A 53,171-nucleotide genomic window follows, 5' to 3' on the forward strand; every position below is an offset into this window, starting at 1 on the left:
ATCGCGTTTTCGAAACTGGACAAAGCGCCATGCATTTCTGCCAGCGATGCGGCATGAGTCGAAGCAATCAAGATTCCGGCCAGCAGGATTTCCGCTTTGGCTTCAGGGAAGTCACTCATTGCGGTAACCATGCAATGAGTTGTGCATGGGACATTGCAGTCTTTTTGGTACCTGGGGCAGCGGGGCGTTCCATCGACGGAAAGACAGCCAAGCGAAGTAAGCCCGATTTCCGTTGCGCCGTGATTGTTGTCAAAGCCATATGACATATAAGTAACCATAATATCCATCGAATTCCGTTAGGTTGGATCCACGATGGAAATTATAGGTAACTGTTAAACGCGTGGTCAATAAAAAGGCGCCATAAATGTTACCGTTTCCTTACACTTTAGTGCGTGCAAAAATTGGTATGCGTCTTTTTTGTAGACCAAAACTTGAATATTGCTCGTTAGGGCTAATGTAAACAAAAAATATAGGAAAAAAAACCGTCGCCAAAAAAATGGCGACGGTTTTTGGTGGGTTTCACAAAAAAATGCAGTCTGGCTTCACAAAAATCTCTTCAGGCTCTTGTGTAGAAGGGGAGTCAGCGTTGGTGAAAAGCGAAAGCGTTGTCCCGATTGGGGGCTCTGGACTGCGGGCTCCAGATAGAGTTGACGGCTTGGGACCTAGTAGGGCACACCTCGGATTAGAGACCTTGGTTGTTTGTTTCTGTGGAGACAGTCCTTTCCCATATGGAAGACTTGTTATCGGTTGCTCACCCTTTCTTTTAGGTGGGTATGGAATATCACGGAGATCGTAGTCTTTTTGTTTGGTATCCGATGTCTTTACTTCTCTATCTGGTTTAGTCGGCGACGTTAATTGCTTTGTTTTTTGGGTAGTAACTTCGATACTTTTTTCTGGAGGGTAATACGTGAAATATCCCGTATTCACCAGAGAGTAAAAAGGCATGCTAATTCCAATGCTGATTGGAATTAAGATCCACAGGTAAGTACGACCTCCGCACACCGCTAAAGTTAAACCAATGGCAGCTAAAGCCAGGCAAACCGATTGACTTGCCGAGAGTTTGATTTTGCGCATACCCGCTCCAATAAATAGTCCTCGTGCTTGGGGATGGTTTACAGGTGGACCTAATGGTTCACCTGTCGGAACCTGGGCACCCACGCAAAAAAAAGCCCCCCAAAAAATTGGGGGGCGGTGGGTCTTTAGAAAATGAACTCCCGGCCTGTATCGCGTACGACCGGTACGTCATGGGCAGATGGCTTTGGTAACGCAGGTACCGTGACCATTTGGTTCGACATTGAAGAGTTAACGGATCGGATGTGCGGCGACGCGTTGCTGCTCAGTGGCGTTCCTTGCAGATCACGAATGGTTACGCTGTCCGAGGTAGCCCTCCTGTACTGATTGAGTTGATCCTCTGTCATTGTTATCCCGTGATCGGCAAAGAGTTTTCGCCAGTCAATATTTCCCTTTCTTGAGCTCAATGATACGGAAACGCCATTTCCTTCATGACGCTTCAACCCTTTCGGCATTAGAGAAACAAGCAACGCCCTTGCTGCTTCTTCGCGCTCCTGGGCGAGCAGCATGTTGTGGTTTGCAGATAGCCAAGCTGCGGCTGCCGCGGTCCACTCATCTGTTCCCCACTTACCGGTTTGCAGTCGATTCCAAAAATCCTGAACCGCTACCAAAATTTGATTTATCCGATTTTGATCGCGAGGGACCTTCAACAGCACACCCTTTACCCCATCAAAGGAGTAGTAGTGCGCATACGTGGCTTCAGTGACAAACATCTGCTGCTGGAGCTGGTCGACGTACTCCGGAGGAACAACTCCTTTGAGTGCAAGGGAGTGTGCTGTATCTCCAGGGCATTTAATTTCGACCGGTATAGCGTCGAAGCCGTTGTAGCCATCTAACGAAGCTCTGATGAAAGGAAACGCCGCGCTTACCGCGATGAGAGGCGTCACCGTGGATCCGGTGTGCCTTTCGTATGCTACTCGTGCCACGGGTTCGAGGCGGTGCCCGCGTTCTCTAATCCGATCCACGAATGGATTGGGAGGCGGGGGAGGGCCGATTCCTCGGCGGATGCGAAACAACTCGTAAGCAGTTCTGAACTTCGAGGTACCCGTGATTATTGGGGCTTCACTGGCACCAATTCCGCCCTCGCGCCAGGCGAGCCACTCCGGCGAGTTTTGCTTTGTAGCTGGTCCCGTAACGATCTGCATCGCCATGTTTTTGCTCTCCACAAATGAAAGCGGGCCTCAGGCGGTTTGCCTGTGGGTTGCCCTGATAGGTAGAGATGTTTAACGCCTTCACGGATTTTCAATTTCTCACCTGGTGTTCGGCATCTCCGGGTGACAAGACAATCCCTGAGGGCTTAAACCTATGAACAGTTCAGTGAACGATTCGATGAATGACTTGAGGCATGGTCTGGCGAGGATTGGCATTTTTGCGGTGCCGGCAACGACACGTTTGTGCGCTCGAGGGTACAGGCTTCACCGTATGGACCCGGTCCATGCGGTGGCATTGATTGAAAACTTTGATCGCGGTCTCTTTTCCTCAGTCAAGTCTAGGAAGATCAGGCTTGCGGAGAGTCATTCGGGCAATGCGGACGTCTGGACCATTCCCGATGCACAGCTCTTGGTGCGCGGAGAGAACGCAGTTTGTGTACCTGGGCTTGAAAGCCAGCTACCGAAGCGGACGAGGGTACTGAGTCACGGAGATGGGTATTTGAGCGTCGAAGGCTTTTGGAGCGACGCAGGTGAAGACCGGATTTTGCTAACGCGTTGCGCTGTTGCAGCGAATGTCACATCGCGAGCATGGCTCGCTGCTTAAAAAACCACACCCGGCCGTCATTCGTGACAGCCGGGTTTTTTTTGCCTTCAGTAATTGTTCTTCAGTCGCATGGCGGTGGTAAGACCTAACTGTGCATTTTCCTTGCGGAGATCATCCAGGGATAGTGCAGGATCAGAGGTTGCTGCTGCCGAACTCGCACAGCTATGACCGCCCAGGCAAATGCTGTGTATGACGAGGTTGGTCTTATTCAGGTTTTCGACTGACTGACCGTTGGTGTTATTGGCAGCGTTTGTGGCCGCCGTCATGTTCATGGCCACGCCGTTTCCGAGCACACCAGGTGACGTGCAAGAGTTCAGGGCTGCACAGGTAACTACCGTTAAGGCCACAGATGCGCCGGTGGCCAGAACAGCGCCGGCACCGGTATGGGCTTCCTTGTACTCAGAAGCTGGCCCAGCGTAGATCTCACGAATCGAATAGGTGAGGTCTGAATCGCCGTGCACGACGTTGTATTTCGCGTTCTTCAGCGACTCGTTCACGAAGTCGGCCATTTCGGTATGCGTGTCGGTCGATACAGCTTTGACCGTACCTTTCCAACCTTCCTGTAACCGAGCATTGATCAACGACGATTGAATGCGGACTGGCCCATTATCGACGAGCACAGGCTTTTCAGCGCAGCCGACGAGGGTGGCAAAAATGAGTGAGACGGGGATGGCAGCGGACAGCATCTTGAACATGTTGGGGCCTCCTTGGAATAACATGTAACTATAATACTGATGTATCTGAGTTAGTGGCAATGTGGCATCGAAAAAAAAGTTAAAGCGTAGGCGATTTGAGTTCTCGTGGCCGGGATTGAGGCCTGACATGAGCTTTCCGTGTTCAGTTTGTCTATTGGTTCGAACAGGTTTTATCAGCATCGAAAGCCACGATACTGCCATCTTGGAGGCCGGCGTGAACGCATGGCGTTTCAATTGGGCCTCCGTACCAATTTAGATCGATGATCACGGGGACGACTCCGGCTGTAGACGCTTTGAGCCGCTGGGCTTCACAGGTCCAGGTGGTTAATGGGTTTTCATCGCCTTGCAAGGTGTAAATCTCGACCGCAACATCAAGATCGCTGTTTGGTTTGTGCGTGCCGCGAACCCGGCTGCCGAAGAGATACGCCTTGCGAATAAGTGGCTGTGTGCTGGCCCATTTCGCGACGGCTTCTTTCATATCTTCGATACTCACGATCCGGTTTCCTCTATCAGTTCAGTTGTTGCCCAGCTCGCCCGGTTGCCACTCGACACCTTCACACTCATCGTGCGGCCCGGCGCTGGTGAAATCGGCACCTGGGTCAAGATCGTAATGCTCTGGTGGCAGCGCATAGTTCGCTGCTTCCAGACGCTGGCATGCCTGCTCCCAGCTCTCTCCGGGCCTCGCGCCAGCCTCCACCTGGGCAGCGCTCAACGACGGTAGCGGAACAAAAAACGGGCGTAGGATGGGCATCGCGCATGATTTCTTTCAGTGGATCCGGCTGTTGGACGGGGCAGTACCGGCGCCGATCTGACTGAGCGCCTGTTCAAATGCCGCGTGTGCCTCGGACTTCAGCGCCTCACAGGTGGGATGGTCGATCAAGTCAGCCCAGTACAGCGCCCCCACCCACCCCTTGAAATAGCCGTAGTCATGGGATGAATCGGCCTGGGTTGTCTCGGCCACCAGGGTGCTCAGTTGCTCGCGGACGCAAGCTAGGGTGCGAGGGTTATTGCGGTCTGTCTTCGCCATGGAGGTACTCCAAATCGGTGGTCTCCTTATAACCTAGGTGCGAAAAGGGGAGTGATGGAAAAAATGCAAAAAAAAGCTGGGTCTTTTGATATACAAAAGAGCCCAGCCTCGGTAATCACAGAAGCCGCGGCTCTGTAGATGGAAAATCCACCATTACCAAGACTGGGCTCACCTCTTTGAGCGCCTTTTGGATCTGTCGATAGCAGTACGACGTTCACGGCTCGGCTAGCCTAGCGAAATCCCCACCAGTTGCACCTGGCTGCTATGTATAGGACGTGGTGTCCGGGGAAAGTCATTTGCGCTGTTCACTTAGGGGTGAACGACCTGAGGGAGTATCGCTACAACCTATTCATCCAAGCATGTGTTGTCTGCTATCGGGAGAAGCCCGATGCACGACTATTGTCTGATCTCGAAACTGGCGGTGCATCACCGAGTTGAGAACACAGAAGCAAGACACAAGGGATGCATTAGGGAGCGATACTATCAGGCGGTATGTGGGTGATGCGCTTACCCGTTACCGTGTTGACTACAAAGGAGGCTTCGCAACCTCGGACCTGACTGGCTTCTCCAGTGGGAGTATCCGTAAACTTTGTATCTGGTGATGCATATCAGCGCTTTGTAATCGGTGAAGGCATTCACTCACTCGCCTTCCTTGATAGGCCAGGCAAAAAAAAACCGACCTCAGAAAGAGGTCGGTGGTGACACGGTTTAGACAGTATCGGGAATGAATAAAGCTTTCGATACGCCTTCCCAGCTTTCGGCAGGAATTTGCAAAATCATCATTCCTTGGCAGCCATCGTGTTGAATGGTTATGCCATCCATCTCGGCCATCCCCACGACGTTCATGCCATGACTTTCGGTGAGGTGTAGATGTCGCATGCCGTGTGGCAGTTGTTCAACCATGGGCAACTGATCATTTTCGTGGGGGCGTTGGAGATAAAAGGCGTTGTGAATCTCACGAGCATTCAACTTGGCAGCATTTCCGAAGTCAGTGACGATGTTGTAGCACGACACACCATTAAGGTCGAAAGCCCCTGTTACACGAGCGTTTCCCATCACACGCCCGTCTTTGGTGAAAAGAGGTTGGCCAGCAAGAATCAGTTTCATTCGTTAGTTCCAGTCTTGGTATTGAGGGGGGCGGCTATGCGTCCCAGTTAGTGGGTCATAGGCCTTACGCTGAGTGATGATGCACAAGGGGGCATACTTGGAGTGGCCACCTTTCACGGTCCGTACCCTGCGATCGGGTCGACCAGGGCCGTAAACTTCGACGTGGGGCGGGGCTGCCGATTAACTGGCGTCAACCAGCCTTTGAGATGAAACGACGAGTGACGGTGGTCGATGCCAGCAAGTCAAAAAGACACTGGTTTTTCACGGTGAAAACAGGGATGGCCATGAAGGCGACCAGCACTGCGCCCAGGGCATAAGGGTTCGCAATACTCAACAGCAGAAACATGGACAGGATCTTGAGGGTGGTGCGGAACAGGCTTTGCCAGAACGAGATGTTGCCAACCAGGGAGACCGTCCGGACCCGGAGTAGAAATTTCCCCAGGGTCGTACCGTTCCAGACCTTGATCAGAGTCGCTTCGTACAGCAACCAAACGAGCGGCAAAGTGATTATAAAATAGGGCGCCAAACTCAAGGCAATTCCCTCGTACCACCGATCAAGCGGCATACCTTCTGGAACTGAAAGTGCGGGGGAGGTGTGGGCGGCAATTAAAGCGGTAACCGCCAACAAGACGAGCGTAAACGCAGTGACCAGGAGCCCGTCGATCGCGGTGGCCAGAAGCCGTCGAATGACAAACACGGTGTTCAGCAGAGTATTCATTATCTGAGCCTTGAATGGCCGCGGCAGAGGCTGCCGCGGAGAGGGTTAGGGGAACATCGCGCCCATGGAATTAAGAAGTGCTACCTGCTCGGCATCTGGCAACTGGCCGCCGTCAACGACGACGCCCATTTGTGCCACGGGTAGTGGATGCTGATCAGCCGGTTGCAATGCCGGAAGGGGGGAAGCTGGAACTACCGTTGCTTGGGCGGCAGGTATTCCTGGTAAGGGCAGATCGGTCTCGGTTTGTTGGTGAGGCTCAGGAGGTTGCGGTTGAGCCGGCGGCTGTAAGGCAGGTTGAAGATCCTGCGCCACAGTCGAATAAGACAAAGCAGGTTCATCTGAATGGCCTGTAACTGGCTGGCGACCACCAGCTTTTGCCGTTACAGATCGCTGCTTGGGTACGCGTTTGCGAGGTCTCGCACTGAGAGGCTCTCGGGCCCCTTTGGAGCCAACTGAAATCAATCCGCCGGGGCCAGACAAAACTTTGTTCAACGCATCGTCGAGAGTGCCGGCTTCACTGTGCTGAATAAACCACTGATAAAAAACACCTCTGATTAATGGTGTGTCATTACCGTATGGAAGTTCTGACATGAACTCGAGTAAGCCCGGGCACACTGCATCCGGGAGAATTAAGTTAATTCGCCGTTCTGTTTCGTCTGGATCGTATACCCGTACGAGCTTAGCCATTCGCGGCTACCTGTTGTTTGGCGCCAACGGATGCCCGTATAAGTTGGCCCAGTGCATATCGTGCAAAACCTTCCGCCACCGACCAGCGGGAGTTTTCCATCAGAAAACTGTGTTTCCAGGTTTGAGAGGTAATTGCATGGATTGCCTCAGCACTGCCGCCGGCGATTAAAATACCGTTCAAGGATCGGGCGTCGTCAGCAAACAGCGAATTACCCTTAGAAATAATTTCTTGAACAACATGGCTCTGTGCTTCCAGGACTTCACTTGCAATAGGAATCTCTTCACCGAATTGGAAGAGCGTCTTCGTACGAAACGCTTCCTCACATTCCACCAGGCTCGCAGTCAAATCTCTTTTTGCGAGCACGCGTCGCAATTGTTCAGCTGCCGCACTCATTCCGGAGCAGGAGTCAGCACCACGTTCAATATATTGGCCTTCTTTCATCAGAAGAAAGTCAGTTGAGAAGTGACCGCCCTCAATGACGCCATAGGATTTGGTGCGACCACCGGAGCCAATCAACTTGTCTTTGATTGGCATGCCGGACTTATCGAGCACGTAATCGCAATAAGCACCCATCGGTTGTGGAAGGGCTTTGATCTCAACACCTTTCGGAAGTGCCTGTCTGGTTTTCTCAACCAAGCGCTCTTGGCGGGTGCCGTAAAGTTTCGAGGGAGTGCCAATTACGACATAAGCACTGTCCAGATTAGGAACGCCGGCTTTGTGCAGTCGGCTGAATGCGGACTTCACAAGTGCCAGGTATTCCGGGGTGTCGGTCCAGTCATCATTCAAACCGATCGAGGAGGTGAGATTGCCTTGAAGTCGGGCGGTGTCGCCAGTGAAATAGGCTTTACCGTCGACTATTTCGGTTTCCGCTTTCGCTCGCTCGGCTGTCGTTGGGTCCGTCAATTCGACCGCGGGAACCGCCAGGGTAGGGTACATGATAGGAAAACGGGTTCCTTCGGCGTAAGCAACCACTTTAATGGCGCTACGACCCGCATCTAGACCGACAACTGTGCGACTTTGCATTCTTAAAAACCTCGTTAAATCAATTGCTTAAAGGTGGATTGCAATGCGCACTGCGCATTGCTCACTACCCAGGGGGAAATCAGAAGTGTGTACTTCATACTGCGCATTGGTTGAAGTTTAAGATACATAACACGTATTGACAATACAGACAGAATCCAAAGAAAATCCGCCCCGAGCGCACCCCCCTGGTGCGGCTATACACAACCCCCCGAGCAACGCTTAAACAATGGCTATACACAACCCCCCCAGCATCGACGATTTCGAGGACCTTCGGAGGCTTGCCAAGGAGTCGGTGGATACCGCCGTCGACTACCTGATTCGGATCGACAACCTGCTTATGCGCATGGGCGAACTGCTCTACGTCATGCAGCCCTTCCAGTCCGGCAGAATCGCGATTGATTTCAACCTGCACCGGGGCCAGGCGAAACCCTTCATCCGGGTGTACAGAAAGCTCAGGGCAGGCAAGGGAAAATGGACCTCTACCAACGTCAGCCATCAAGGCCTGACAAAGAGAGTCAAGCGATCCCGTGAGTTCGAGCCCAACCACAAACTCATGCTGGTCTTGTGCGAGCGGATCACGAAACTCTTTGAATTGCGTGGGCAAATGCATGATCGCCTTCGCTATTTGATGCATGGCGTATCTCTTGCGGTCAGCAAGCGTGGCACTGAACTTGATGAACTTGAGGCCTTGGTCAACGGAATGCTTGATCGGGTTGAAATGCAATTCGAAGGGAAGATGGAAGTGGAGTAATCACCCAGGGCGGTTAACCGAAAGCCTCAACGCGTAATGGTGTTGGGGCTTTTTTGTTGCCAAGTGGGACCAGAAGCCTAACGGTGGTGGGCCAAGTCAGAACCGGGCTTTGGTAAAGACGAACCAGAAGCCTGACGGTGATATGCGAAGTTAGACCTGAGGCTTTGGCTAAGTCCAATCAGAATCCTGACGGTAATATGCCGAACTGACCTGAGGCTTTACCTGAGGCGAAATCAAACCTGATTGCCGAGAATTACTTTCTGCTGATCGATGGCAGGCCGAGTTTGATTATGTGACCGGCATTTCCCTTCTATGGCTGCACGCCACCCGCGCCCATCCCTTCAATTAATTTAATTTCTTTTTCTCCTTTGGCGTCGTCGTTCTTCCGGCACTTGTGCGCCCGGCACTTGTGTCGAAATCTCTTTTGCGCGTGCTGGTACTTCCTCTGGTTGTTCCACTTCTCCGCGGCACCGCTTGTTGTTCCGCCGCCACTTGTTGCAGATACACTTCTGTCACACTCTCTTTTCTCTCTGCGGGTTCTCACTTCGGTAGTTCTACCGCTGCTCGATGCGTCGCCTCTGCTGCTTCTGCTTTATCCATTCTCTTTTTCCACTTGCCGATTCATCTCTGGTAGTTCTCCCTCATTCCGATTGGACTGATAGCCTGCTTGGAACTGCGGGAGTAAGTTCTTTCTCCGGCACTGGCACGTACTTCCGGTGCATCTGCCACTTGTGCCTTCTTCGGTTTGGATTGGTCGTTCTTTCTCTCTGGTTCCACCGCATCTTTTGCTGGCGCTGAGATACGCGCTTTTCTGTCAGCGTAAGCATAACCATTTGTGTCGTTCACGCTCCTACGTCCGTTCCCGGGCAGGTCCGGTAGAGCTCCGTCGGCGGTGAGCCCGCTGGTCGGCTGAGTGATCCCTACGCGGATGCCAAGCGATTCACCGGCTTCTCGGTGGTGACCACCAGGTGGGATCTGACGGGGTGGAAGAGCAGGCGGGCTGAGACGGATGCGACGGGGTGAAAGAGCGGTGGGGCAGGGCAGGGGCGCTGAGCAGGAGCGCGGTGTCGGATGCGGCACGTCAGGAACGCTGCTAGCGGTGACGGGCGATGTCGCACCTGGTGCTGGCCGCGGTCGGGCATGGTGCTGGTCGACCGGCGGCTTTGCGTTGCGCACCTTCGTTCCGGCGGCGTGCGGTGGTGGGCGGAGTCGGCTTGCGGCTTGGCCCCGGGTCAGTCCTGAGTCGGCTTCTTTCTGGTCGGTGCCTTCGGTGTTGCGGTCTGGCGGTGGCGGGCTGATTGAGCGCGGGCTTGCAGCGGGCGCTGTGGGGATGTGGCTGCCTGTAGCGGTTGCGTGTCGTCGGTGGGCGGCTTGCTTGTCGGCGGTGCCAGCGGCGGAATGCCGGTCTCGCTGCTTTAGCCCTTTCCCTCATTTGGGCTCCTTTGCCGGTGATCAGCGGTTCATCCCGAATCCGGGTTGCAGGTGGCTGGCGCAATGACCGGCGCCGGTGACCGGCTTTTATGGTCCAGCCATGGCATAAATGGTTACGCCGGGATCTGGGCTTTTTGTCAGCGCTCGGGCATAAATGGTTGGACAATCACCCGACGGCTTTTGTCGGGCATTGGGCATAAATGGTTGTGCAAATAATTTATAACACGTACCTATAAAATGGCTTGCGGCGATATAAACCTATGTGTATCGTTGAGACATAAATGGTTGTGCACTAGGAGCCGCAAATGGCCAAGTTCGGATTGATCAAATGGATTGGGAAGGCGCTGGGTTGCATTGCTCTGCCACTGGTGTGTGCCCTGTTTGCTACCTACGCCAAGCACCATATGCCGGGCTGGGCGTTTGCCCTGTCGCTGCTGCTGGTCGTGGCTGGCTCCGTACCGGCGGTGTTGTTCTTCAACCTGTTCCGCGACAGCAGCTCTAAAGCTCCAGGCAAACGCTTTGAATTCAGCAAGCAAGAAGACGAATGGGATGACCTGTTCAGCCCATGGCATCGCGACGACGACGATCGCAACTAAAACCCAAACCACAAGGAGGCCGGCAATGGCCGCAATAGCATTCACCCCAAACACTGAGCAGGCTGTTGCTCTGGCGAGCACCGCGCACCGTTTGCTCGTTCGTGCCAAAGCCGGTACCGGCAAGACCGCCCTGTTGATCGAGCACGCGGTGCGCAAGCCGCAGCTGAAACTTCTGTACGTCACCTTCGGCAAGGCCAACCAGGAGGACGCAGCTGCCCGCTTTCCGTCCAACGTCGTCACCAAAACCAGCCATGGTCTGGCGTGGGAGGTCGGCGGTCAGTTCAAGAAGACCGGCAAGCACGGCGAGTTGTTTCCGTCCCAGTTGGCCAAGGCCTACAACATCCCGATGGCCTTTGCCCGGCATCTGCGTGAGACCCTGCACAATTTCATGGTGTCCGCCGACAACGAGATCTTGCCGTCGCACGTACCTTCGATGATCTCCACCGCCGATAAGCCCAAAGCCGTGCAGTGGGCTGAGCTGGTGTGGTCGGATCTGCAACGCCTGCGTCAGTGGTCCCGGGGCTGCGGCGAAAGCCAGGCTCAACGTGCCGAGTTCCTCGACACCACACCGCTGCGCATGCCGCACGATGGCTACCTCAAGCTGTGGGCGATGACCGAGCCTGACCTGAGCCACCGTTACAACGAGATCCTGCTGGACGAGTACCAGGACACCAACCCAGTCTTTGCTGCGGTGATCCTGCGCCAGACCATCCCGGTGCGTTTGGCCGGTGATGACTTCCAGAGCATCTTCGGCTTCCGCGGGGCATACAACGCCTTCGACCCAGCGCACTTCGATCAGGTGGTCACGATTTCCGAAAGCCATCGCTTCGGCCCAGCGATCGCCCAACTGGCGACCATGCTGCTGCGTGAGTTCGCCGGCGAGCAGGAACCTGTGCGTTCGTCGCGGTTGGATCTCACTACTCGCTTCGAGGTTGACCGTACCCAGCCATACGCAATCATCGGTCGTACCAACGCCCGACTGTTTGCCAGCGCCGTAGCCCTGCTGGGCACCAAGCGCCTGCACTTCGTGGGTGGGGTCGACGAGTACCCATTCGACAAACTGGTTGAGGTTCACCACCTGCGTGCCAACACCGGTGCTCAGCTGCGCGATCCTCTGATCAGTGCCTTTGCTTCGTTCGCCCAGCTGGAGGCGTACGCCCAGGATACCGACGACAAGGAGATCCACTCCCTGATCAGCGTCGCCAAACAGTACGGCGATCAGATCCCGTCGCTGGTCAGCCAGATCAAGGCCGCCTGCGTCAGCAAGATCGAAGACGCCGACGTTGCGCTGCTGACTGCCCACCGCTCCAAGGGCTTGGAATTCCCGCAGCTGGTTCTGCTCAGCGACTTCCACAACCTGATCACCGACGGCGGCCTGCCGCTGGTGCTGGACACCCCTGAGCTGCGTCAGGAACTGCACCTGCTGTACGTGGCATTGACCCGGGCGAAGTCGGCCATTGAGCTGAATGAGCAAATCCTGGCGATCGTGCGCTACTGCGAAACCGCCGGCCGAGTCGGTACTGCGGCTTTGGCGGCTTCGAACAGCACCGTACAAGGCGGGGGGGCTGCTCTGGTTGTTGCGGGTGAACCAGAGGGTGGCTTCGTCGCGGTTGAGTACGGCGTGGGCGCGTTCGCCAACGTGGCCGAGCTGGTGGGCGCGGATGCGGCGCTCTTGTTCGACGGTGATGAACTGGAATCGCGCATCGAACTGGCCATTCTGCGCCAGGGTCTGCTGACGGCGGCCGGTCTGGCGGGCGCCTTGGGCGGTTCGGTGGCTGAGGTCGCCGATGCGGTGGCCACGATGGTGCGTTGCGGCCGGCTGTCGGCGGTGTTGTTCCTCGACTGCGAGGCGGTCACTCAACGCCTGGTCACCAACATCCAGTTGGAGGCGGCCTGATATGCGTCGATCACTGATCGGTGATGGAGGCTGCCATGGCGGATGACTTCATACGCATCGTGTACAGGCGCGAAGTCGGCGGGAAATCGAAGCGGACCTCGGTCTCGATTGACCCAATGATGTTCGAAATCTTCAGTCAGGTGCGAGGGGGTATCTCCGAAGCCCGCGCCGTGCTGAAGGTGTGGGCAATGGAGGCGGACGCCGATCGCACCGAGGCCAACTGGCGGATCGGTAACTCGCGGCTGGTTCAGCAGCGGATGTCGGTGGAGATCCTCGAGGCGGTCAAGTTGGGGATCGCCGCCCGAAAATTGAATCAGCCAAAGGGCGGGAAGGGGAAAAGTCGCGGCGCCGGGGCCACCGTTTCGGTGGATGGCGGCGAGGGGTCGCAGCAATTGCCGGCGGTGACCGGTCACCTGGAGGTGGAACATGATTGATCATTCAGGCCCGGGCGTTGCTGCGGTCCGCCCACCACTAACGATGGCACAATTTGTCATGCTCCGGTCCCTGGGCCGGGAGGGCAGTTGGGCCGAGGGCAATGCGCCCCTCTGGAAAGTCTCTCGCCATTGGTCTCACAGCCGCGAGCATTCGGTTGAGGCGCTGGGCGCGTGTTGGGATCTTGAGCGTGCGGGGTTGGTGGAGAGTGAGCCGCGCACCTGTTGCGAGGCACACCGGGGCGCGAAGGTGTTCACCCTGTCGGAGCGGGGCAAGGCGATGCTGGTCCGTATCAATGGCCACCGGCGAGCGCCGTTACTCGCCCAGTGGATGCACACCAACGAGATTTTGGCACTGGCCCGGGCGTGTACGGCGGTAACCGCCGTTGAACCAGTCACGGTGGTGCAGCTGATCCTGGTGCAGGCGCAGCGTGAGAATGCGTTGGGGTTGGGAGGCTACGAAGAACGGTTTGTGAAGTTGGTCAAATCGGCACGCAAAGTTGCAGTTGGGCGTTCTGTGCGCGATTTGTCGGAGTTGGATGGGGCGTTGCGAAGCAGCACGAGCGTGCCGCTGGAGTTCGCTGACTCTATCCGTTCCGTGCTCAGTCAGCAACCGCAGCCTGTTGCGGTGGCGGATCAACTGCATGAAGCAACCGAACAGGAACAGGCGTTGTCCTGAGCCGGGCGCTGTAGTCGCTGCAAAAAGTAATTCTGACTTGACCAAACACACAGGCGAACCATTCGCCAGATACTGCCAATAACACGTATTGGTACGTGTATAGATTTAGAAAAAGGAGCTAAGATGGCACTTGCAGACGTTTTGGATGGCAACACCGTAATCGTGGTGTTCGCCTGCGCAGTAGCGGCCTTCGTGTATTTCCAGCTGGGCAACCGCAGGAAGTACTCGACCAAGCATTACCAGTGCATCCCGCTGCTGACTGAGCGGGAGCAGGATTTTTTCTGGCGGCTCAGGGAAGCGGTGCGCGATGACCTGGTCATTGCTCCCCAAGTGGTGTTCGGGGCGTTCATCAAGGTGAAGGCCACAGCACTGACTGACAAGAACCACGCCCGGCATGTGGTCGCCCACAACCGGTGCGATTTTTTGCTCTGCGACAAGAAGCTCAAGCCTGTGGCGTTGGTGGAGGTCGACGACTCGACTCACAACAACTTCAAGGCCCGCTCCAAGGATCGTCGTCGCGACGACCTGATGAAGGCGGTGGGGGTAGCGGTGATCCGCTACAAGAACATGCCGGCGGCGGCCCAGATCCGCAAGGACCTGAAGCTGTAGATCTGCGCCAGGGTAGGGCCGGGACATTCGTGTCACCGGCCTGCCTGTGTATGGCACGCCTTGACGCAATGGCGATACCTGTACCGAGGAGGTAGGAGAGATGGCAAGCAACGAGGCTTTGACAAACCGCTCGATCGGCATTCTGGTCAACCTGTCCGCCGGGCTCGATGAAACCGGTCGCGAGTGTGATGACGACCGGGTGCAGCTGACTGCCAACTTGCGATTGGCTGCCGCCGCTGGCGCCGCCGCATTGTCCCAGCGCTCAAAGCGCTCCACGCCGTTCGCCAACGACACCGGTAGCCCGAATGTGAAGTTAGTCAAGTCGGCGGCGGGTTGGCTCGATCAGCTCAAACAGGCCAAAGGGTTCCATGGCGATGTGACGGCGGCGGAGTTCCTGGGCGTGAGCCCAACCCAGTTTTCACGCTGGCGCACCGGCAAGGACCTGCTCGACAACTACCACGCCTGGCAGGTCGCCACTGCGTTGAATGTGAATCCCATGGCGATCATCGGCAGCGTGAACTTTCACCATGCGCGGGATTCCGATCGAACCCGGTGGCTGGCCATGCTCTCGACCGTCATCGACGCCGAGCTGCCACCGGTACCAGAGGCAGGAAATGTCCCTCAGGCGCCAGCGGCGGTACCGGCCGAATCTCCGGCGGCAGCCGAGTCAACCGCACAAGGCAGCAAGTGGACGGATGACGAGGATCAGCGGCTCGTAGCGGCGTATCAGGATGGATCTGACGTTGCTGCGTTGGCCAAAGCACACCGGCGCACGCCTAAAGCGATCTTGCTGCGCTTGAGCCAAACCCACCGCCTTCTGAACGGTGAGCATCTGGCGAGTTTGTGTGAGCTGTACGGCGTGAGCCTGAGTACTCCAGGCCGGGGCAAGAAGTCTGGTCGGAAGGGCGCCCGAACTGCTGAGCCGGCGCCGCTGGCTTCCCAGTCCGTATTTCTGTAATCCGGCTTTGGCTTTTGTGGCCAAGGATTCATTTTCACGGGTGGAGTACAAATGTTCTCTTTTCCATTTTTGCGGCATTTGACCGGCATTTTTCTACCTGCATCGGCAGAAACGGGCCAAGCGGCACTTGAGCAAGGATCAGCAGCACCGATCAGGGAAGAGCGGTATCGCCCGCCTGTGTACGTCGAATTGGCCATCTGGTTTGAAGACACTTCAGACGATCCGCGTCGGTTGTGGCCAGACAAAGCTGTCCCGTCAAAGGGAATGGACGAGGAATGGTTCGATGCTGTGCTGGGTGATGCGGTGGTTATCGAACGGCGTTATGTGACCGAAGGCTTGCTGTCTGGAGCTAAGGTCAGAGTCCATGCAGGCGACTACTGCCAATTTACATCGGTCCTGATGAAGGTCAGTGGACGCGTAGGGACCATTCCCTGGATTCGCAATCTTGCGGAACCTGATTACGCAAATTACTGGCAAAGCCGAAAACCTCTGTTTACGGAGTAATGATTCGCCACTGGTGAGGGAGCAAAAAACAGCGCCGACTTGACCAATTGTGCCATCCGAACCATCGAGCACTAACGATGGCACATCTGGGAAACGGCAACTCCCCTGAATTCAGGGGTCGCAGTGGTGTTAAAAGTCCTTCACTAACGATGGCACATTTCAACACCGCCGGGCGGTCCCGGCGCCGGTGAGCCCGGGCCACCCGAAACGACGTACCGAACAACCCCATGAACGATCTGTGTCGTTCGTCAAGTCAACCGCATAGCAGGATTACCCCAATGAACGACGCGAACCACTTCCGTCCGGACCAGGCCGGCGAGTTTCCATTCACCACCGAGGTCGAAATGCTGCTGGGTGGGATCGGCCGGGCGATGTATCCCGACGGGACCTTGCAGTTTGCTGACCAGGACTGCACCCCGGTCGCCGTGTATTCGCCGCGACTCGACGAGCAGTCGCTCGAAGTTTTTTGTCAGCAGCACATCGAGCGGTACCGAGCTCACAACCAGCAGCACAAAGCGGCGATCCAGGAGTACGAAACCCCAGCCATAGAACCTTTCTGGGCGTGAGTCAGATCATTGGCAAATCTTTTGCGATTTGACGCCAATAGGACTTGTCGAGGTGCGTTAAACGCACCTATAATTTCCCCGTAATCACTTACTGGGAAAGCCTTCATGATTGAGTCGAACGATCGCAGCAAAGATTTAGAAGATGTTGGTGTGCTGTTTCACTCGCTCATTCGCTATGTCGAAGCCAATGAGGAAGAACGGGACCAGTCTCTGGTCGCAGCGGGGTACGCCAACCTCTTGGCATTGGCCGAAGCCGCTGCAACAGAAGTTGCGTTGCAGCATCAAGACGAAGGTGATGATTGGGATGGCTGCGTGTGGTTCGAGCTCCTCGAGAAAATCGGCGAGGGCAGCCTCGCTGAGTCGCTCATGGCGACTGAAGATCCAGATGTGCCAGCGGTAGTGCAGGAGTGGTTGAGTCGCGTTGAGTGACTTACCCCGCGGCCAGTTCGCTGGCCCTGCTGAAAGCCTATTTTCTCAAGTCGGCTTTCAACAGTCCGATACACCCCAAGCGAAGCAAATTTCGTGGGGGCGGGCACGGTAAAAATCGAAAACGGGAAAAAAGGTATGTCCAAATTAGCGACGGCAGCAATGACCAACCTGGAGCTAAGCCGCGAGTTATACACAGAAGATCAGCGTCGCCAGTTTTATGCCGACTATCAAGCTGCACGATACGCTGCGGCCGCTTCAAATGACGCATGTATCAAGCACGCAAATCTTCGCGGGTGGAAGTTGTGGAAGGGGCCAACGGCTGATTGGAAAGAAAAAAATGAACAGCTGCTGAAGTCGTATCGACAAGCCCGCATAACTGTCAAAACGATGGAGCAAGAACATCCGCTTCTCGTGCAGGTATACATGCATAAAGGAAATCCGATCCTATCTGCATAGCAGTCCACCAGGTCACCCCAGCCTCGCCATTATGCGGGGCCGGTCAGTAGAGGGATGGGGCTTTTCCCGCCCGAAAAGTTAGGAGCAGCGATGGATATTTCATTATCCCCATGGGCAGGAACGGTTTTGGTTGTGGTCATGATGTTTGGTGCGTTCATGTACCTTTTCAATGGCAAAAAGGCCGAACCTTCTGAGCCCGACGCTCAAGTCACCCTGGAGCAAACAAACGCGGCCGCCACTGATGGCGGTGATCAATCCGCTGTTCAGGAGTATTTGGTCGGACTCAAGCTCTTGGCGTTAATGCTACTGAGAAGTTTCAGTGGTCCTGTCGCCATGACGGTATCGATGGGTTGGTTTGTTTTCGCGATCGTCGGGATCTTCGATTTGCTTGGTGGTGACGTGTTTACAGTTCAATGGAAGCGCGTAGCCTCGTGGATTTCGATCATTTTTTGGGTCGGCTTTATTGTGGTTTCGCACGTTAAAAGGGTGCGCCAGAAGGGCCGCAATTTCCTGGACCACAAGCGATAGATACGGAACATGACCATGCAAACCGGTGCCCCGCCATAGTGGGAGGGTGGGCCGGCGTAAGGGCGCCATTCTCGCGTCCGAGTGATAATCAACAAGGAGTCCGACATGGCAGGAACACCATCAGCGTATGTCCTTGCGACAGTGGGTATGACGATCGTCAGCGTTCTATTTTTTGGTGTGGCGGGAACACTGTGCGCAGGGTTTCTTTTCGACATCGGATATTCGATCGATCCGATCGGAGTCGGTCGCAACGCAGCCGCGATCGCCGGTGTTTTCACTTTTGTGTTCGTCGCCGCGGTGTCGTACCGCGATTATCACTATGAGCCCTCGGCCCACAATTCGAATCGTTAACGGAAAAGCAGTTGCACCATCAGCCCGCCATTGTCGCGGGCTTTGCAGTAGTAGGAGAGGAGCGGTTTTCGCGTCGACCAGGAAGCGCAGCCTGGGTGAGCAAGGTCACAATACTTTTCAACGACTTACGATTCTCACGGGAAGCACTGCAAATGAGTGATGAAATCTTTACAAAGTTCGAGGCTAGAGTGACCGTCGAAGGTCCGTTCTCATCTGACGGCACGATTTACGACCCAAAGTCATTGCTGGAAGTGGCGCTACAGCATGCACTGGTCAGCATGCCTGCGGAAGCAGTGTCGAAGCTGGTGGCGGACGTTACTACCAGCATGTTGCACTCGCTTTCGTGCAAGCGTCGGAGAACTGGTGAGGTGGTACGCCTTGAGGACCAAGATCCGGACGGGTACAACGGCCTCTACCTGATAGCGGCAGGGCGGGGAGACCCGACGGATTGCGTTCTGTGTGGAAACCGTTTGTGCAACGAGTGGCCGACCCTTCTTGAGCTTTCTCCCGCAGGAGCGCAGACCGGCGACTATGCCTACCATGTATCCGAGTGCCAGATGCTCGACCCTAGTGGCCAAGACCAGCGTGCGCTTGAAACTCTAGGTCGTTCGGTACTCTCCAGTATCCGCGAAGCGCTGAATTCGGATGACTCAGGAGATCTACAAAAGCCGGGTGGTGATGTGCAGCATCTGTTCATTCAGGATGAAATTCCGCCACAAGCCCGGTGATCGAGGAAGCACAGGTACTTCGGGCGTTCAGCGTCACCTGACTTGCAAACAATTCGCGCACATGCAAGGAGTGGCGGGACAAGCTGATAGGGGCGGACTACTCAACCGCCTTAGGCCTTCAGGCATTGTCCTGTCGTTGTTGATGACTGAAGGGAAATGCGACTACCGCCGCCTTTGGGCTTGCTGGCTGCTGATATCCAGGGCAACAAGTCACCCTGCCCACCACCAGATCCACGAACAATGGAGTAAGCATGGCCCAACAACTGTTTAGCATCACATACTCGTTAACCCAGAGAGATATTGACCAGGCTGTGAGGCTTTCAAAGCTGTACTACACGGATTTGATTCAGAAATTGGTCAAGCCGTATGGGCCCACTAGCAGCCTGTGCAGCTCGCAGGTGGAAATTGAGGTGCGGGCCTATCTGGAGGAGGCATTAACAGGGTTTCATGGCCTATGCGTTGAGGCTCTGGTTGCCAAAGAGGTTTCAACGAACGACGTCGTAGGGTTCGCAATCGCATTAAGCGCTCCTGGCTCTACTGACTGCGGGTTGAACTATGCCGCAGTGCGAAAAGATTTCCGCCGGCAAGGCGTTCTGAGAGTAATGCTGGAAAGCATCAAGTCGAAGTACTCATTTATCGGCTTGAGCTGCCATCCCGATAAGGTTCCCTACTACGAAGCCCTTGGGTTCCGTGCAGACGGTACTGTATTTGTGCAGGTCTCCATGAGTTGGGGGGAGGACAAACCACACCCAATGATGAACACTTTTGACATGGGCCGAAGCGACGAATTGCAGATGTGCACACAGTCGTTCTTGAAGCTTCATGGAGCAAAGGCCGAGGCAATCATGCAGAACCTTGGGGACGTGCAAATCAAAAGAATGGAGGATGTGAAGGCGTACTACCAACGTCGGAATGATGGATTGTCACACGAACATGCAATGGCGTACCTGCTGACCCTGGATGTGCTGGAAGAGGAGCGGGCAGAGGAGCACGATGCGCGCATGTTCCGCGGCGAACTGGAGAAGACGGAATCCAACGAGACACTTCGTGGGATCACCTTCCAATTCATCACGCCAAAGAACCTTCTGGCCATCGACTTCGCCTGGTCACTGAGCTACGGCTTCGATCACGCCTTTCCGGCGCTGACTGAGTGGTACGAGATCCGTGTCCTTGGCAAACGCTATCTGATCGAGGATGTCGCTCCTGTGGAGAAAGACATCATTCCAGAGCAGAGATGGTTCAAGCTTGATGACTGGCAAAGCCCTGCGTTGGAACTGGGTCTGCAAGACCCCTACCTCGAAGCCACCAACAAGGACCGCTACCCTGAACGCCCGGCGATGCGCACGATCCGTGACCGCTTCGAAGGCAAGGAACGAAACATCGTTTACTACGAAGAATCTGACGAGATGGATATCGACCCGGCGGATGCAATTTGTTTCGTGGACGAGTTCGATGAAGCGTTTTATGAGATGGCCAAAGGTCTTGCGCCAACCGACAGTGCCAAGTTCTACCTGAACAGAGGCATGGTTAAGTTGGCCAGGGGCAAGGCTGCTGACTACGACGAGATGGCACGCCGGGCGCAATTCTGGCAGCGGATGGAACGCGATCTTGGTGGTATCGATCTGCGTTCGTACATTCGTCATTTATCGATCAGCAACGCTGAGCACGATGCAATCCTTCAGTCGCTGAAAACTGAGGCCCTAAAGGCAGGAGATCCAGGTCGCACTATGGATCTGTTTTGAATGATGTGAACCACCTCTCGGGGTGGTTTTTTTTTGCCCGATATGGCGCGTTGCCGGTGAGTACAACCAGCTGGCTACGCTGGTGATTTTGATGTGAAACTCCGCTATCTCAAGCTATGCCTGCAAGGCAAGCGTGTTCTTCTTTCCTGTTTTTTCCGGGCGGTGCTCTAGAGAGAGCCTTCCCCAGTCAGCAAGGCAAACAATGTCAGTGTTGCCTTTTCAGAGCTTTCATTTTCGTTTTTCAATTCGTAATCGATCCTCGCTTTCTTTGAAAGCCATCTCCGCAAACTTTGGTAACGGCCCCGCCCTAGTCCTGGAATTTTGATTTCACCGCTTTCAACGGCCTGAGACACCTGATCGCGCCCCGTAAAATTCGCACTGAGAAGAAGCTTCGCTAAAGGTTTGTCTAAGCCGTCATACCAAACAGGTTGAACTGGTTCCATTCCAAGCCATTTCCGCAACGCTTGGTAACGGCGCTGCGTTAGTCCTGGAATTTTGATTTCCCCGCTTTCAACGGCCTGATACACCTGATCTCGCCCCGTATAATTGGCACTAAGAAGAAGATTCGCCAAAGCCTTGTCTAAGCCGGCATACCAAACAGGTTGAACTGGTTCCATTCCAAGCCATTCTCGCAACGCTTGGTAACGCCTCGGTCCTAGTCCTGGAATTTTGATTTCCCCGCTTTCAACGGCCTGATACACCTGATCTCGCCCCGTAAAATTGGCACTGAGAAGAAGAGTCGGCAAAGACTTGTCTAAACCGTCATACCAAACAGGTTGAACTGGCTCCATTCCAAGCCATTTTCGCAACGCTTGGTAACGCCTCGGTCCTAGTCCTGGAATTTTAATTTCCCCGCTTTCAACGGCCTGATACACCTGATCTCGCCCCGTAAAATTGGCACTGAGAAGAAGAGTCGGCAAAGGCTTGTCTAAGCCGTCATACCAAACAGGTTGATCAGGTAGCCACCCCCCTTTTCTAGAGAGTTGCTGTGCACGCGTGGTGCTCACACCTAAGAACGAAGCGATTTGGCAGTATGTACATCCGTTCTGACGCATAGCGTATGCACCCCGAGCGCGATCGTCTGGGGTATCAAAACGGATCGGGCGCCTCGTTGTAGCGCTACTTGATATTTCGCTTACAGGCATGGCCAGACCTCCTACTGATTCGACATCATCGTTGGGTGCAATGCCCGCAATGGATTCCGCAGGTAGCGATTTGATATTTTGAGATCCCATCCAATGATTGGTGAGCAAATGCAGGGACTTGACCACCTGTTTTCATTCTAGCTGACCATACGTTCGCATCGCGGCCAGCCGCCCACCGGTTAATCCAGAAAGCGAGCAGCCGGGACTCCATTTTCGAAAGTTCGTGCACTCCCGGATGGCGGCAGAGTCTTAGGCTACGAGCAGCCTTTTAGCTGATGAATTGCGAAAGCCTTTCTGATATCGAATACAGGGCGTGTTCTTGTTTCTTGTTCGACATCTCCGAGCACCAGTTCAATTTCCTCGGAGAAAACACGATGACCCCATCTACGAACATCGAGCAGTTCCAAACTAGACTTCACCGCTCCGCATATGGCTTTCGCGATTACGACGTGATCGGACATCCAACTCTGCGTCGCGCCTGCGTCCCCCTCAACATCCGCCGCGGCGAGAACTTCAACATCTACCATGGAGAGAGCAGCAAGTCGGGCACAAAATGGTTAGGCACTTTGGAAAAGTCGCTGGCGGCCTGGTACGCGAACGAGCTCAAAGTGCCGCCTGTGCGTGAAGTAAGGCTTCGTGTCCTTCTGAACGCCAATGGTCGAACGTCCATGTCATGCAATGCCCGGCTCTTCAGGCATCACCTGGTTGTCAGTGGCGATAGCGGTCCGTGCTGCAAAGTCGAATTCTACTGATCAGCATCTCGTTTCGCAGCTTTAACGCAACACTACCCCCCGGCCGAGGCTGGGGGTTTTTCATTGTTTGGGGGGTATAAAAGAGTCTTAGCCCTGGGCTTCCAGTTGCTTCGTTATGGTCGGCGGTCGTTGCACGCTGGCGCCGCGGTTGGACAGTGCAGAGTGGTTGTGATGGTGGGGCGAAAAGTCAGCCCGATTAAGCTGTCACCCTGAATAAGCTGACAAAGCTCCCTGCCAGCACAACCACTCCGCATGTATGTATCTTGCCACACCTACATGAGTTTCGAGATGCGTCGGATTTGAAGTATTTGTCCCCATTGACCGGTGAAGGGATCTGCACTCTCTACAAACGTGTGCGAAAATAAAATGGCAATTTTCAAAGGTTGGAGTTTTACGGTTTGGTTATTCACTACTCAACTGGTGGCAGCGATGTCGCCTGTGGACGCAACAATCACAATCTCAGTTGCACTACCGATTCTGGTCGGGTTACTTGCAAGTTGTGTCAGCGATCCCTGGTTAAGTTGGTACCGGCACCAGTGCCTGCATCCGTCGATGACATATCCGTGATGTCGCATGTGGTCCCGAGCAAACAGAACAAGGCGAGTGGTTTCTGTTTCAAGGCCAGTTGGCACGTGCACCTGGAGGCTCTACCCAATCGGTGCCGTCTTCCACGTGGGTCGGCAACACAAAATTTCGTTTGAAAGAATGGTGGGCGTCCGTGCTCACCTTGAGGCCTCACTCGCTGGCAACATCGAGCGACAGCCACCACTCAGTTATGGGAGCCCTGACAATGAGCAGCGGATTCACCGAGGACGAAATGCGTCGGGCCCTAGGCCTGACCGAGACACATGTCAGTCCTTCCACTCCTCAGGCACCCGCGCCGGCGACAAAAGTGAAGTCGGAACCCCGGGTTGTCGGTAGCAAGCATAAACCCCGGTCCCCCAAGCTCCGGGTGACGTTACTTGTCAGCAAGGAATTTGAGGGTGAAACCGTCGAGTTCACTCATGATGCCGATACGTTGAGCCAGTTCGATGCCGAGCAGGAGGCCAAAACGTTGGCCAAAAAGGACAAGTACCGTTTTTTCGATGTGGTATCGATCAAGCCGATCGGGTAGTGCTGCTGTGAAATGCGCTCCAACTGCCAGCCTGCACGGGCAGATTGCATTTCCACCTGGTGCGGTAGGATATCCTCAGTCGAAAGGAGAGTTCGCAATGAAGATGATCATCGAGTCAGAAGTCAAAAGAGCTGAAGTGCTGGTTGAGCACTACATGGGCCTGCCGCCAGAGACGATAGATCTGTTCAGCTTCAACGCTGATGCATTGCGCAGGGCTCCCGCCGACTTTGGACGCGCTATCACCGCATTGCGCCAAATAGCAGTTAAAAATAATCCTTCGCAAGCCGATGTGGCCTACGCGGTGAGCGCGGTTGACCTAATTGCTGAACTCGCGCAAGGGCAGAAACTGCCTGCTCCCATCCAGAAACTGTGGACGGTGGAGGAGGGCATTCGCAATGCTGGCGGACTCTGGACGCTGAAGCACCTGGTGACGATCGTACTGGCGTTCGCTGGCGTCCTTGTAGGCAGCACCAAAACCTTGACCTTCGGCTACGAGATGTTTGCTTATATCGCCTTGGCCTTGATTATTGCCTCGGGGGCATTGCACCTGACGCACAGCAAGAACGCGGAGATGAAGGTGCCTGCTTTCACGCTCGGCGGGCTGGGAGTCTTTTGTGTGCTCAACACAGCGTACGCTCCGAGTATCGGCTTCCTGGCTCTTCTGGTTTGCGCAATTGCTTTTATGGCCGGATCATTCCTTAGTCAGCTCGCCGGCACCAAAAGCAGCACCACCGGTGCCGAGTTGTATCCCGAGGACTACGAGCCAGCTGAAGCCTTACGGCCGGAGGAATACAACCCCTTCAAGGTGACAATTGGCAACGATATGAGCGAACCAATAGACAGATTGTCCTGACCACAAAAACCGCCCCTTGAAGCCGGTTTTTTTTCACTGGCTTTCCCCAAGCCAGTAACACCCCTGGATGTTTCACCGACGAAGAAGGCTCCCTGAGTACGACGAGCCGGCAAATTTCTGCGTCGCTGTTGGCCATCTCCTGCCACGAAGTTAAATCCCAACGGAGATGTTCACGATGACCACTATGCAAACTCAAGGCGATACCCCTGACCGGATTAAAACCAGCATCAAGCAATCCGCATTGCTGCTACTTGATGGGTTGCCTTACCGGTACGGCGAGTTCCTTAACGATCTTCAAGCGCAAATGTCACCGATGGAACGAGGCCAAATGTTTTTGGAGGTGCGCCTTGCGGTCCAGGAACTGATCGAGGAGGGCACGTTGGTAGTGCTCGACTTTAAAACGCCGCAGCGGACGGGGAAACTCATTGTCCCGGCTGGCTTCAACTTGTCACAGGAGGCGGGCACGCCAATTGAGGGCATCAGTGCACTTGAGGCCTTAGACGCTGAAAATTGGTTGGATGAAGATCCTTCGGATTCTGAAGGGTTGGCAGAAGCGAAAGAGCAGGCTCGAGCGTGTCTTGCAAAGCGCAACTTGGCGGTTAAGCAAGGGGTTCCTGCATGAAATTCGACATCAATAAAGCCTCTGCTCAGCTTCTTGCTGCGTCCGCAGTGATTGACGACATTGACGATGCCGTCAGAGCCGTCCAGGACACTTGCTTCATAGAAACTGGGGACGTTGCGGGTTTGTTTTTCAGTGGCGTTGAGTGGTCCGAATTGAACGAGCTTCAGCGATTGCGCAAGCTGCTCGACTATGTGGATTACGAGCAACTGTGCAGCGAACGCGCCTGAAGGTGTTAGAACACATTCAGGGCATGCGCAACGAAATGACATTTGTTTCAGTGTTAACGTAGTATCCGCCCCGGCCTAGGCCGGGGTTTTTTTATGTGCGCCAGACATGATGCATTGCGCGTAAGAACTGTGATCTTTAATTCACACAATGCGTTGTCGATTAATCATGAAGTCTTCCAACGTGTGAAGACGACCGCCGAAATATGATTTTGAATCTGTATTTTGGTCATTCTCTACTGGAACAGGTAGGCATGAAGTTGGTAGTGGCTCACCTACAGCCATTAATTCAAAATCTGAGGGTGCGGTAACAAAATATGCTCCTCTTGTTACCGCATCCTTGTTGCCATCTTCAAACCAGAGAGTAGCGTCGCTGCCTTTCATGGCGAAATATCCAAACGCTGAATATTCGCGGATTTTGTTCATGTAGCCCAGGCGGTCGACGACAAACCAAATATCAGGTTGGCTTCTGAAAGCTTTGAGGGCATCGGAATGCCTCTGAGCGTCATATTCCTCGGGGGAAAGATTGAACAGCCTTTTCATGAGTTCTGGAAAGGTTTTCCTCAACCTAGCAGCGGCCGATTTTTGATCGAAGAATTCTTTAAAGACAGCCTCTACTTTTGCGGCTTCACAGTCCTCTTCGAACCATTCCTGGGTTGTGCCCGCGATTTTCTCCATTTGCACTTGGCGTTCCGGTGACAACCAATATCCACCATGGCTTGGTGTCTCATACCAGATGATACCTGGTGCTACAATATCCTTTTCAGAGTAAATTCCCCAAGGAGTTACCATCTCTTTGAGTGAAGATGCTTTTTTAGGGCTGTAACCAAGTCCGGATGCTTCCGCGGCGTTGAAGACACGCCCGTGAAGATAATCGAACCCTAATTCTGCTGCTAATCTAGTACAGATAACAATTTGAGCATCTTCTTGTTCACTTTCGGGTAATAGATCCAAGTACATAGGTATATGAGCTTTCTGAACAACTTTCGAAAGCTCATGCCAATTGTTATAGCCGAGAGCTTTAGCGTACAACTCGTAACCTTGTTGTAAACTAATATCTAGATCGAGGAAATCAACGAGATTTTCAAATAGCGACTTCGCCAAACTTTTGGTAGTCGGCAGGTTTGCTGGGATAACTTTCATGGTGACTCCTCCGTAATTCAAGGAGCTGCCCGCATGCCCCTTGAACCCGTAAGGAGTTACAAATAGGGTCGAATCTAGACTCACAGCGCCATTGCGGCTTCCCCAGTGCGAGCGGGGCGCTTTCTGTAAGCGCGTAGCCATTTTATCAGATATCGATGGTTTTGAACCCTGCCACCGTCACCCCCTGCTATGAACGTACTCATGCCGCTTCACCGTGACTGGAGCCTGTCGGGGTTGCGCGTCCAATTTCAGGTGTGCCCACTGCCGGTCGGGGTCCGGCCTGGAATTTGATATTGGGGCCTGAAATGGCTTTACAGGTGCGTTTAACGCACCTATGATTTCGCCAAAGCCACCTTTTTGGAAGCACACATGAGCGTCTACTTCATCCCCCTGTTCACACTCCCGGATATCATCGATGCGCCAGGTGAGTACCTCACCCGTGGCGGCGACCGCGTCATGATCGATCGTGCATCAACCCGGCATGACTATGGCTGTGTCGGCTCCTACGTGGCATGCGGGACGGCTGATAAGTGGCATAAAAGCGGGCGGATCCTCGCAACATCTGAAACCCGGAACGACATTGTCCAAAAGGCACCGAGCGAGGGGGCGCAGGTGTCTGCACAGGCAGGACCGAACGTTGTCAGCGAGTCAGTAATGGCCAATGAGACCATTGGAGTTCAGGCTTCGCTACCGACGTGGGCGCAGAAGATCAAGGCCATCAAGAGGGCTGCCGAGACAGTGGGCCAGCGAGCCGTTCGCGAGGTCAATCGCAACCTGGCAGAAGGCGTCGAGCACATGGAGTACAAGGACTTCGAGGAATTCGACTGCTCCTGCGAGCAGGAATATATTTTCGGTGAGGCCGTCCACCTCATCGAGGAGCTGGACCTGCCTTTCGATGAAGCTCTAAAGGTGGTGATGACGGAGGACAGTCAAACTGTCTGAACTCAATACGCCCTGGTGCGCCGGGGCCTGTCGAAAGCAGATTTTCTAAAGTCTGCTTTCTACAGTCATTTCGACAATGGAAAAACACAATGGCCCCCGATACCATCACCCTGGCTCGCGCATTGGTTGAGCGTGCTTACCAACAGATGATCCATTCGGCGTCTGCATTCAAAGCTGCCAAGCCTGTTCGTGATGAGTTGCGTGCTGCGCTTGCCTTGCCACGTACCACTACGTCACTTGTGCCGGCGGAATTGGTACATGATCTGGAGGGCATTGCGGTCGGCCGCACTGCACACGCGTTCAACGGCTCGTGTCCTGATCAGGTTGAAGGCGAAATGGTCCGTGACGATGAATGCCCGGCTTGCCAGATCCTTTTGCGGCTCGATGCTCACAAGAGAGCAGTGTAGATCCACATTTCTTGACCCTACAGCACCGAGCTCCGCGATTGCGGGGCTGCGACCGTAGATGACCAACCCAGACTTAGGACTGATTCACGATGGCATCACTCAAACCGCTCAGTGATTTTGAGCATGGATTCGTTGTCGCCGCCGCCGCGGCGTCCCGGCTGGGCGATCCAAACCTGGCTGCAAAGATGCTTGGCCAAGCTGGTTTTCAGGGACTGGATTGCTCGGAACTGAATGAGGCCGATAAGCAGCAGCTGCATTTGGTGAATCAGCAACCCGGCATGACGTTGATAGGCCTCAGTAAGCCCAACTGATTTCACATAGGTTCGTAAGTGATCCTATCGCGGCCCCCGGCAGTGGCGATTGCTCCCCCAAACTGATCACGGAGCTACAGACACATGGAAACACCAGTGACGATTGAACAAATGATTCTTGAGGGCTCCTGTACCGCTGCCTGGGCGTCGAACGCGGGTTAGAAGTGGGATGCTCGTGTGGTCGGCGGAGACGCGCTTGCGAAGCGCAAGAGGTGGCTTACATTGCAGGCCAGTACCACGATGCTTTAACCCGTTGCGTAATGCCGCCAATGGCGCCAGGAGTACCCATGCAGTACAACCAATGGATTGCAGTCGTTGCCGATCGCCTTATCGAACTTGGAGTACCCGCCGATGAGGTCAATGAGGAAGTCATCGATTTTCCCTGGTTCATGGACCGGCATGAAGACGAAGCCTTGGCGAGGGTAACTGCCGACGAGTACTTCCATCTCCTCATGAACGTCGGGCTGGATGATTCGCCGGACGAAACCGAGTCGAAAGCATACCCCCCTCAAGATCCGTTCTGACGCGTGTTTGCGCTCGAGTTTTGAGCGTGACAACGGCAACTATCACTGTCTAGAATAGGTGCATTAATCGCACCTCAGAGCAGTTCAATGACCAATGTTGTGAGCTATCCAAAAGGTGACCTGCGGCGCATGCTTTCTGTGCTAGCTGCGATCGACGCCATTCCTGATGCGACGTTGGTGAAACTCGTTGAAAGAACCGGCATCGATAAGAAGACGGTCTCCAATCTAATTATCCAGGCTGGCGAGCAGGCGGGGGTCCAGATATCAAAGACCGGCCCGGTTTATACGCTAGAAGACTGGGGTCCAATTATTAAACGTGCAGGAGCAAAAATGGTTCTTGCGGGGGCGTTAGTCGCGCCAGCGGGGTGATCTGGTAGCGGTATTTCGCTGGATAAGCAGATGTGCCTGGCGCCGCCGTTCAAGAGCCCGCCGATATCCCTGCCCGTGCGGGGTTGAGTCAGTAGAGGGGCGCTACTTTCTGCGCCCGCATGGTGGGGAACTAGATAAGTGAGTAATCAGGAAATGGGTAAATCGGCCGTTCGGCATTTTTTCTGGCCGGTCGCGGCGTTCTGCGTTTTCGTCTCTCTCTGGGTTGGTTGGCATAACCCGGCTCTTGGCGTAGGCGCCTTTAGTACTTTTTTCTCGATCCTGTTGTTTTCTGGCCAGCTGACAACCGATCAATACGTGTCTACCGGCTTCAGAACGTGGAGTAGAAAAGACCAGTTGAACTTCGTTCTGTCTCTCATGGCCGCGGTAATCACCGGTATCGCCTACCTGTTGGCGCTCCCAACCATGTTCAAGTGCGCCTGAGTCCTACTTTTCATTGAGGAGTGTTGTCATGAGTGACGTGATGTTTGTTGCGGCGATCGGCGGAGATAATTTGTACATCAGGGTAGCTAACCGCTTCGACAAACCATTGTAAGCGTCCGGCAAAGGCATCTGGCCCGAAGTCGGAAATGGCGCAACAACTGATAGCTTCCTTTAACCATCGCCACTTCTAGGGGGATGTTACGCGCGCAAGATGATGGGGTCGTAGTGACAGGACCACCCTCAAAAACAATGGTGATCCGTATAATTACATTAGACGGGGATTTAAGAGGTTTCAGGTACAGCAGGGACTATCGCTTGCGGCCGGCTTCCGTCGCAATTTTTCATAAGTTCGGATCAGTTTTGCGAGTTTTGCTACCAAATGCGGAGCGACAACTCCCGAGTGAATTTGGAAGGGGCAGAATGGGGTGCGCTACGGGGATATATAGGGATAATTAGGGTGTGATGGGGTGTTACGGGGATTATTAGGGAAAATAGGGGGTTATCAGGGGGCGCTATCTCCAGGGTAACTACCGTTCCCGCGGATTAAATGGGGGGAAATGGGGTGTTTGAGAGGGGGATACAGGGAGGCTAGGGGATTTATAGGGTGTCTCGGGGCGCTAAAGGGCGGTACGTGGCGTAGATCTACCCCATTGCAACCAATGCTACGAAAAACCATGTTTTGTGGATGATTTTGGGACTATGCGCCGGAATATTCATAAACGCTCCACGACGCGACCTGATGTAATTACACCGGTTGCCACCGATGTGGTAACAACGCCTCAATCTCACTCGCTCGCTGCGCGGGCAGCCGCGTCAGAACATCCTTCAGATAGGCGTACGGATCATGTCCATTTAGCCGTGCTGACTGGATCAAGCTCATGATTGCAGCCGCACGTTTGCCGCTGCGTAGTGACCCGGCGAACAGCCAGTTCGAGCGCCCAAGTGCCCATGGCCGGATTTGATTTTCACACCAATTATTGTCTATGGGCACGGCGCCATCCTCGAGATATCGGATCAACGCGACCCAGCGTTTGAGGCTGTAATCCAGGGCTTTGGCGATGGCCGACCCTTCGGGTACGAGTTCGCGCTGGGCAATCATCCAGGCGTGTAGCGCCTCGATTATCGGAGCCGCTTTTTCCTGCCGTATTCGGTGCCGCATGTCCGGTTCTAGGTCTTTTACTTCACGCTCTATTTCGTAAAGTGCGGCGATGTAATGCAGCGCTTTTTCGGCGACTTGGCTCTTGTTGGTCGCGTGAAGGTCGAAGAACTTGCGGCGAGCATGGGCCATGCAGCCGATCTCCGTGACGCCCAGATCAAAGCTCGCCTTGTAGCCGGCGAAGTCGTCGCAGACCAGCTTGCCGTGCCAGTTGTTCAGGAAGGTTCGGGCGTGTTCGCCGGCGCGGCTCGGGCTGAAGTCGTAAACGACTGCCGCCAAGTCGGCGAACTGGCTGGTTGCGTAGGCCCAAACGTAGGCTCGGTGGGTCTTCTTGGCGCCCGGCGTCAGCATCTGTACCGGCGTTTCATCGGCGTGGATCACGCCATGCTCGAGCACTGCTACGCGCAGCGCATCCACCAGTGGCTGTAGCTGCACGCCGCAGGCGCCAACCCATTGCGCCAAGGTCGAACGGGCGATCGCCAGACCAGCTCGGCCGAAAATTTTCTCTTGTCGATACAGCGGCAGATGGTCAGCAAACTTGGCCACCATAACGTGGGCCAGCAGGCCTGCCGTAGGGATGCCTTTGTCGATGACATGCGCCGGTACCGGTGCCTGGATCAACGTCTCGCACTGCTCACAGGCCCATTTCCCACGGATATGGCGTTCGACGGTAAACACGCCGGGGGTGTAGTCGAGCTTTTCGCTGGCATCTTCACCGATGCGCTTGAGGGCGCAGCCGCATTGGCAATGGCTGTTGTCCGGTTCGTGGTGGATCAGCGTACGAGGAAACTGCGCTGGCAGCGGCGCACGCTTGGGTTGCTGACGCACTTTGGCCGCAGTCGGCGTTGATTGCAGTGCCTCAAGTTCAGCTTCGATAGCCGCGATGTCGGTGTCGATCAGGTCATCGAGCAAGCTAGCTTGAGCAGGACTTAGTTGTTCGCTGCGCTTGGCAAACTTGAAGCGCTTGAGCAGCGCGATCTCATGGGTCAGTTTCTCGTTGACTGTTTTGTGATGGTGGATTTGTTTGTCCATCGTCTCGACGCGCTGCATCAACTGCGCGGCCAGAGCACGCAGTTGTTCAGGGTTCAGTTGGTCGAGATTCGGGGCGGAAGTCATGCCGCTGATTTTGCCAGAGCAGGCATTAGGCGACGATAGGTTGATCGGACAATTGTGCTGGCGAGCTGGCCATGACAGAACTTAAAGCACAGTGATGACGCCGCCGGCACCGACTCTTTGCCACGGTAATCCGAGTATCAGGGCCTGAAGTTGCTCGGCGTCTAATTCAAGCTCTGAACCGTGTCGGACACCCGGCCAGAAAAAGCGCCCCTGGTGCAATCGACGTGCTGCCAGCCAGATGCCGACGCCGTCATGCACCAGCACTTTCATCCGATTGGCGCGGCGGTTGGCGAAGAGATAAGCACAATGCGGCTTCGCCGCACCGAACACCGCCACCACCCGCGCCAGCGCGGTGTCAGTGCCCGCACGCATGTCCATCGGTTCGGTGGCGAGCCAGATCGAATCGATGCGAATCATCGCAGTAAGTCGCGGAGAAAAGCAGTACACGCCGCAGCATTTTCCGCCGGCCAACTCACAACGACCGCCCCCCTCAAGTGAGGGACTTCGATGCGGATTGTGGCAGCAAGAGCTTGAGGCGATGTCGACGGCGATACCTTGACCGGAATAAAGGAAGTTTGCAGTGCCAGGTTTTTCTGCTCATGCACTCGAATCCACTTATGAACTAGATTGGCGTTGAGGTTGTGGGTCAGAGCAACACTGGCAATCGAAGTGTCAGGCAGCGCACATTCGGCGATGACCTGGGCCTTGAAGGATTTGGAATAGGAACGACGTTCTTGTGGCATGGGGCGTCCGCTTAAAAAGGCTGGAAATTGGTGTCCACTTAAAATCAGGTGGACACCTTCGCCCTAAGCGTTGCAATCAGGAAGGTGTGTTGGCCGGACGGTTACAAACCATTCACCCTTGACTGCAATCTGGATCGCCGTGGTAGTCCGGCTTACTTGGAGTTGCCACGCCACGATCAAACCCTTCGAGGTGCGAAGTCCGCTGCTGCCAAATTGTTTGGTGGAGGGCTGGAATGGCGGCCCCCAGAACCTGCTACGGGTGCGTCGGTAGATTTGAAAGCTGCCGAGAAATCCAACAACCCCCAAAGTGTGGTCTCTTCGTTAAAAGTCGAGCCAGCGGCTGTCCAGCAAACCTCGACCCTTGAACAGGCATGTGAAGATTTCCAACATTTCATCAATTACATCCTTGAGCCTGCGAAGGACGATTTGGAGGCAATGGTCAGAAAAAATGAGACCAAGCTCCACCAGGCGTTCGGTGCAAATCTGATCTTGGCTCACAGCGTTGATTACTTGCAGGCAGTGCGAGCGGCCGACGGGATAACAGAAACCCGCAGAGATCTGGTCGCGACGTTCGATGCAAAGTTCTCAGTTCCAGGAGCTTATCTTGCTAATCGGAAGATGGAACTGGTCGACGGGATCAACAACGCGCTCAAGCATATTCGAATCAACCCGGCCCGGTACAAAGGTCTGGGCGAACGCTACGGGCAGATTTCGTTTCAGAGTTTGGTGGAGGAGGAGGGGCGCGTTTTGTGTCACCTTGAGGAGTACCGATTCGACTACTGTCGTGTGGTGCTCTTGCCCGCCCTGAGAGCCTTGTCGAACTGGGAATTTGAAGGCACAGACGACGTTGTGAGTTTCGCTAGGGGCGAATACATCGTTGCGGAGAGCTCGTCGTACCTTGATATCTACGATCCCTTTGACCCATCAACGGCGATCGATCAAATGATCGAACTCTGCAACCCCCCTTGCTTGAACTGTGACCAGTCGCATGATGAATGCCTCTGTTCAAAGTACGTGTTCGCCGGTGAAAGTGGCCGATTTGAGCCTGCATACACTCCTACTGCTGGCGAAATCGATGAACTGATGAGCCATATATCGCCCTCATACAGTCGATCATAGGAGCCCCCAGCGGTGACCACTCATAGCGAAGCGCATTTTGCTCGGAGGCTCCTGGCCACGCTGCAAGAGCATCACCCATTACTTGCAGTGGAAACGGTAAAAGGACGCCGGGTTGGTGCTGGGTCGATGCGCGTAATTCACATCACGCACAGCGGCGGAAAATTCGCCCAGTTCCCATTCCCTAAAAAAGGTTTGCATGCAGGCGCGGTCAGCGACGAACTCTACCTATCAGCGTGCAGCATGCTGATGCTCACGCCGGTGCCTGAATCAATGTAGAATCGCGACCTGAATCTGCTCAGGATTGCCTTTCAATGCTGGCGCTCCGGGCACTCATGGTTCATCCGCAGAAAAATGGAATGCCGATGGTTACAGTGGAAAAAAAGTCGAACCTTGCCACGGTCGTGAAGATCGGCCTGGCTGCTGTCGTGGCAGTTGGATTGTTGGCGGATCGCATGGTATGGGTTGACCAGGTCGTGGGCAGAATAAATTTGGCCAACGCCCGAATCGCCGATGTGAATTGTTCAGCGGGTGATTGGCTCGAGGTTGCACCCGGGAAAGATGCCCAGCAACCGATGCGCTACCGATGCGGGTTTATGTTTTGGCCGTTCTACCGCTCGGGCGAATCGCTGTTTGCCGCTGATGCGTTGAATAAACTCAGGTCCTGAAGTGCCTCTTGCAGCACTGGCAATACGGGCTCGCACCAGCCACTCAGGAATCACTTACGGAGCCGCGTTACCCAGGGCGGTTACCCTCATCACCATCCCGCGTAATGCGACACCAGCCGCCCCCAAGTAGGTAGTGCTGATCCATTGTCACGCAGAATACTCATAGCGTCCGCGGCGAGGACGCGTGTCGGGCAACCTCCGATCAAAAAGTCTTTATCCTTGCCCTGGTGAAACAAGTGCAGGATTGTCAGAACCATCACTTGTTGCAGTGGCGTCATCGCCCGATAGCTCTTGCGCATAGCTTTCAGTGCTTCAGGAATAGGGCCTAGCCCGCCTGCCCAGTCGAAACCACGGGGTCGCAGGGTAAAGTGGCTACCCTCACTACCGTATTCGCGAACACACTCAAAACACCCTTCAAGCGCGTAATTCTCAACGATGCCCCAGGCCGTGCGACCGAAAATCTCCCCTCGCACCTCGGCGCTAGGGAAGGTCGGTGCAGGAGTGCCGCATACCATCGCCAGGGCAGAATGTTCGATGGCATCCATGCAGGGGACCTTGTCGACCATATCTACCAGTGTCCAGCCCGGAAATCGTCCCGCAGCGAACGTAGGGTTCACGGCTGCGTATGCGACGAGTGCAGCTGGTTGTGCGGAGTGATGGATGTAAGCCTGGCTGGCAGTGTCCACGTCAGTGAAGGCCCACACGCCCTCTGAAGGCTGGTAAACACCAATGCGTGCCAGTAGGTCGCTCGCCTGGTGAACGTAGTCGTTTGTTCTGCTCATGTAGTCGATTTCCTCTCAGGCGATGACTTGCAAGGGTAGCAAACGCCTGCGTGTCGCGGTACGTCGAAGAGGCTCTTCTGCGTTGACCTCGTGAGACTTCTTCCGGCGGTACAGGAAGAGGCTCGGCCCATTTCTGAGCCAGTGTTGCGCATCTCTCTGGTACGAAGTTAATTCTCAGGGAGATGTGACCATGCAAAACGAGCGATTCCAGCTTCGCCCAAGTTCCAGCCCGAAAAAACCGTGGATGGTTGAAGACACCAAAGCGGATCCGTCAGAGGATCCTGTTCTCTACCATTTTTCATCGAAGAAAAAAGCCGCCGACTTCAAAAGCATGATGGACTCAGAGCACCCGGCCTCCCAGGAGGACGTATGAATAGTGTTGTCACTGAGGTCTACCAGCGTGGCGAATCGCGTTTCACCATGGTGGGGCAAAAGCTTCCAGATCACCTGCATATCACCGACAAGGTAATAACTCAGGGGTTGGCCTTTCGCTTGGCTCGTTATGCGCTTCAACGCCTTGATGATGCCGGGTTCGCCAAGGCTGTCGAGGGTTGGAAACTCACCGTGTACACGATGGATGCTGAACTGCCTTCGAGTGAGCGGTATTACTCAGTACGGTGGCAGAACGAATCGGGAGGGTACATTGACGTCAATGGAATCCTGACCCGTAGAGGGTGGCCATCGCTGGATCATGGCTATTCCATAGGGCACGAGTAACTGCTGTTCCCGCAAAACTTCAGGTGACCGGAATTCAACTTTTTTTGAACGCGACACCCACCCCGACCGTCTTGAGATGGCCGGGGTTTTTTCATGCTGGTGCTTGGTTAAGGAGGGGCACGCGTGCGGCCGCCGAGTGTTAGAAGCGGCTGAGAGGCATTTGAAACCTGACGCCATCCTTGAAACACAACATGTAGTGTAAATATGCCATTTTTGGTTGTTTTTTGAACAAAAAAACTGCCCGTAAAAATTTATGAAAAAAAATCTGCACCCGCGACATTCAGCCAAAGCCCTGTAAACCCTCGCTCCGACCGAAAAACCCTCCGTCTCGTCCGCTCCATGCGCGGATTCGCCCCACCACCGGCTGAAAAACATCCATATAATTGCGCCATATTCAGCGCAGCCACTACAGGCACTGAAGTACAACCTCAGCACCGCGAGTTGACTGGATTTCAAACGCCAACGAGAGGCACAAAAAAACCGCCGTAGGAGGGCGGTTTCTTCGTAGCAAGTCACGGTAGGAAGCCGGCTTGCTTGTTCACAGGGAACACTTGGTGCGTCGTCAAGCTTACACAGGTGGTACCACTACGCGCAATATTAGCGACTAGCGGTGCTGGTGGTTGCTCGGCCATTGATCTCGCAGCGCGGCATGATTCGCCACAAATTACGCATTAAGTTTGGCCCTCTCGACACGGATTAGGAACCCGTGCCGGATCGACTCGGGAGGCCTCAAATCCAGCCATTTCACAGGGAACACTTGGTGCAAGTTTTCCCGAAGGTGCGCGTGTTCCGGTAAGCGCACTGGAGATTGGCCCAACCAATGGGAGGGCCCAGTATGTACAAGTTTGCACGACGTACGTTGGACTCCGCATGGAGGGTGTTTCAAGCGTTTCGCTTGTACCAGTTCCTGCGGGATCACTTAGACGACCTTTAAGGTCCACAGGTGGCCGCTTCAGCCTCGCTGGAGCGGTTTTTTTTTGCCTAACCAGCACGCCATTAAGGGCAATTCACCATGACCCAACCCGATGTACAGATACCGCCTGAATCTGATCGTGCTGAGTTGCTAGAGCTTTTGAAACAGGCAAAACGCCTAGCCACCCGATATCAGCAGCTGACTGGGAAGCCGTTAGGTATCACCGGTGAAATTGCCGAATGTGAGGCTGCCGCGATCCTTGGTTTGGATCTGCATGCGGCGCGTACAGCCGGGTACGATGCCACGGAAATAAGGGATGGCATTCCTGTCCAGGTGCAAATCAAGGGGCGCGTGATTACCAACTTGAAGAGAGTTGTTGGCAGGGTCGGCTCTATCGATCTCAGGCAGCCGTTCGACGTTGTTCAGTTGGTTCTGCTGGATTCCGACCTGAATGCATTCGCGATCTATGAGGCAGAACGACCTGCGATAGAAGAGTTGTTGACCAGGCCTGGCTCAAAAGCACGGAATGAGAGGGGATCAGTCGGAATATCTCAGTTCAAGGCGATCTCACGGTTGCGCTGGTCACGCCAGTAAAAACTCACACTCGACGTTTTTACCTGCCCCCCTTATCTCTGATTTGTGCAGGCGTAACCATCTGATGCGTCGTGTGTATGGACAGGAAATCGCCTGACTCGTTGAAAGTTTTGACGATTGTAAACCCGGCCAAGGTCGGGTTTTTTTGGGCTTCGAATTTACACGCTATTCGGATGAAATCGGGGAAACGTAGCTATATGGTTGCTGAGCGCCGGCCATCACGGCAGACGTGACCAATTAATTTAGGGATGTCGCTATATGCAAATGGGTTTTCGATTCGCCGCTTTGTTCGCCGTCGTCATGGTTGCTGGTTGTGCAGGTGGTACAACTACGCCGAAAGACGCAGCCGTAGTTACGGTGTCCGCATACGGTCCGGATATTTCCGGCCAGCACGAGCATGGTGTCGGGGGGCGATTGGATGTTCGAGAGTCCTCGGGAGAGGCGACACGCCTCAGCTTTCCTGCGATGGAGTTGCGTGCTTGTAACCCATCTAAAACAGAATGTTCGTTGGGCATTGGGGTGATCAAAGGCACCGCCGAAATCATCTCGCAGAACGCAACCAGCGCAATTGTGGCAATCAACCTGAACTTCCAGGTTGGACGCAGTTATTCGTTCAACGCCAAGGGCCAGCAATACAAGCAGGAGGTGCCGGCGGATGTGCAGGCTTTGCAAGCTAACCAGGTGATTGCGAAGAGGATCGAGGTGGCCTACGGGGAGGTCGTGCACCTGCCGCTGCCATATGGTGTGGAGGTTTCCGTATGTGCCCAGAAGCACCGTGCAGGCGAACTGATGCCTGATCGCAGCGTATGCCAAGGTTACTGATGGGAAATCACCATCTCAGCCTCTGTGAGGGTGGCGAGAACTGTCCAAGATAGGGTGCGACTTTGGTATGTGTGGTGCATTGGGCAGGAGCTGCTCAATGCACTGACTAGATGACTATTTGTGCAAAATCAGGTAGAGAATTGGGGTCAAAATTAACGCGGCTATTGCAATCCATACCCAAGGCGCTTTTTTCTTCTCATCGCTTGACATCGACGCAACGTAATCCCGTGTGGCATCACACCGCATGCAAATCTGTGGTTGGGTCATCAAGTCGATTTTGATGAATTCTTCCCCGTTGTTCTTCCAACGGTGGTTCGACTCTTTACATCGTTGTTTCATAAATTCCCTTGCTTCCTATTGCCGGACCTCAACATCCGCAATTATTCACGATTGCCGTCATAGCGAGCTACCGGTTTTCGCACTGACTGCTTCGCGGGCCCTGACCTCCGACCATGCAACGGTGCTGTCCTCGGTGTGGCCACAATGGTCACACTCGTACCAAACATCATCAGACGCTGGATGCGAGTCGTCCCAGTGCTGTCATGGCTTTGAAGTGACACATGGGCTCAGGCCGGCGGCTTTCATGAGCCAACATGGCAGAATCGACCCCCGCCATGATCGCTATGTACTTTTCTTCGTCTTGTTCGGTCATGAATGCATTCCTCGATTACTTTCGGCAGCGCCAGCAGAGCGGGTCTTTTTGCACGATCCTGGCGGTCTCAATTGAATCCAGTGGTGTTGTCGATTCGCTGACCGAGATGCCGCAGCCTGGGCAACGCCAAATCAAGGCGAGTCCTTTTCCTGCATCAGATGCCACCAACTCAACTCCAGCAGCGGCCAAGCCCATGTTTGCCGAATAGCTTTCGCACCCTTGGCAATTGTCACAAACAGCGCCTTGCTCGGCAGGCCAACCGCTACTGTCGATGGCTTTACCTATCAGCAGTACAACTTGGCAATGGTGACGGCTCAAGCCGCCACCTCGCAGCTCTGGAACAGGAACTCAGCCCGCTCGCGACGTTTGTACTTGCCCAGGGTTTCGAGCCGGGTGCGGACGCGGTACCAGCGACCATCGAAGGTCAGGAACATAGCAAGGGAGCTTCCCATCATGTTTGGGGTGCGCCCAATTTGGATGATTTCCTGGTCGTCGATGACACCCATAGTCGTTTCCTCCGGGCAATTCCTATGCGGTTCAATTCAAGATCATAGGTGCGTTAAAGGCACCTGTCAAAGCCATTTTTGCACTCTCGCAAATAAATTAAACAACGCGAAAGTACCTGTTGAAAATTTGCAGATGGTTCTATTATTCTCGGTCGTATACGTACGTGTTATGAATCAATACGGCCTTGTCTGGTATTATTTCCAGTTAAGACCCCGCCCACTCATACGAATCACACCCGCCGACGAGGGTCATCTATGTCTGCTTTACAGAAGAAACATTCGCTGGATTTCAAAACTCAATACGGTCTCAGCTTCAACCCTCAGGACGATGAAATTTTGGTGGACTTCTTCTGCGGCGGTGGCGGGGCGGGTACCGGGCTCGAGATGGGCTTGGGTCGGCCGGTCAATGTCGCGAAGAACCACAGCCCCGACGCCATCAGCATGCACAGCGCCAATCATCCAAGTGCCGTGCACTACACAACCGACGTTTTCGAAGGTGATCCGGATACGGAGTGCGGCGGCAAGGCCGTCGGCTGGTTCCACATGTCACCGGACTGCACGCACCACAGCCAGGCCGCCGGCGGACAGCCGCGCAAACGCGAGATTCGCAACCTGTCGTGGATCGGCTTGAAGTGGGGCGGGAAGAAGCGCCCTCGAGTGATCAGCCTCGAAAACGTAAAGCAGATTTTGCAGTGGGGCCCATTGATTGCGAAGCGCGACAAGGCAACGGGGCGCGTTGTGAAACTGGGTGGCGAAGTTGCCGCACCTGGTGAGGTGGTGCCAGTGAGTCAGCAGTTCCTTATTCCGGACCCAAAACGCCGCGGCCGTACCTGGAAGCGATTCGTCGCCCTGCTCGAAGGGATGGGCTATCAGGTCGAGTGGCGTGTGATCAAGGCCTGCGACTTCGGCGCACCGACCAGCCGGGAGCGGCTGTTCATGATTGCGCGTTGCGACGGGCAGCCTATCGTGTGGCCAGAGCCGACCCACGCCAAGACTCCCTCGAAAGGCCAGCTGCCGTGGCGCACTGCCGCCGACTGCATCGACTTTAGCGACCTCGGCAAAAGCATCTTCGGGCGCAAGAAGGATCTGGCCCCGGCGACCCTGCGCCGTGTAGCCAAAGGCATGAAGAAATTCGTCATCGATAACGCCAACCCTTTCATCGTGCCGATTGCGAACTGGTCCGGCGAGACAGTTCAGTCCGGTGACGAGCCGCTGCGCACTATCACTTCATATCCGAAGGGTGGAGCCTTCAGCGTTGTCAGCCCGGTCATCGCCCCGGCCACCCACCAAGGTAGCGATCGAATCAATGATCCATTAGCGCCGATGCCGACTGTGACCTGTGCAAATCGTGGTGAACTGACGCTGATCAGTCCTACCCTGATCCAGTCCGGCTACGGCGAGCGCGAAGGCCAGCAACCTCGGGTACCGGGATTGGACAACCCGCTGGGAACAGTTGTTGCCGGCGGTGTAAAGCATGCTCTCGCCAGCGCAGTAATGGTTGGTGCTGGCGGTCCTGAGTACTCGGGCAAGCCAGTGGCCATTGATCAACCGGCGGGAACGCTGATGACCCAGAATCACCGGGCCCTTGCAGCTGCACACCTGGTGAAGTTTCGCTTCAACGATGAAGGCAAACCGCTCGACGAGCCAGTGCCAACCATTACCAGCGGTGGCAACTATAAGCGCCCGGCTGGCGCTGCCCATGCCATGGGGATTTCTTCAGTGTTCATGGCCCAGATGAACGGTGGTTTCAACACGACCGACGCCAAGGGCATTGACGAGCCAATGACCACGGTAACCAACACGGGCAGCCAGCAGCAGCTGGTCGCGGCCAGTTTGGTGCACATGCGCGGCAACTGTGATGCTCGTGATGTCGATGACCCGCTGCACACCATCAGCGCCGGTGGCCAGCACCACGGGCTTGTTTCTGCATTTTTGGAGCGTCAGTTTGGCGCCAGCGTAGGGGCTGGGGTAGAAGATCCGGCACCGACAATCACCGCCGGCGGTGGTGGTAAGAGTTCGCTGATATCGCTGAAGCTTTCCCCGGAGCACGAGGCTGGTGCGCTGCGGGTCGCCGCTTTCTTGATCAGTTATTACGGCGCCGATAACACCAGCGGCTGCGATGCCCCGGCACCGACCATCACCACCAAAGATCGACTGGCGATGGTCACGGTGATGGTGCAAGGCACGCCGTACGTGATCGTCGATATCTGCCTGCGGATGCTCAAACCAGCTGAACTGTACAAGGCCCAGGGTTTCCCCGCGGACTACAACATTACTCACGGTGCCGACGGCAAGCCATTCACCATCACAAAACAAGTGCATATGTGCGGGAACAGCGTTAGCCCGCCACCGATGGCAGCCCTCGCCCGGGCGAACGACCCTTGGCGGTCAGTCGATCGCCGATCAATAGCCGCGTAATCCACCCCTCAACTGCCGGGCTTGTCCCGGCACAGGACCCGTCATGCCCAAAGAGAACAAACTCGCCTTGAAGCGGCAGCGCTGCGAACAGGTGAACCAGGCTATTCAAATCATTGCCGCCCATGGTCGCCGGTTCTTCTACAGCGCCAGCAAGCAGACCTATGCAAGCATGGAAGTGGACGACCGCGGACGCGTCTGGTTCATCGACTACTACAGCCTCAAGCGCATCTACACACACCCGACGCCCTGGAACAAGTGGCGCGGCTTCACAAGCGGCGGCACGTTGCGCAATGTGGTTGAAGGATTCCGAGACTTCATTCTCACCGGCAAGCCGCTGAGTCCGTTTTATCTCGGGCCTGAGCGCTTCGGGGGCGAAAACATCTGGGGTTACGCCGAGGATGAAATGCAGAAGGTGCGCGAACAAGCCGGCGCCTTGCCGGTATTCCGGCAAGCCCAGGAGGCCGCATGATCATTGAACCCGAAATCGACTGCCCGGCGCTGCACCATCGGGCCCAGGGCTACCCGTTCGGTGATCGTGTCCCGCGCACAGTGCGCATGGTCAAGACCGTGACCGCAGACCCTATGCCGGGGATTGGCTTTGCCTACATCAAAGGTGAAGTGCCTACGGCGGTGATCAGTCAAACCTTCCGGGTGTGGACGAATAGCTACGGCGCTGTTTCGGCGGTTATGCCCGACGGGCAGCGGCTGGGGCTGAAACCCGGGGAGTTCGAGGTCGCCACTTGGCACGATGCCACACCGCAAAAGCCAATCTACCTATCAGGGCCCATGACCGGGTTGGCCGACCTGAACTTTCCGGCTTTCCATGCGATGGCTGCTCGCCTACGGGCAGCCGGCCATGCCGTTGTCAACCCGGCCGAACTCGACCACCCAACCAAGGACTGGAGCGACTGCTTGCGCCGCGACATCGTCGCCCTGATGGAGTGTTACACCCTGGCCACGCTATCGGGTTGGGAGCATTCGAAGGGCGCCCGTCTTGAAGTGATCATCGCCGAACGCCTTGGGATGACGGTTGTGAGTGCTCATGACCTGTTGTCGACGGAGGCGGTGTGATGACTGGCCCCATGAGTACTGAAGTTGAGCCAGCACCGAGCCTGGCCACCGGCGCAGATCTCAACGCAGCAACGTGGGCTGATTTCGTTCAGCGCCTGCGGCATGACTGTGTGGGGCTGGGTGTTCGTTCCCACGGAACCGCGGCAGCCCTGTTCACCGTCCAGGTCAAGAAGATCGATTACGGCTTTGAGGTGGACTATGCCAAAGGTCGCGTCGTCTGCCTTGAGGATCGGTCATGGTTCAGCCCCAAAGAATACTGGGCACACCTCGATCGGAATGAGAAAGCCAGCATCAACAGAAAGGCCCAAGCCCACTGTCAGTGCAAGTTCATGCGTGCGGATCAAGATGATCAATGGGAGATCCTCAGCGAGCTTGAAGACCACACCGTTACCGGCTGGAACACGCGCTGGGAGATCGTGAACAGCCATTTCACCAAGGATGCCGCCGAGGCGTTCATCCGGCGCAAGAAGCATGACTACGGTGAAATGCGCGTTTATGCGGAGTCGCAGTATCACGCCTGGGAGTTTGAAGCGATCAAGGCAGCAATCCTCGACGGTACGCTGGCTTACACGCCGGCGCCGGCGGTTATCGATGAGGCAGTGGTACCGGTGGAAATTGCAGGCGGTGGCGCTGATTCGCCAGAGCTATGACCAAGGGTTCTCCTTGTACTGTCGTGGTATTAAGCGTACGCGTTATGATTTAATGCTTCTAAAGGCATTCGGCCACAACAACCAATTTGTTAACGGAATCGAGCATGAGAGAAGGTTCAGGAATGTCATTCATCAGCCACAGCGCAGTTATCCGCGCCGTGTCTGAGGTTTTCGTAGCCATTGAAACCGTATCTGGGTTCTGGAAGAAATTTCACATGGAGAACCAGAAGAGAAAGCTCGACCCCTTTACTCCAGCCATGCGGAGTAAGGGCGAGAAGGCGCGTAACCGTCAGAAGCGTATTAAGTAGGAATATTGCTCAGATGCACCCTCAAAACTAGGAAGTGACCATGGCCACATCAGCAAAGAAAAGTAAGGCGGAGCAGTTCCAAGAGGAGATGATCCGCTGCCGCGGTATCGAGTTTGCTCGACTCGGCATGATGGTTGAGGTCAATGGTGACATGGGCACTATCGAAGGCATTAACGGCAGTGCCAATCTTGACGTTCGTTTTACCAACCAGTTGAAGCATGGCGACCATCTTCACAACTGCCACCCGACCTGGAACGTGAAGTACTTCGATGAGGAGGGGGCCACGATCGCTCATTTCGACGATTGCAAATGTGTTTTTCGTCCCGCCCAAGCAGCTGCGTAAATCGAAGGGGTTTTAACTTGCTCACTCAAAAAGATGCTGAGATCTTCAAAGGGGTCGACACAACTCATCCACCCCACCATGCCAAATTGGTGCCCGGCTGGACGGCGCCCGCGCCACCACCTGGCTATCGCCATCTGGTTGCCATTCTGACGCCAGTCACGCTGGAAGATGGCCACAAGACGCATATGTGGGTGCTTGACTACCTCGACACCGAAACTGCTACCTTCGCGTCCGAAGACCATGAATTCACGGTGGAATGGCCCTGGATTCTTGGCTACCACCCGCAACCTGGTGATTGGGATGCGATCGGAATTCCAAACCTCAACTGAGTGATCAAGGACACTTCGAAATGAATTTGACTGGACGGTTTTACGATCTGGACGACGGTGAGGACATCACGGCAGTCGTCTCGCGCAATGATGGAAACGAGATCGCGTTTGACCTGTCGCACTCCGATGGCTATCGCTACACGGTAGCTCTCAAGCGGCATCAGGGGTCCCTCTTCAAAGGTACCGCGACCTCGCAACCAGCGGGTGACGTCGCAGAGCTATCTTGCCGCGTATACGAGGACGCCACCGAGGGCATCACCTTGATTGTAGGGGCGGGCTGGCGTTACCCGGGCAGCACTCACAATTGTCGTTGGCAGGTTGAACTTCAAGTCGATTGATTGCGTGTTTGCGCTCACTCGAAAAACTTTGCACTTAACCGGAAAAACTTTTCCACTTCGACGAAGTAATTGGCTTTCCCCATCTGTACTTCGCGAGGCTCACGACAGCTGCGAGAGAGGTCAATGCCGATACTGCGTCGAGAAGAGAGTTGGAGAGACAAACCGTGACACTTCCACAGTTGATGTCGAAAGCCAGGAAATTTCTCGGGGTGCTCGCATTCTGGAGCGTGTGGTACCTCTGCGTGTTTGGTTACCCGACCGAACTCAACATGTTGTTGGGGGTTACGAGCGTCCTGTCCGCCGGTGATCAGCTGAATGGTCCCAACGACATGACCATGCTGATTCGTATGGTGCTTGGTCTGGTGCTGGGCGTAGCGGCGGTCATCCTGGTGTTGAAGGGGCTTGGCAAACTTTTTCCGAGTTCTGTTCTGGCCACAGAATCGCTGAGCAAGAACGAGCCAATAAAGCAGCTAAAGTAAATCTGTCTCGGCTACACCAGCCGGCTCGATCCATCAAGGGGCGAACAGATGAAGGGGCGGCTATCTCTTGTCGGCGGATCTGCATTTCTGATCTTGTTCGGAATCGCAGCACAGACCTGGGCGCTTGTGCCGGAGGTCACCATCCAGGCCGATCGAGGTGGCTACCCCATCATCTATGGCAAGACCAATATGCCGGACGGAACCCTTCTCACCGTAACGCTCAGAATTCCCGGCCAGTACGGTGGCATGCAGAACGTCGAGGTGGTGAATGGCCGGTTTGCGTCTACACGGTTTAGCGTCGACGGAGAGCGCCCCTTGCCGTCTGGTAAGGCAAGCGTGGAGGTTTCCTCGCATTTACCTCAGCTCCAGAGCCAAGAGGTGAGGGCGGTTATTGGCCAGCGTGGCGAAAACCTCGAAGGCCCCCTTGTTTACTCACTCCCCGGCATCGGTGGGCGGATGATCAAGACCACAAGCACCCTACAGGTACCCTAACGTGGCCACCGCGGGCCATCCCGGAGTAGAAGGACAGCACCTATGGAAGAAGCGTTGAGGCAATTCAGAGACAAGATCAGGATCGCCACCGGCCGGGAGGTGTTGCCCAGGGAAATATCGGCCTTTACTGAACAGGTGGCGGTGGCTGCTGCACACCACCAGCCAGGCGCCGTGCAATTTGGCCTCTGTGATTTCCAGACATTGAGTGGCCGGGCCGAAACCATCGAAGTTCCGCTGAGGTGAGACCCCAATGTCTCAGAAAAAAGAAGGCAAAGACGAACTGGCGGATGCATATGCGACAGTTCCGAAACACCTGGAAGGCCTTGTCGATGCGGCATTCAGGATGGTCGAGGAAGGACAAGACCCGACCGATGTTTTGAAGATGGTCAGCTACGGTTTGGAAAAAAGACGCCTGACTACTGAGCAGTAGCAAGACGTTTCCTCAGGCTGATGCGCACCCGGGCCCCCAACCACAAACTGCAAAGAGCAACTTCCCTGTATTCGTTTCGATCGTATAGTATGCGTACGCGTTAGGAATCAACATTTGCGAAGCCGTGCGCGATCAACTGACAGGTAAAAAATGAAACCGATTCCAATTCTCGCCGGTGCCGTTGCGGTGCTGGTGTGTGTCATCGCAGGCAATCACCTTGCTCATGACTTTGAGCCCGCTTCCGTGGAGGAGATCCAGGCGGCGATCGCTGGCGGTTCGCCGTGCGTGAAACAAATGCTCACCGATGCTAACCGCATGTCACGCGAGATTTCGCGAAGAGACATTGGATCGGTTCAAGATCGTTGCGTGAAGATTGATCTTCAGTCAGCAGCATTTGACACAGCCAAGCGTTGACCGCCCGGCCGTCGCCGAACAACCCCACTTTTTACACATGCATCAACGAGCCCGGTGACGTCAAAGCCCGAACCTTTGCGGAGGAGGGCACCGATAGAGGTAGACCAATGAAGCAATCGATTCAAGTTCTGCGCAGCATAGCCATGACACTAGGCAATCCAATTGGCAATTTCGGCGTCCCCTATATGGTTTCGCTTCTGGTGGTCGGGTTAACGCTCAAGCAGTTCAAAGAGGACATGCCCGGCCTGCTAGTATTTTCAGTCTTTGTTGTCGGTTCTCTCATATTGGCCCTCGTGCTGATGTATTTTTACTTGGTGATCAACGGCAAGCGAATTCTCGGCGCGATTGAGAAAGACTATGGTCCTCGGACTAGCCAGGGGGTCTACAAGGCTTTCGCTGAGACTAAAGAAGTGGAGAGCCTGGGCCTCGACATACCGGGTCTTGCCAATGCTTACGGCGAGGACAAATGACACATGCACGAGCACCCCGTGGATCCCGCTCACAAACCCATCGTAGTAAAAAATATCCTGATCGGAGTTGGTTGCGCACTTGCGGTTGCCGGTTCCGGAGCTCTTTACCAGCTACACGGATTGACGCCTAAGGTCGTATCGTTCGTGATTGGGTACTGGGGGCTCCTACCGTTTGTGTACCACTTCACTGGGCACGGTTTCGGGTTCAAGAAAAAGCCCCCGGATCAGGTCCAGATTGAGTGCCCCCCGAATAACGAGTAACCCTCGATTCTTTCGTTTTACCTCCCCTCTGACCAGGTGAAGCATTCGACGGCCCCACTGCCCGGGCCTTCGGATGCGCGATCGCGGGGAATCCCCTCGCAAAATAAGACCTCTCTTTCCCCCGACACTTCCGCCTTCTCGATTCGGTATCTCTCCAGGTGATACCACGACATTTAAAAAGGCCGTCACTTGGCCTTCACAAAATATACGTGCGTGTTATGCTTCGCGAAAATTCCCCGCCGATGATTTCGGTTGGCAGGGAACCCTTCTATCGACAACCAGATGACAACAGGAACCTTCAATGGCCTTAGAAGAGTCGATTACAGATCGCCCAGTGGCGCACGTGGGCTCGCAGGGTGTGTCGGCTGCTGTAACGGCCGCTTCGCTTAAAGCAACGGTTCTTCCTGAACTGTTCGCTAACACCTCGCGCATAAGTTCTGGAGCCTTGCTAACTGTTACATGTGTTTTATCTTCCATAAATCAGTCACTTACCTAATTTAACTTCTTTTAAGTTTTTTTCGCGCGTAACGAGTGATTGATTGCCAATCTGCACAATTTCAATTCCATAGTAACCTCTCATTTTGAGCTCGTCTGAAGTGGAGGCTAGGCCATGACGGCCATTTATGTTTGGGGGTAGTGCACCCCAAGTGCCGGTTATGTCGCGATGACTCGTGGATCGAAATCCCTCACTATCATTGGGGCGTGCGGACACCTGCCAGCAAAATAATCTTACGTAATGACAGGGGCACACTCGTCAAGCTTTCCATGGACATCTTCTTCAGCGCCCTAAATACAACTGTTTCAGTCGTATTGAGGATGTCCATGCCCTATAGAGGAATATATGGACAAAAAATCAGTTTGATGTCCATGGAGCTCGTTCCTATTTCGCAAACCGCTGGTCCAAGCATTGACGCCTGAAACCAGCAAAGTACGACAGCGCTCTGAAAACCATGGAACTATGTAGAGCCCATACTCAGTTATGTACTTTGGGCTTCTGCAAGGCCGAGCATTGCGTCCTTAATATTCTTTTTGCTCTGTATAATCCATTTTGCCCAAGACAAAATCTCTCTACCGCTACGCAGTGCTGATGCTTCCCCCCAGTTTAATACGTATTTGGTCGTGAGAAGCGCACCCAAATCCTTTGCATGAATATTTGGCGTAGTTTTAATTATTTTGTCCACTTCCAACATTATTGGCTCGGAGGAAGCTATAGATAGAACAGCATCAAAATGTGAGGCGTATTTTGCGGCTTTTCCGTTGTTCAAGCTAAAGCTAGTAGTATCTTGTGCCGCTAGTTCAAATCTAGCTAGGATGCGTAAAGCGTTAACATAGCCAGCCGGATATTTATCAGCTTTCTTGATGCTCTTATTAGCTTCAAGCCATTTTAAGCACTCAATTGTTACAAGAGGTGAGGCAAGCGGAGAGAAAATTTTGGTGGATCGGCGTCTTCTGGATGTTTTAATGCCGTCTTTAAGAACTCCGCCTTGGTCTCGATATATCCAGCCATTTAAAGAGCTAACAAGGAAGCCACAGAGTTCAAGCCATTTGCATATCCTCAGCGTGTACACATGCCAGGTTTTTTCGGCATAGGTGCTGTTAGGAAAAATTTCTTGAAGAATAGCAATTGCATCGCTGAGCGTCATTATCGAATTTGATGTGCGATCCTGGATTGCAAGCGTGAATGCATGTTTTTTGAATTTTTCTCTAACGGCTTGAAGTATCGCTACTTCATCGCCTTGGACTAGGCCTGGATTTAGCTGGTAGGTTCCGCCTTCTCGCGTGGCCACACCAAACATATTAATATCTGTGCCTGTGTTTTGAATTGAGCCTTCTGTCAATCCCGAAATTGTCACGAGGTCGTGCGTGGAAAGTGGTTTGTTTGCTTGCAGCAGTTTGGCGACTTTTATTACGGACGCCGGTTCTGTTGATGGTAGATAGCGTAACGGGATTACAGGAACCTTTTGTGTTAGCAGATACTCTCGGAAGATATCCCAGTATACGTTTAATCTGTCACCACTTTTAATTACAAGTCTGCGATGCATCAGAGAATCTAATGCTTCAGCGCTTGAAGACTCTATTACCTCAAACCAGTCTACCGGAGCCCTTTGCGCGACTATATTCAGGCATGTACGATCTGCTTTGCTAAGTTGATTTAGATCAGTGTCAAACAAACTTGCAATGTCCAATTTGTTTGCTAAAAGTTTTTCTTGGTCAGCGCCAGACTGAATTTTTTCATAAATATGTATGCATAATTTTTTCAATAGCCATGGGTAACCTTGGCTACTCACAATTAAGTTGTGTCTCAAATCGTTTTGAAGTTTCTGTCCGAGTTCTTTTTCAAAAATATTAATTGCGGCGTTAGATTCACTATCAGAAAATGGTGAAAGCTTTCTGGTAACTCTATAGTCTGATAGTTGATGCCAAAAAAAGTAAGCCGGATGGTCACCCTGGGTGGTGCTGTCACTTTTCCAAGCAAATCCTAAGCACAGGCAGCTACATACGCTCGCCGCGTTGAGTAGTAATGATTTGGCTCTATTGAAAACTTCAAAAAGCTCTGGTTTCGAATATAGTTCTTCGAACTGATCGAAAATTAGAACAATTAATTTTTTTTGCGCGGCGACACTAGCTAAGTAGTTTTTTAATGATGTTGAGTTTAGCGGGTTGCTTACGTCAGAAACGACGAGTTCAATCGACGCGTCGCCATAGCCTTGAGTTTGTGCCGCAGATAGACATTTTAGCAGTGCTGAATAAATATAGGATGGACCTGTGGCTGCTCGGACGTCCACAGGGAATATGAAGTATTTGTTCCTATTCTGGACATTCCTCGACTTGTCAGAAAGCTTCGCTACCAGTGAGCTTTTGCCCATGCCGGAGTCTCCGGTGAGAGCAAATATTCTTGTTGTAGTCGACTGGGAGAGCACCAGCTTGAAAAAATCAAAAACAAAATTTATATCTTTAGCGCGTCCTACAAAGTCTTGAGGTCTAGCGGGGCGATAATCGCTCCACTCAACGCCTGTTTGTACTTGAGCTACCTCTCCAACATCTTCAGCTACTGGTAGAATCGGCTTGACTGTGCTGGCAGTTTGAGCTTCAAATTCCAGTGATCCAAGCGATGTGTCAGTTCCCAATAAGTTCGCTATCAATTTAGAGTCTGTTACTGGCTCGTTGTTAGAGGCGTAGTAGAAAATAACTTTATTAGGGATGCCCCCTGCCAGGATTGTTACAGCCCATAGATTCCCATAGGGGGTGACTAACAACACCCAGCCACCTAAAAGATTCTGGCTGTTGCAATAATCAAGTGCTTTTGGCTGTGGAGGTTCTTTAATCACATTTGCAGCTATTAATGCATTTATTACATCTTTAGGCTCATAAAAGCTTAGGGTCGTGGCTTGAGCGGTGGGTTTGTTTTGCCATGTCTCCATAAAGCCTTTGGCTTCTTTGCCATATTCAGCGGTGCTGACTAACCATGCTTCTGAGTACTCCATCAAAGCTCGTGTGCCGGCTAGATTTTTAAGTATATTCGCGTCTATAGGCTTATCCCTGTATGCCTTACACTCTACGTAAATTTCCTTTCCGCTTATTTTGTGTTTGCAGAGGAGGTCAAGCTCGACTGCCGTGAAACGAATTTCATTTATAACTTCATATGATTGGGCAGATAAGAGTTGTGCCGTCAACTTTTCCAGCAGATCGCCTTTCTCTTTAGTTGAGGCCGAGCTTGGCAGGGCGACTTCAATTTTAATATCCATTTTTTAGAAACGCTCTCTTGGCAGTAATCGTTTTTTAGGCACAATATGATTCATACTACTCCTCAAGCATGGCGCAACGCTACTACGCGGCACACTAGAAGGCTATCTTGATATCGCTGCTAAAAGGTTGCGCGTTTTGACGCCAAGAGTAGAAATCCACACCGAGGCTCTTTTGCGAGAAAACCGAATCGATCCCCTGTCGTGAACACGATGCTGCTGAATTTAGCCTGCTCTTAGGCAAACTCTATCCTGCGTCTAGCGGACATCGTGATTATTTTTCTTTTTGCGTTATTGGCAGGCACGAAGTGGCGATTAAACAAACCAATAGACACCCGCACATAACACCGAGTAATGCCGATGCTCCGAAGCGTTCCAAAACAAAAGCTGCGGCAATGGGGCCGCAGGCTTGGGCAACAAGGACGGGCCTTGCGAGCAGTCCCATTCGTGCGCCATATCCTTGAGGTCCAAACAGTGCCAATGGAAGAGTGCCGCGAGCAATGGTAAGGATGCCGTTACCTGCTCCGTAAAGTGCAATCGCCGCGAAGGCCAGCCAAGGCAGGCCTGAGATCAGCAGTCCAAGTCCTATCAAACAAAGCAACACACCAGCTCGTGCGGACCAAGTTGGGTGGAGGTTTCTGCCTATGGAAAACTCTGCCACCCGTGCCACGACTTGCGAAGGGCCAATTACCATGCCGACGGCCAAGGCCACAGCAGTCGCAATCCCCAGCTGATTAAGGACATTGAGCAGGTGCACTGAGATGCCTGATACCACCAGCGCCAGAATCGTCAGCATCGCGCCAATCAGCAAGAACAGATGGTTGGTAGTGTCGGGGCGAAGCTCTGATGCATTGGGCGCTTCTGTAATGACGGGGTGAGGCGGTTGTTTTGTGCTTCCGGGAATCAACAGGGCATGAATAGGGAATCCTATTAGCAAGTGAACAGTTGCGATGACAAAGCAGGCGCTTCGCCAACCGATCCAACTCTCCAGTCCCGCTATCACCGGCCAGCCTATGGTGCTGGCGAACCCACCTAACAGGGTCAGCCCGGTAATTGACGTTCGAGCCCCCTCGCCGAAAAGACGTCCTAGGGTTGAGAAGGCTGCGTCGTATAAACCCGCTGCCATGGCAACGCCGATCAGGGTCCAGGCGAGATAGTAATTGGCAGTGTTGTCCGCCAGCCCCATCAGTAGCATGCCGAGAGCCAGCAGCAGTGAACTGGCGGCTAGGACAGAGCGTCCGCCATGACGATCAATCTTACGACCAACTGCCGGCGAGGCAGCTCCGGCTACCAGCAATCCCCAAGACAGGCCGCCCACTACGCTGGTAATGGACCACCCCGTCTCTTTGGCTATCGGAGACGCAAGCACAGCAGGCAAGTAATAGGTCGTCCCCCAGGCAAGAATCTGAGTGAAACCCATGGCCCATACGAGCCTGGAGCGATTGATCGGGGGATGAATCTGCTCTGGAAGTGTCACGACCGGCGCACTCGTCTTTTAGTTGTCAGTAACAACAAGCTAGCGTCTTCGTCTGGCTACCGTCAACCAGAGATCGGTGTTGACGATTCCGAGATACCGGGATTACTGTTGCAGCTAACAACTAAATTGTGACGGGTATGACGAAGGGTAAAAACGATCAGCTGACTCAGGATTCCGAGGACTTGTACGAGGCGTTGAACCAGCTGGTTCGCGTCCATCAGTTCCGTGATCGAGATCGGATCTGCTGTTACGACGTGTCTGTAACCCAGTGCTATGCCGTCGAAACACTGGTCAAAAGGGGCGCGCTACGCCTTCAGGTCTTGGCGGAAGAAATGTTCTTGGACAAGAGCACGGCGAGTCGAGTGATCGATACCCTGGAGCGCAAAGGGTATGTGTCCCGCGTTGAAGATAATGAAGATCGGCGTGCGGTGCGAATTCAGGCAACGGATGCTGGACGTGAGCTATACGCGAAAATCAGAGCTGATCTGATTGCTGAGGAGCGAGCGATGATTGAGAACCTGTCGGCTGAAGCTAGGCAGGGAGCGCTGAGTTTGCTCAGGCAGATTACGCGGGCCA

The 53,171-nt window shown here is 54.2% G+C and carries 68 protein-coding genes (2 of these 68 running past the window's edge); 48 read left to right on the plus strand and 20 right to left on the minus strand.

Annotated features, from left to right (window positions below; all coding sequences use genetic code 11):
* The 11 genes from AC1ROI_RS23355 to AC1ROI_RS23405 form a co-directional block, all read right to left on the minus strand.
* Nucleotides 1-287: the 5' portion of a hypothetical protein gene (locus AC1ROI_RS23355; protein ID WP_146013511.1), read on the minus strand. The gene continues 19 nt to the left of window position 1, outside the view; 287 of the gene's 306 nt are visible here — the first part of the coding sequence; it begins with the start codon at nucleotides 285-287; its stop codon lies beyond the left edge, outside the window.
* A gap of 232 nt (nucleotides 288-519) precedes the next feature.
* Nucleotides 520-1,074, minus strand: a complete 555-nt coding sequence (locus AC1ROI_RS23360) for a hypothetical protein (RefSeq protein ID WP_146013512.1) — start codon at nucleotides 1,072-1,074, stop codon at nucleotides 520-522.
* Nucleotides 1,075-1,199: 125 nt separating this feature from the next.
* Complete coding sequence (locus AC1ROI_RS23365; protein WP_102599440.1) at nucleotides 1,200-2,222, minus strand: lambda-exonuclease family protein; 1,023 nt, start codon at nucleotides 2,220-2,222, stop codon at nucleotides 1,200-1,202.
* A 651-nt stretch (nucleotides 2,223-2,873) separates the two neighbouring features.
* Nucleotides 2,874-3,521 carry a hypothetical protein gene (locus AC1ROI_RS23370; RefSeq protein WP_102599438.1) on the minus strand — a complete coding sequence of 216 codons (648 nt, stop codon included), beginning with the start codon at nucleotides 3,519-3,521 and terminating at the stop codon, nucleotides 2,874-2,876.
* A gap of 151 nt (nucleotides 3,522-3,672) precedes the next feature.
* A complete protein-coding gene (locus AC1ROI_RS23375) occupies nucleotides 3,673-4,014 on the minus strand; it encodes a nucleotidyltransferase domain-containing protein (RefSeq protein ID WP_102599437.1) in 342 nt (113 codons plus the stop codon).
* Between the two features lie 21 nt (nucleotides 4,015-4,035).
* Nucleotides 4,036-4,272: a hypothetical protein gene (locus tag AC1ROI_RS23380; RefSeq protein WP_102599436.1), complete on the minus strand. Its 237-nt coding sequence runs from the start codon at nucleotides 4,270-4,272 to the stop codon at nucleotides 4,036-4,038.
* 15 nt (nucleotides 4,273-4,287) lie between these two features.
* Complete coding sequence (locus AC1ROI_RS23385; protein WP_102616825.1) at nucleotides 4,288-4,548, minus strand: hypothetical protein; 261 nt, start codon at nucleotides 4,546-4,548, stop codon at nucleotides 4,288-4,290.
* A gap of 708 nt (nucleotides 4,549-5,256) precedes the next feature.
* Complete coding sequence (locus tag AC1ROI_RS23390) at nucleotides 5,257-5,655, minus strand: hypothetical protein (RefSeq protein WP_102599794.1); 399 nt, start codon at nucleotides 5,653-5,655, stop codon at nucleotides 5,257-5,259.
* Nucleotides 5,656-5,845: 190 nt separating this feature from the next.
* The gene (locus AC1ROI_RS23395) at nucleotides 5,846-6,373 is read right to left on the minus strand and encodes an RDD family protein (protein WP_102599795.1); all 528 of its coding nucleotides are present in this window, start codon (nucleotides 6,371-6,373) and stop codon (nucleotides 5,846-5,848) included.
* Between the two features lie 45 nt (nucleotides 6,374-6,418).
* A complete protein-coding gene (locus AC1ROI_RS23400; RefSeq protein WP_173678026.1) occupies nucleotides 6,419-7,060 on the minus strand; it encodes a hypothetical protein in 642 nt (213 codons plus the stop codon).
* Nucleotides 7,053-8,084 (minus strand): ParM/StbA family protein, encoded by a 1,032-nt coding sequence (locus AC1ROI_RS23405; protein ID WP_102599796.1) that lies wholly within the window; start codon nucleotides 8,082-8,084, stop codon nucleotides 7,053-7,055. Before AC1ROI_RS23405 ends, AC1ROI_RS23400 begins: the two co-directional genes overlap by 8 nt.
* A gap of 226 nt (nucleotides 8,085-8,310) precedes the next feature.
* Here AC1ROI_RS23405 and AC1ROI_RS23410 point away from each other — a divergent pair, with 226 nt between their 5' ends.
* The 15 genes from AC1ROI_RS23410 to AC1ROI_RS23480 all read left to right on the plus strand — a co-directional run bounded on the left by AC1ROI_RS23410 (nucleotide 8,311) and on the right by AC1ROI_RS23480 (nucleotide 20,740).
* Nucleotides 8,311-8,835: a hypothetical protein gene (locus AC1ROI_RS23410; protein ID WP_102599797.1), complete on the plus strand. Its 525-nt coding sequence runs from the start codon at nucleotides 8,311-8,313 to the stop codon at nucleotides 8,833-8,835.
* 1,736 nt (nucleotides 8,836-10,571) lie between these two features.
* Nucleotides 10,572-10,862 (plus strand): hypothetical protein, encoded by a 291-nt coding sequence (locus AC1ROI_RS23415; protein ID WP_102599798.1) that lies wholly within the window; start codon nucleotides 10,572-10,574, stop codon nucleotides 10,860-10,862.
* Nucleotides 10,863-10,887: 25 nt separating this feature from the next.
* A complete protein-coding gene (locus AC1ROI_RS23420; RefSeq protein WP_102599799.1) occupies nucleotides 10,888-12,759 on the plus strand; it encodes a UvrD-helicase domain-containing protein in 1,872 nt (623 codons plus the stop codon).
* 35 nt (nucleotides 12,760-12,794) lie between these two features.
* On the plus strand, nucleotides 12,795-13,193 hold the full coding sequence (locus tag AC1ROI_RS23425; RefSeq protein ID WP_102599800.1) for a hypothetical protein: 399 nt from the start codon (nucleotides 12,795-12,797) through the stop codon (nucleotides 13,191-13,193).
* A 58-nt stretch (nucleotides 13,194-13,251) separates the two neighbouring features.
* Complete coding sequence (locus AC1ROI_RS23430; RefSeq protein WP_146013513.1) at nucleotides 13,252-13,869, plus strand: hypothetical protein; 618 nt, start codon at nucleotides 13,252-13,254, stop codon at nucleotides 13,867-13,869.
* Nucleotides 13,870-13,992: 123 nt separating this feature from the next.
* Nucleotides 13,993-14,478, plus strand: a complete 486-nt coding sequence (locus tag AC1ROI_RS23435) for a DUF2726 domain-containing protein (protein ID WP_256580180.1) — start codon at nucleotides 13,993-13,995, stop codon at nucleotides 14,476-14,478.
* Between the two features lie 100 nt (nucleotides 14,479-14,578).
* Complete coding sequence (locus tag AC1ROI_RS23440) at nucleotides 14,579-15,436, plus strand: transcriptional regulator (protein WP_102599802.1); 858 nt, start codon at nucleotides 14,579-14,581, stop codon at nucleotides 15,434-15,436.
* Nucleotides 15,437-15,487: 51 nt separating this feature from the next.
* Nucleotides 15,488-15,940, plus strand: coding sequence for a hypothetical protein (locus tag AC1ROI_RS23445; protein ID WP_102599803.1), 453 nt, complete (start codon nucleotides 15,488-15,490; stop codon nucleotides 15,938-15,940).
* Between the two features lie 278 nt (nucleotides 15,941-16,218).
* Nucleotides 16,219-16,506: a hypothetical protein gene (locus AC1ROI_RS23450; RefSeq protein WP_102599804.1), complete on the plus strand. Its 288-nt coding sequence runs from the start codon at nucleotides 16,219-16,221 to the stop codon at nucleotides 16,504-16,506.
* 105 nt (nucleotides 16,507-16,611) lie between these two features.
* On the plus strand, nucleotides 16,612-16,935 hold the full coding sequence (locus AC1ROI_RS23455) for a hypothetical protein (RefSeq protein ID WP_102599805.1): 324 nt from the start codon (nucleotides 16,612-16,614) through the stop codon (nucleotides 16,933-16,935).
* Nucleotides 16,936-17,070: 135 nt separating this feature from the next.
* A complete protein-coding gene (locus tag AC1ROI_RS23460) occupies nucleotides 17,071-17,391 on the plus strand; it encodes a hypothetical protein (protein ID WP_102599806.1) in 321 nt (106 codons plus the stop codon).
* A 90-nt stretch (nucleotides 17,392-17,481) separates the two neighbouring features.
* Nucleotides 17,482-17,919 carry a hypothetical protein gene (locus tag AC1ROI_RS23465; protein ID WP_102599807.1) on the plus strand — a complete coding sequence of 146 codons (438 nt, stop codon included), beginning with the start codon at nucleotides 17,482-17,484 and terminating at the stop codon, nucleotides 17,917-17,919.
* 105 nt (nucleotides 17,920-18,024) lie between these two features.
* On the plus strand, nucleotides 18,025-18,270 hold the full coding sequence (locus AC1ROI_RS23470) for a hypothetical protein (protein ID WP_146013514.1): 246 nt from the start codon (nucleotides 18,025-18,027) through the stop codon (nucleotides 18,268-18,270).
* Nucleotides 18,271-18,422: 152 nt separating this feature from the next.
* The gene (locus tag AC1ROI_RS23475; RefSeq protein ID WP_102650465.1) at nucleotides 18,423-18,998 is read left to right on the plus strand and encodes a hypothetical protein; all 576 of its coding nucleotides are present in this window, start codon (nucleotides 18,423-18,425) and stop codon (nucleotides 18,996-18,998) included.
* Nucleotides 18,999-19,249: 251 nt separating this feature from the next.
* Nucleotides 19,250-20,740 (plus strand): GNAT family N-acetyltransferase, encoded by a 1,491-nt coding sequence (locus AC1ROI_RS23480; protein WP_173678025.1) that lies wholly within the window; start codon nucleotides 19,250-19,252, stop codon nucleotides 20,738-20,740.
* 167 nt (nucleotides 20,741-20,907) lie between these two features.
* Here the strand turns inward: AC1ROI_RS23480 and AC1ROI_RS23485 are convergent, their stop codons facing one another.
* The gene (locus AC1ROI_RS23485) at nucleotides 20,908-22,011 is read right to left on the minus strand and encodes a hypothetical protein (protein ID WP_207235068.1); all 1,104 of its coding nucleotides are present in this window, start codon (nucleotides 22,009-22,011) and stop codon (nucleotides 20,908-20,910) included.
* A gap of 200 nt (nucleotides 22,012-22,211) precedes the next feature.
* Here AC1ROI_RS23485 and AC1ROI_RS23490 point away from each other — a divergent pair, with 200 nt between their 5' ends.
* The 5 genes from AC1ROI_RS23490 to AC1ROI_RS23510 all read left to right on the plus strand — a co-directional run bounded on the left by AC1ROI_RS23490 (nucleotide 22,212) and on the right by AC1ROI_RS23510 (nucleotide 25,453).
* The gene (locus AC1ROI_RS23490; protein WP_146013516.1) at nucleotides 22,212-22,637 is read left to right on the plus strand and encodes a hypothetical protein; all 426 of its coding nucleotides are present in this window, start codon (nucleotides 22,212-22,214) and stop codon (nucleotides 22,635-22,637) included.
* Nucleotides 22,638-23,427: 790 nt separating this feature from the next.
* Nucleotides 23,428-23,751, plus strand: a complete 324-nt coding sequence (locus AC1ROI_RS23495; protein ID WP_029615395.1) for a hypothetical protein — start codon at nucleotides 23,428-23,430, stop codon at nucleotides 23,749-23,751.
* A gap of 97 nt (nucleotides 23,752-23,848) precedes the next feature.
* A complete protein-coding gene (locus AC1ROI_RS23500) occupies nucleotides 23,849-24,604 on the plus strand; it encodes a hypothetical protein (protein ID WP_020190742.1) in 756 nt (251 codons plus the stop codon).
* A gap of 175 nt (nucleotides 24,605-24,779) precedes the next feature.
* Complete coding sequence (locus tag AC1ROI_RS23505; RefSeq protein ID WP_102599833.1) at nucleotides 24,780-25,226, plus strand: hypothetical protein; 447 nt, start codon at nucleotides 24,780-24,782, stop codon at nucleotides 25,224-25,226.
* A complete protein-coding gene (locus tag AC1ROI_RS23510) occupies nucleotides 25,223-25,453 on the plus strand; it encodes a hypothetical protein (RefSeq protein ID WP_020190740.1) in 231 nt (76 codons plus the stop codon). The genes AC1ROI_RS23505 and AC1ROI_RS23510 overlap by 4 nt, the downstream gene beginning before the upstream one ends.
* 141 nt (nucleotides 25,454-25,594) lie before the next feature.
* Here the strand turns inward: AC1ROI_RS23510 and AC1ROI_RS23515 are convergent, their stop codons facing one another.
* Nucleotides 25,595-26,593, minus strand: a complete 999-nt coding sequence (locus AC1ROI_RS23515) for a DUF7007 domain-containing protein (protein ID WP_102599832.1) — start codon at nucleotides 26,591-26,593, stop codon at nucleotides 25,595-25,597.
* A 369-nt stretch (nucleotides 26,594-26,962) separates the two neighbouring features.
* Between AC1ROI_RS23515 and AC1ROI_RS23520 the strand changes: the two genes are divergently transcribed.
* The 6 genes from AC1ROI_RS23520 (at nucleotide 26,963) to AC1ROI_RS23545 (ending at nucleotide 29,587) form a co-directional block, all read left to right on the plus strand.
* On the plus strand, nucleotides 26,963-27,535 hold the full coding sequence (locus AC1ROI_RS23520) for a hypothetical protein (RefSeq protein WP_102599831.1): 573 nt from the start codon (nucleotides 26,963-26,965) through the stop codon (nucleotides 27,533-27,535).
* Between the two features lie 89 nt (nucleotides 27,536-27,624).
* Nucleotides 27,625-27,942 (plus strand): hypothetical protein, encoded by a 318-nt coding sequence (locus tag AC1ROI_RS23525; protein WP_102599830.1) that lies wholly within the window; start codon nucleotides 27,625-27,627, stop codon nucleotides 27,940-27,942.
* Between the two features lie 89 nt (nucleotides 27,943-28,031).
* Entirely contained in the window at nucleotides 28,032-28,253 is a 222-nt protein-coding gene (locus AC1ROI_RS23530) for a hypothetical protein (RefSeq protein WP_102599829.1), read from the plus strand.
* A 287-nt stretch (nucleotides 28,254-28,540) separates the two neighbouring features.
* Complete coding sequence (locus AC1ROI_RS23535) at nucleotides 28,541-28,777, plus strand: hypothetical protein (protein WP_020191010.1); 237 nt, start codon at nucleotides 28,541-28,543, stop codon at nucleotides 28,775-28,777.
* 87 nt (nucleotides 28,778-28,864) lie between these two features.
* On the plus strand, nucleotides 28,865-29,146 hold the full coding sequence (locus AC1ROI_RS23540; protein WP_100226637.1) for a hypothetical protein: 282 nt from the start codon (nucleotides 28,865-28,867) through the stop codon (nucleotides 29,144-29,146).
* Nucleotides 29,147-29,284: 138 nt separating this feature from the next.
* Nucleotides 29,285-29,587, plus strand: a complete 303-nt coding sequence (locus tag AC1ROI_RS23545) for a hypothetical protein (protein WP_138985801.1) — start codon at nucleotides 29,285-29,287, stop codon at nucleotides 29,585-29,587.
* 745 nt (nucleotides 29,588-30,332) lie between these two features.
* On the opposite strand, the gene tnpC is transcribed toward AC1ROI_RS23545, so the two are convergent.
* The 3 genes from tnpC to tnpA all read right to left on the minus strand — a co-directional run bounded on the left by tnpC (nucleotide 30,333) and on the right by tnpA (nucleotide 32,602).
* Nucleotides 30,333-31,859 carry an IS66 family transposase gene (tnpC, locus tag AC1ROI_RS23550; RefSeq protein WP_102599745.1) on the minus strand — a complete coding sequence of 509 codons (1,527 nt, stop codon included), beginning with the start codon at nucleotides 31,857-31,859 and terminating at the stop codon, nucleotides 30,333-30,335.
* 81 nt (nucleotides 31,860-31,940) lie between these two features.
* Nucleotides 31,941-32,276 (minus strand): IS66 family insertion sequence element accessory protein TnpB, encoded by a 336-nt coding sequence (tnpB, locus tag AC1ROI_RS23555; protein ID WP_034149241.1) that lies wholly within the window; start codon nucleotides 32,274-32,276, stop codon nucleotides 31,941-31,943.
* Complete coding sequence (gene tnpA / locus AC1ROI_RS23560) at nucleotides 32,273-32,602, minus strand: IS66-like element accessory protein TnpA (protein WP_102599746.1); 330 nt, start codon at nucleotides 32,600-32,602, stop codon at nucleotides 32,273-32,275. Before tnpA ends, tnpB begins: the two co-directional genes overlap by 4 nt.
* Before the next feature lie 48 nt (nucleotides 32,603-32,650).
* Here tnpA and AC1ROI_RS23565 point away from each other — a divergent pair, with 48 nt between their 5' ends.
* The 3 genes from AC1ROI_RS23565 to AC1ROI_RS23575 are packed head-to-tail and all read left to right on the plus strand — an operon-like array spanning nucleotide 32,651 to nucleotide 34,386.
* The gene (locus AC1ROI_RS23565; RefSeq protein WP_256580172.1) at nucleotides 32,651-33,721 is read left to right on the plus strand and encodes a hypothetical protein; all 1,071 of its coding nucleotides are present in this window, start codon (nucleotides 32,651-32,653) and stop codon (nucleotides 33,719-33,721) included.
* A gap of 12 nt (nucleotides 33,722-33,733) precedes the next feature.
* Nucleotides 33,734-33,997, plus strand: a complete 264-nt coding sequence (locus AC1ROI_RS23570) for a hypothetical protein (RefSeq protein WP_102616827.1) — start codon at nucleotides 33,734-33,736, stop codon at nucleotides 33,995-33,997.
* Nucleotides 33,998-34,032: 35 nt separating this feature from the next.
* Nucleotides 34,033-34,386, plus strand: a complete 354-nt coding sequence (locus tag AC1ROI_RS23575) for a hypothetical protein (RefSeq protein WP_102599747.1) — start codon at nucleotides 34,033-34,035, stop codon at nucleotides 34,384-34,386.
* Nucleotides 34,387-34,475: 89 nt separating this feature from the next.
* Here AC1ROI_RS23575 and AC1ROI_RS23580 read toward each other — a convergent pair whose 3' ends face one another.
* Nucleotides 34,476-35,168: a hypothetical protein gene (locus AC1ROI_RS23580; protein ID WP_102599748.1), complete on the minus strand. Its 693-nt coding sequence runs from the start codon at nucleotides 35,166-35,168 to the stop codon at nucleotides 34,476-34,478.
* Nucleotides 35,169-35,358: 190 nt separating this feature from the next.
* Here AC1ROI_RS23580 and AC1ROI_RS23585 point away from each other — a divergent pair, with 190 nt between their 5' ends.
* The 5 genes from AC1ROI_RS23585 (at nucleotide 35,359) to AC1ROI_RS23605 (ending at nucleotide 39,074) form a co-directional block, all read left to right on the plus strand.
* On the plus strand, nucleotides 35,359-35,541 hold the full coding sequence (locus tag AC1ROI_RS23585; RefSeq protein ID WP_102599749.1) for a hypothetical protein: 183 nt from the start codon (nucleotides 35,359-35,361) through the stop codon (nucleotides 35,539-35,541).
* Nucleotides 35,538-35,885 carry a hypothetical protein gene (locus AC1ROI_RS23590; protein ID WP_020191003.1) on the plus strand — a complete coding sequence of 116 codons (348 nt, stop codon included), beginning with the start codon at nucleotides 35,538-35,540 and terminating at the stop codon, nucleotides 35,883-35,885. The genes AC1ROI_RS23585 and AC1ROI_RS23590 overlap by 4 nt, the downstream gene beginning before the upstream one ends.
* 1,012 nt (nucleotides 35,886-36,897) lie before the next feature.
* Nucleotides 36,898-37,392, plus strand: coding sequence for a DUF6998 domain-containing protein (locus AC1ROI_RS23595; protein ID WP_102599750.1), 495 nt, complete (start codon nucleotides 36,898-36,900; stop codon nucleotides 37,390-37,392).
* Between the two features lie 258 nt (nucleotides 37,393-37,650).
* Nucleotides 37,651-38,214, plus strand: a complete 564-nt coding sequence (locus AC1ROI_RS23600) for a hypothetical protein (protein ID WP_102599751.1) — start codon at nucleotides 37,651-37,653, stop codon at nucleotides 38,212-38,214.
* Nucleotides 38,215-38,807: 593 nt separating this feature from the next.
* Nucleotides 38,808-39,074, plus strand: coding sequence for a hypothetical protein (locus AC1ROI_RS23605; protein ID WP_146013523.1), 267 nt, complete (start codon nucleotides 38,808-38,810; stop codon nucleotides 39,072-39,074).
* Nucleotides 39,075-39,180: 106 nt separating this feature from the next.
* Here AC1ROI_RS23605 and AC1ROI_RS23610 read toward each other — a convergent pair whose 3' ends face one another.
* Nucleotides 39,181-39,372, minus strand: a complete 192-nt coding sequence (locus AC1ROI_RS23610; protein ID WP_102599754.1) for a hypothetical protein — start codon at nucleotides 39,370-39,372, stop codon at nucleotides 39,181-39,183.
* A 255-nt stretch (nucleotides 39,373-39,627) separates the two neighbouring features.
* Between AC1ROI_RS23610 and AC1ROI_RS23615 the strand changes: the two genes are divergently transcribed.
* The 13 genes from AC1ROI_RS23615 (at nucleotide 39,628) to AC1ROI_RS23675 (ending at nucleotide 47,114) form a co-directional block, all read left to right on the plus strand.
* A complete protein-coding gene (locus AC1ROI_RS23615) occupies nucleotides 39,628-41,790 on the plus strand; it encodes a DNA cytosine methyltransferase (protein ID WP_102599755.1) in 2,163 nt (720 codons plus the stop codon).
* A 43-nt stretch (nucleotides 41,791-41,833) separates the two neighbouring features.
* Nucleotides 41,834-42,259 (plus strand): YoqU family phage-derived protein, encoded by a 426-nt coding sequence (locus AC1ROI_RS23620; protein WP_102599756.1) that lies wholly within the window; start codon nucleotides 41,834-41,836, stop codon nucleotides 42,257-42,259.
* Nucleotides 42,256-42,861 carry a DUF4406 domain-containing protein gene (locus tag AC1ROI_RS23625; RefSeq protein ID WP_256580173.1) on the plus strand — a complete coding sequence of 202 codons (606 nt, stop codon included), beginning with the start codon at nucleotides 42,256-42,258 and terminating at the stop codon, nucleotides 42,859-42,861. The genes AC1ROI_RS23620 and AC1ROI_RS23625 overlap by 4 nt, the downstream gene beginning before the upstream one ends.
* A complete protein-coding gene (locus AC1ROI_RS23630; protein WP_178084900.1) occupies nucleotides 42,861-43,511 on the plus strand; it encodes a hypothetical protein in 651 nt (216 codons plus the stop codon). Before AC1ROI_RS23625 ends, AC1ROI_RS23630 begins: the two co-directional genes overlap by 1 nt.
* 348 nt (nucleotides 43,512-43,859) lie before the next feature.
* Nucleotides 43,860-44,162 carry a hypothetical protein gene (locus AC1ROI_RS23635; RefSeq protein ID WP_102599758.1) on the plus strand — a complete coding sequence of 101 codons (303 nt, stop codon included), beginning with the start codon at nucleotides 43,860-43,862 and terminating at the stop codon, nucleotides 44,160-44,162.
* Nucleotides 44,163-44,179: 17 nt separating this feature from the next.
* Nucleotides 44,180-44,491 (plus strand): hypothetical protein, encoded by a 312-nt coding sequence (locus tag AC1ROI_RS23640; protein WP_256580174.1) that lies wholly within the window; start codon nucleotides 44,180-44,182, stop codon nucleotides 44,489-44,491.
* A 20-nt stretch (nucleotides 44,492-44,511) separates the two neighbouring features.
* Nucleotides 44,512-44,829, plus strand: coding sequence for a hypothetical protein (locus AC1ROI_RS23645; RefSeq protein WP_102599760.1), 318 nt, complete (start codon nucleotides 44,512-44,514; stop codon nucleotides 44,827-44,829).
* Between the two features lie 164 nt (nucleotides 44,830-44,993).
* Nucleotides 44,994-45,308 (plus strand): hypothetical protein, encoded by a 315-nt coding sequence (locus tag AC1ROI_RS23650; RefSeq protein WP_146013524.1) that lies wholly within the window; start codon nucleotides 44,994-44,996, stop codon nucleotides 45,306-45,308.
* Nucleotides 45,309-45,356: 48 nt separating this feature from the next.
* Nucleotides 45,357-45,800, plus strand: coding sequence for a hypothetical protein (locus tag AC1ROI_RS23655; RefSeq protein ID WP_102599762.1), 444 nt, complete (start codon nucleotides 45,357-45,359; stop codon nucleotides 45,798-45,800).
* 42 nt (nucleotides 45,801-45,842) lie between these two features.
* Nucleotides 45,843-46,043, plus strand: a complete 201-nt coding sequence (locus tag AC1ROI_RS23660) for a hypothetical protein (RefSeq protein ID WP_102599763.1) — start codon at nucleotides 45,843-45,845, stop codon at nucleotides 46,041-46,043.
* A 7-nt stretch (nucleotides 46,044-46,050) separates the two neighbouring features.
* Nucleotides 46,051-46,230, plus strand: coding sequence for a hypothetical protein (locus AC1ROI_RS23665; protein WP_102599764.1), 180 nt, complete (start codon nucleotides 46,051-46,053; stop codon nucleotides 46,228-46,230).
* 150 nt (nucleotides 46,231-46,380) lie between these two features.
* A complete protein-coding gene (locus AC1ROI_RS23670) occupies nucleotides 46,381-46,644 on the plus strand; it encodes a hypothetical protein (protein WP_102599765.1) in 264 nt (87 codons plus the stop codon).
* Between the two features lie 107 nt (nucleotides 46,645-46,751).
* Nucleotides 46,752-47,114: a hypothetical protein gene (locus tag AC1ROI_RS23675; RefSeq protein ID WP_102599766.1), complete on the plus strand. Its 363-nt coding sequence runs from the start codon at nucleotides 46,752-46,754 to the stop codon at nucleotides 47,112-47,114.
* A gap of 1,238 nt (nucleotides 47,115-48,352) precedes the next feature.
* Here the strand turns inward: AC1ROI_RS23675 and AC1ROI_RS23680 are convergent.
* A complete protein-coding gene (locus AC1ROI_RS23680; protein ID WP_102599768.1) occupies nucleotides 48,353-51,121 on the minus strand; it encodes an nSTAND1 domain-containing NTPase in 2,769 nt (922 codons plus the stop codon).
* Between the two features lie 271 nt (nucleotides 51,122-51,392).
* Nucleotides 51,393-52,538: an MFS transporter gene (locus tag AC1ROI_RS23685; RefSeq protein ID WP_102599769.1), complete on the minus strand. Its 1,146-nt coding sequence runs from the start codon at nucleotides 52,536-52,538 to the stop codon at nucleotides 51,393-51,395.
* A gap of 194 nt (nucleotides 52,539-52,732) precedes the next feature.
* Between AC1ROI_RS23685 and AC1ROI_RS23690 the strand changes: the two genes are divergently transcribed.
* A protein-coding gene (locus tag AC1ROI_RS23690; RefSeq protein ID WP_102599770.1) for a MarR family winged helix-turn-helix transcriptional regulator crosses the window boundary here: on the plus strand, nucleotides 52,733-53,171 show its 5' portion. The gene runs 59 nt beyond the window's last position; the window shows 439 of its 498 coding nt (coding positions 1-439); the start codon lies at nucleotides 52,733-52,735; the stop codon falls past the right edge of the window.

Source organism: Pseudomonas sp. GW823-FHT02C02, from assembly GCF_058797635.1.

Excerpts from the sequence above, each read along its gene's own strand:
- AC1ROI_RS23585 (WP_102599749.1), top strand. The coding sequence starts at position 35,359 with ATGCAAAACGAGCGATTCCAGCTTCGCCCAAGTTCCAGCCCGAAAAAA.
- AC1ROI_RS23625 (WP_256580173.1), top strand. The coding sequence starts at position 42,256 with ATGATCATTGAACCCGAAATCGACTGCCCGGCGCTGCACCATCGGGCC.
- AC1ROI_RS23675 (WP_102599766.1), top strand. The coding sequence starts at position 46,752 with ATGAAGCAATCGATTCAAGTTCTGCGCAGCATAGCCATGACACTAGGC.
- AC1ROI_RS23430 (WP_146013513.1), top strand. The coding sequence starts at position 13,252 with ATGCTCCGGTCCCTGGGCCGGGAGGGCAGTTGGGCCGAGGGCAATGCG.
- AC1ROI_RS23425 (WP_102599800.1), top strand. The coding sequence starts at position 12,795 with ATGGCGGATGACTTCATACGCATCGTGTACAGGCGCGAAGTCGGCGGG.
- AC1ROI_RS23475 (WP_102650465.1), top strand. The coding sequence starts at position 18,423 with ATGAGTGATGAAATCTTTACAAAGTTCGAGGCTAGAGTGACCGTCGAA.
- AC1ROI_RS23465 (WP_102599807.1), top strand. The coding sequence starts at position 17,482 with ATGGATATTTCATTATCCCCATGGGCAGGAACGGTTTTGGTTGTGGTC.
- AC1ROI_RS23480 (WP_173678025.1), top strand. The coding sequence starts at position 19,250 with ATGGCCCAACAACTGTTTAGCATCACATACTCGTTAACCCAGAGAGAT.
- AC1ROI_RS23445 (WP_102599803.1), top strand. The coding sequence starts at position 15,488 with ATGTTCTCTTTTCCATTTTTGCGGCATTTGACCGGCATTTTTCTACCT.
- tnpA (WP_102599746.1), bottom strand. The coding sequence starts at position 32,602 with ATGCCACAAGAACGTCGTTCCTATTCCAAATCCTTCAAGGCCCAGGTC.
- AC1ROI_RS23540 (WP_100226637.1), top strand. The coding sequence starts at position 28,865 with ATGACCAATGTTGTGAGCTATCCAAAAGGTGACCTGCGGCGCATGCTT.
- AC1ROI_RS23505 (WP_102599833.1), top strand. The coding sequence starts at position 24,780 with ATGACCACTATGCAAACTCAAGGCGATACCCCTGACCGGATTAAAACC.
- AC1ROI_RS23470 (WP_146013514.1), top strand. The coding sequence starts at position 18,025 with ATGGCAGGAACACCATCAGCGTATGTCCTTGCGACAGTGGGTATGACG.
- AC1ROI_RS23460 (WP_102599806.1), top strand. The coding sequence starts at position 17,071 with ATGTCCAAATTAGCGACGGCAGCAATGACCAACCTGGAGCTAAGCCGC.
- AC1ROI_RS23595 (WP_102599750.1), top strand. The coding sequence starts at position 36,898 with ATGACCCAACCCGATGTACAGATACCGCCTGAATCTGATCGTGCTGAG.
- AC1ROI_RS23400 (WP_173678026.1), bottom strand. The coding sequence starts at position 7,060 with ATGGCTAAGCTCGTACGGGTATACGATCCAGACGAAACAGAACGGCGA.
- AC1ROI_RS23620 (WP_102599756.1), top strand. The coding sequence starts at position 41,834 with ATGCCCAAAGAGAACAAACTCGCCTTGAAGCGGCAGCGCTGCGAACAG.
- AC1ROI_RS23635 (WP_102599758.1), top strand. The coding sequence starts at position 43,860 with ATGGCCACATCAGCAAAGAAAAGTAAGGCGGAGCAGTTCCAAGAGGAG.
- AC1ROI_RS23660 (WP_102599763.1), top strand. The coding sequence starts at position 45,843 with ATGGAAGAAGCGTTGAGGCAATTCAGAGACAAGATCAGGATCGCCACC.
- AC1ROI_RS23455 (WP_102599805.1), top strand. The coding sequence starts at position 16,612 with ATGATTGAGTCGAACGATCGCAGCAAAGATTTAGAAGATGTTGGTGTG.
- AC1ROI_RS23575 (WP_102599747.1), top strand. The coding sequence starts at position 34,033 with ATGCTGGCGCTCCGGGCACTCATGGTTCATCCGCAGAAAAATGGAATG.
- AC1ROI_RS23410 (WP_102599797.1), top strand. The coding sequence starts at position 8,311 with ATGGCTATACACAACCCCCCCAGCATCGACGATTTCGAGGACCTTCGG.
- AC1ROI_RS23450 (WP_102599804.1), top strand. The coding sequence starts at position 16,219 with ATGAACGACGCGAACCACTTCCGTCCGGACCAGGCCGGCGAGTTTCCA.
- AC1ROI_RS23535 (WP_020191010.1), top strand. The coding sequence starts at position 28,541 with ATGCAGTACAACCAATGGATTGCAGTCGTTGCCGATCGCCTTATCGAA.
- AC1ROI_RS23500 (WP_020190742.1), top strand. The coding sequence starts at position 23,849 with ATGAAGATGATCATCGAGTCAGAAGTCAAAAGAGCTGAAGTGCTGGTT.
- AC1ROI_RS23600 (WP_102599751.1), top strand. The coding sequence starts at position 37,651 with ATGCAAATGGGTTTTCGATTCGCCGCTTTGTTCGCCGTCGTCATGGTT.
- AC1ROI_RS23515 (WP_102599832.1), bottom strand. The coding sequence starts at position 26,593 with ATGAAAGTTATCCCAGCAAACCTGCCGACTACCAAAAGTTTGGCGAAG.
- AC1ROI_RS23630 (WP_178084900.1), top strand. The coding sequence starts at position 42,861 with ATGACTGGCCCCATGAGTACTGAAGTTGAGCCAGCACCGAGCCTGGCC.
- AC1ROI_RS23520 (WP_102599831.1), top strand. The coding sequence starts at position 26,963 with ATGAGCGTCTACTTCATCCCCCTGTTCACACTCCCGGATATCATCGAT.
- AC1ROI_RS23645 (WP_102599760.1), top strand. The coding sequence starts at position 44,512 with ATGAATTTGACTGGACGGTTTTACGATCTGGACGACGGTGAGGACATC.
- AC1ROI_RS23380 (WP_102599436.1), bottom strand. The coding sequence starts at position 4,272 with ATGCCCATCCTACGCCCGTTTTTTGTTCCGCTACCGTCGTTGAGCGCT.
- AC1ROI_RS23670 (WP_102599765.1), top strand. The coding sequence starts at position 46,381 with ATGAAACCGATTCCAATTCTCGCCGGTGCCGTTGCGGTGCTGGTGTGT.
- AC1ROI_RS23395 (WP_102599795.1), bottom strand. The coding sequence starts at position 6,373 with ATGAATACTCTGCTGAACACCGTGTTTGTCATTCGACGGCTTCTGGCC.
- AC1ROI_RS23420 (WP_102599799.1), top strand. The coding sequence starts at position 10,888 with ATGGCCGCAATAGCATTCACCCCAAACACTGAGCAGGCTGTTGCTCTG.
- AC1ROI_RS23435 (WP_256580180.1), top strand. The coding sequence starts at position 13,993 with ATGGCACTTGCAGACGTTTTGGATGGCAACACCGTAATCGTGGTGTTC.
- AC1ROI_RS23615 (WP_102599755.1), top strand. The coding sequence starts at position 39,628 with ATGTCTGCTTTACAGAAGAAACATTCGCTGGATTTCAAAACTCAATAC.
- AC1ROI_RS23510 (WP_020190740.1), top strand. The coding sequence starts at position 25,223 with ATGAAATTCGACATCAATAAAGCCTCTGCTCAGCTTCTTGCTGCGTCC.
- AC1ROI_RS23370 (WP_102599438.1), bottom strand. The coding sequence starts at position 3,521 with ATGTTCAAGATGCTGTCCGCTGCCATCCCCGTCTCACTCATTTTTGCC.
- tnpB (WP_034149241.1), bottom strand. The coding sequence starts at position 32,276 with ATGATTCGCATCGATTCGATCTGGCTCGCCACCGAACCGATGGACATG.
- AC1ROI_RS23685 (WP_102599769.1), bottom strand. The coding sequence starts at position 52,538 with ATGGGTTTCACTCAGATTCTTGCCTGGGGGACGACCTATTACTTGCCT.
- AC1ROI_RS23580 (WP_102599748.1), bottom strand. The coding sequence starts at position 35,168 with ATGAGCAGAACAAACGACTACGTTCACCAGGCGAGCGACCTACTGGCA.
- AC1ROI_RS23440 (WP_102599802.1), top strand. The coding sequence starts at position 14,579 with ATGGCAAGCAACGAGGCTTTGACAAACCGCTCGATCGGCATTCTGGTC.
- AC1ROI_RS23530 (WP_102599829.1), top strand. The coding sequence starts at position 28,032 with ATGGCATCACTCAAACCGCTCAGTGATTTTGAGCATGGATTCGTTGTC.
- AC1ROI_RS23415 (WP_102599798.1), top strand. The coding sequence starts at position 10,572 with ATGGCCAAGTTCGGATTGATCAAATGGATTGGGAAGGCGCTGGGTTGC.
- AC1ROI_RS23385 (WP_102616825.1), bottom strand. The coding sequence starts at position 4,548 with ATGGCGAAGACAGACCGCAATAACCCTCGCACCCTAGCTTGCGTCCGC.
- AC1ROI_RS23365 (WP_102599440.1), bottom strand. The coding sequence starts at position 2,222 with ATGGCGATGCAGATCGTTACGGGACCAGCTACAAAGCAAAACTCGCCG.
- AC1ROI_RS23390 (WP_102599794.1), bottom strand. The coding sequence starts at position 5,655 with ATGAAACTGATTCTTGCTGGCCAACCTCTTTTCACCAAAGACGGGCGT.
- tnpC (WP_102599745.1), bottom strand. The coding sequence starts at position 31,859 with ATGACTTCCGCCCCGAATCTCGACCAACTGAACCCTGAACAACTGCGT.
- AC1ROI_RS23525 (WP_102599830.1), top strand. The coding sequence starts at position 27,625 with ATGGCCCCCGATACCATCACCCTGGCTCGCGCATTGGTTGAGCGTGCT.
- AC1ROI_RS23405 (WP_102599796.1), bottom strand. The coding sequence starts at position 8,084 with ATGCAAAGTCGCACAGTTGTCGGTCTAGATGCGGGTCGTAGCGCCATT.
- AC1ROI_RS23610 (WP_102599754.1), bottom strand. The coding sequence starts at position 39,372 with ATGGGTGTCATCGACGACCAGGAAATCATCCAAATTGGGCGCACCCCA.
- AC1ROI_RS23655 (WP_102599762.1), top strand. The coding sequence starts at position 45,357 with ATGAAGGGGCGGCTATCTCTTGTCGGCGGATCTGCATTTCTGATCTTG.
- AC1ROI_RS23590 (WP_020191003.1), top strand. The coding sequence starts at position 35,538 with ATGAATAGTGTTGTCACTGAGGTCTACCAGCGTGGCGAATCGCGTTTC.
- AC1ROI_RS23680 (WP_102599768.1), bottom strand. The coding sequence starts at position 51,121 with ATGGATATTAAAATTGAAGTCGCCCTGCCAAGCTCGGCCTCAACTAAA.
- AC1ROI_RS23665 (WP_102599764.1), top strand. The coding sequence starts at position 46,051 with ATGTCTCAGAAAAAAGAAGGCAAAGACGAACTGGCGGATGCATATGCG.
- AC1ROI_RS23360 (WP_146013512.1), bottom strand. The coding sequence starts at position 1,074 with ATGCGCAAAATCAAACTCTCGGCAAGTCAATCGGTTTGCCTGGCTTTA.
- AC1ROI_RS23605 (WP_146013523.1), top strand. The coding sequence starts at position 38,808 with ATGGCAGAATCGACCCCCGCCATGATCGCTATGTACTTTTCTTCGTCT.
- AC1ROI_RS23495 (WP_029615395.1), top strand. The coding sequence starts at position 23,428 with ATGAGCAGCGGATTCACCGAGGACGAAATGCGTCGGGCCCTAGGCCTG.